At 61.0% G+C, this 57,671-nt stretch carries 50 protein-coding genes and 1 riboswitch; of the genes, 19 read left to right on the top strand and 31 right to left on the bottom strand.

Going from position 1 to position 57,671, the window contains the following annotated elements; genetic code table 11:
* Positions 1-438: 438 nt before the first annotated feature.
* Positions 439-1,128, bottom strand: a complete 690-nt coding sequence (gene lepB / locus HED64_RS16710; protein WP_168153117.1) for a signal peptidase I — start codon at positions 1,126-1,128, stop codon at positions 439-441.
* A 55-nt stretch (positions 1,129-1,183) separates the two neighbouring features.
* The gene (gene rplS, locus HED64_RS16705; protein WP_132357891.1) at positions 1,184-1,543 is read right to left on the bottom strand and encodes a 50S ribosomal protein L19; all 360 of its coding nucleotides are present in this window, start codon (positions 1,541-1,543) and stop codon (positions 1,184-1,186) included.
* 371 nt (positions 1,544-1,914) lie between these two features.
* A riboswitch (TPP riboswitch) is annotated at positions 1,915-2,022 on the top strand.
* On the opposite strand from rplS, the gene thiC reads away from it, so the two are divergent.
* Positions 2,017-3,819, top strand: a complete 1,803-nt coding sequence (gene thiC / locus HED64_RS16700) for a phosphomethylpyrimidine synthase ThiC (RefSeq protein ID WP_168153116.1) — start codon at positions 2,017-2,019, stop codon at positions 3,817-3,819. Its footprint overlaps the riboswitch before it by 6 nt.
* Before the next feature lie 80 nt (positions 3,820-3,899).
* Here the strand turns inward: thiC and trmD are convergent, their stop codons facing one another.
* From trmD to HED64_RS16675, 5 genes are all read right to left on the bottom strand, one after another.
* A complete protein-coding gene (trmD, locus tag HED64_RS16695) occupies positions 3,900-4,712 on the bottom strand; it encodes a tRNA (guanosine(37)-N1)-methyltransferase TrmD (protein ID WP_132357894.1) in 813 nt (270 codons plus the stop codon).
* Positions 4,713-4,717: 5 nt separating this feature from the next.
* Positions 4,718-5,263, bottom strand: coding sequence for a ribosome maturation factor RimM (gene rimM, locus HED64_RS16690; RefSeq protein WP_168153115.1), 546 nt, complete (start codon positions 5,261-5,263; stop codon positions 4,718-4,720).
* 241 nt (positions 5,264-5,504) lie between these two features.
* Positions 5,505-5,744 (bottom strand): RNA-binding protein, encoded by a 240-nt coding sequence (locus HED64_RS16685; RefSeq protein ID WP_132357898.1) that lies wholly within the window; start codon positions 5,742-5,744, stop codon positions 5,505-5,507.
* 3 nt (positions 5,745-5,747) lie between these two features.
* On the bottom strand, positions 5,748-6,155 hold the full coding sequence (rpsP, locus tag HED64_RS16680; protein ID WP_132357900.1) for a 30S ribosomal protein S16: 408 nt from the start codon (positions 6,153-6,155) through the stop codon (positions 5,748-5,750).
* 230 nt (positions 6,156-6,385) lie between these two features.
* Positions 6,386-6,931 carry a TetR family transcriptional regulator gene (locus HED64_RS16675; protein WP_342590756.1) on the bottom strand — a complete coding sequence of 182 codons (546 nt, stop codon included), beginning with the start codon at positions 6,929-6,931 and terminating at the stop codon, positions 6,386-6,388.
* Positions 6,932-7,066: 135 nt separating this feature from the next.
* On the opposite strand from HED64_RS16675, the gene HED64_RS16670 reads away from it, so the two are divergent.
* The 3 genes from HED64_RS16670 to HED64_RS16660 all read left to right on the top strand — a co-directional run bounded on the left by HED64_RS16670 (position 7,067) and on the right by HED64_RS16660 (position 9,695).
* Positions 7,067-7,846, top strand: a complete 780-nt coding sequence (locus HED64_RS16670; protein ID WP_168153113.1) for an SDR family NAD(P)-dependent oxidoreductase — start codon at positions 7,067-7,069, stop codon at positions 7,844-7,846.
* A 143-nt stretch (positions 7,847-7,989) separates the two neighbouring features.
* Positions 7,990-8,631 (top strand): uracil-DNA glycosylase family protein, encoded by a 642-nt coding sequence (locus HED64_RS16665; RefSeq protein ID WP_168153112.1) that lies wholly within the window; start codon positions 7,990-7,992, stop codon positions 8,629-8,631.
* Positions 8,632-8,810: 179 nt separating this feature from the next.
* Positions 8,811-9,695 (top strand): uracil-DNA glycosylase family protein, encoded by an 885-nt coding sequence (locus tag HED64_RS16660; protein ID WP_168153111.1) that lies wholly within the window; start codon positions 8,811-8,813, stop codon positions 9,693-9,695.
* A 121-nt stretch (positions 9,696-9,816) separates the two neighbouring features.
* On the opposite strand, the gene HED64_RS20095 is transcribed toward HED64_RS16660, so the two are convergent.
* Positions 9,817-9,942, bottom strand: coding sequence for a hypothetical protein (locus HED64_RS20095; protein ID WP_255556954.1), 126 nt, complete (start codon positions 9,940-9,942; stop codon positions 9,817-9,819).
* A gap of 158 nt (positions 9,943-10,100) precedes the next feature.
* On the bottom strand, positions 10,101-11,318 hold the full coding sequence (locus HED64_RS16655) for an amidohydrolase (RefSeq protein ID WP_168153110.1): 1,218 nt from the start codon (positions 11,316-11,318) through the stop codon (positions 10,101-10,103).
* A gap of 303 nt (positions 11,319-11,621) precedes the next feature.
* Between HED64_RS16655 and HED64_RS16650 the strand changes: the two genes are divergently transcribed.
* On the top strand, positions 11,622-12,845 hold the full coding sequence (locus HED64_RS16650; RefSeq protein ID WP_168153109.1) for an MFS transporter: 1,224 nt from the start codon (positions 11,622-11,624) through the stop codon (positions 12,843-12,845).
* A 38-nt stretch (positions 12,846-12,883) separates the two neighbouring features.
* Here HED64_RS16650 and HED64_RS16645 read toward each other — a convergent pair whose 3' ends face one another.
* Entirely contained in the window at positions 12,884-13,477 is a 594-nt protein-coding gene (locus tag HED64_RS16645) for a helix-turn-helix domain-containing protein (protein WP_168153108.1), read from the bottom strand.
* Between the two features lie 47 nt (positions 13,478-13,524).
* On the opposite strand from HED64_RS16645, the gene HED64_RS16640 reads away from it, so the two are divergent.
* On the top strand, positions 13,525-14,391 hold the full coding sequence (locus HED64_RS16640; protein WP_168153107.1) for a class I SAM-dependent methyltransferase: 867 nt from the start codon (positions 13,525-13,527) through the stop codon (positions 14,389-14,391).
* 49 nt (positions 14,392-14,440) lie between these two features.
* Here the strand turns inward: HED64_RS16640 and HED64_RS16635 are convergent, their stop codons facing one another.
* Both HED64_RS16635 and HED64_RS16630 read right to left on the bottom strand, forming a co-directional pair.
* A complete protein-coding gene (locus HED64_RS16635) occupies positions 14,441-14,995 on the bottom strand; it encodes a cysteine hydrolase family protein (RefSeq protein ID WP_168153106.1) in 555 nt (184 codons plus the stop codon).
* Between the two features lie 237 nt (positions 14,996-15,232).
* Positions 15,233-16,351 (bottom strand): thermonuclease family protein, encoded by a 1,119-nt coding sequence (locus HED64_RS16630; RefSeq protein WP_168153105.1) that lies wholly within the window; start codon positions 16,349-16,351, stop codon positions 15,233-15,235.
* A gap of 552 nt (positions 16,352-16,903) precedes the next feature.
* Here HED64_RS16630 and HED64_RS16625 point away from each other — a divergent pair.
* On the top strand, positions 16,904-17,377 hold the full coding sequence (locus HED64_RS16625; RefSeq protein ID WP_342590755.1) for a hypothetical protein: 474 nt from the start codon (positions 16,904-16,906) through the stop codon (positions 17,375-17,377).
* Positions 17,378-17,477: 100 nt separating this feature from the next.
* Here the strand turns inward: HED64_RS16625 and HED64_RS16620 are convergent, their stop codons facing one another.
* The 6 genes from HED64_RS16620 to HED64_RS16595 form a co-directional block, all read right to left on the bottom strand.
* A complete protein-coding gene (locus HED64_RS16620) occupies positions 17,478-18,623 on the bottom strand; it encodes a thermonuclease family protein (RefSeq protein ID WP_168153104.1) in 1,146 nt (381 codons plus the stop codon).
* Between the two features lie 187 nt (positions 18,624-18,810).
* Positions 18,811-19,299 carry a DoxX family protein gene (locus tag HED64_RS16615; RefSeq protein ID WP_168153103.1) on the bottom strand — a complete coding sequence of 163 codons (489 nt, stop codon included), beginning with the start codon at positions 19,297-19,299 and terminating at the stop codon, positions 18,811-18,813.
* Positions 19,292-19,714, bottom strand: a complete 423-nt coding sequence (locus HED64_RS16610; RefSeq protein WP_168153102.1) for an organic hydroperoxide resistance protein — start codon at positions 19,712-19,714, stop codon at positions 19,292-19,294. The genes HED64_RS16615 and HED64_RS16610 overlap by 8 nt, the downstream gene beginning before the upstream one ends.
* A 121-nt stretch (positions 19,715-19,835) precedes the next feature.
* Entirely contained in the window at positions 19,836-20,276 is a 441-nt protein-coding gene (locus tag HED64_RS16605; protein ID WP_210149866.1) for a MarR family winged helix-turn-helix transcriptional regulator, read from the bottom strand.
* A 137-nt stretch (positions 20,277-20,413) separates the two neighbouring features.
* Entirely contained in the window at positions 20,414-21,247 is an 834-nt protein-coding gene (locus HED64_RS16600) for an SDR family oxidoreductase (RefSeq protein ID WP_210149864.1), read from the bottom strand.
* Entirely contained in the window at positions 21,244-22,965 is a 1,722-nt protein-coding gene (locus tag HED64_RS16595) for an FAD-binding oxidoreductase (protein WP_168153101.1), read from the bottom strand. The genes HED64_RS16600 and HED64_RS16595 overlap by 4 nt, the downstream gene beginning before the upstream one ends.
* Before the next feature lie 17 nt (positions 22,966-22,982).
* Here HED64_RS16595 and HED64_RS16590 point away from each other — a divergent pair, with 17 nt between their 5' ends.
* The 4 genes from HED64_RS16590 (at position 22,983) to HED64_RS16575 (ending at position 27,472) form a co-directional block, all read left to right on the top strand.
* Positions 22,983-23,591 carry a TetR/AcrR family transcriptional regulator gene (locus HED64_RS16590; protein ID WP_168153100.1) on the top strand — a complete coding sequence of 203 codons (609 nt, stop codon included), beginning with the start codon at positions 22,983-22,985 and terminating at the stop codon, positions 23,589-23,591.
* Positions 23,588-25,162, top strand: coding sequence for a glycerol-3-phosphate dehydrogenase/oxidase (locus HED64_RS16585; RefSeq protein WP_342590754.1), 1,575 nt, complete (start codon positions 23,588-23,590; stop codon positions 25,160-25,162). The genes HED64_RS16590 and HED64_RS16585 overlap by 4 nt, the downstream gene beginning before the upstream one ends.
* A complete protein-coding gene (locus HED64_RS16580) occupies positions 25,159-26,061 on the top strand; it encodes a diacylglycerol/lipid kinase family protein (protein WP_168153099.1) in 903 nt (300 codons plus the stop codon). The genes HED64_RS16585 and HED64_RS16580 overlap by 4 nt, the downstream gene beginning before the upstream one ends.
* A gap of 271 nt (positions 26,062-26,332) precedes the next feature.
* On the top strand, positions 26,333-27,472 hold the full coding sequence (locus tag HED64_RS16575; RefSeq protein WP_210149862.1) for a hypothetical protein: 1,140 nt from the start codon (positions 26,333-26,335) through the stop codon (positions 27,470-27,472).
* A 72-nt stretch (positions 27,473-27,544) separates the two neighbouring features.
* Here the strand turns inward: HED64_RS16575 and HED64_RS16570 are convergent, their stop codons facing one another.
* Both HED64_RS16570 and HED64_RS16565 read right to left on the bottom strand, forming a co-directional pair.
* Positions 27,545-27,709, bottom strand: coding sequence for a hypothetical protein (locus HED64_RS16570; RefSeq protein WP_168153098.1), 165 nt, complete (start codon positions 27,707-27,709; stop codon positions 27,545-27,547).
* Positions 27,710-27,713: 4 nt separating this feature from the next.
* A complete protein-coding gene (locus HED64_RS16565; protein ID WP_168153097.1) occupies positions 27,714-28,862 on the bottom strand; it encodes a glycosyltransferase family 2 protein in 1,149 nt (382 codons plus the stop codon).
* Between the two features lie 834 nt (positions 28,863-29,696).
* Here HED64_RS16565 and HED64_RS16560 point away from each other — a divergent pair.
* Entirely contained in the window at positions 29,697-29,915 is a 219-nt protein-coding gene (locus HED64_RS16560; RefSeq protein ID WP_168153096.1) for a hypothetical protein, read from the top strand.
* 650 nt (positions 29,916-30,565) lie between these two features.
* Here the strand turns inward: HED64_RS16560 and HED64_RS16555 are convergent.
* From HED64_RS16555 to HED64_RS16535, 5 genes are all read right to left on the bottom strand, one after another.
* The gene (locus HED64_RS16555; protein WP_168153095.1) at positions 30,566-31,435 is read right to left on the bottom strand and encodes a VOC family protein; all 870 of its coding nucleotides are present in this window, start codon (positions 31,433-31,435) and stop codon (positions 30,566-30,568) included.
* 147 nt (positions 31,436-31,582) lie between these two features.
* Positions 31,583-32,410, bottom strand: coding sequence for a siderophore-interacting protein (locus HED64_RS16550; protein WP_245326062.1), 828 nt, complete (start codon positions 32,408-32,410; stop codon positions 31,583-31,585).
* A gap of 32 nt (positions 32,411-32,442) precedes the next feature.
* The gene (locus HED64_RS16545; RefSeq protein WP_342590753.1) at positions 32,443-34,560 is read right to left on the bottom strand and encodes an iron ABC transporter permease; all 2,118 of its coding nucleotides are present in this window, start codon (positions 34,558-34,560) and stop codon (positions 32,443-32,445) included.
* A gap of 65 nt (positions 34,561-34,625) precedes the next feature.
* Positions 34,626-35,606: an ABC transporter substrate-binding protein gene (locus HED64_RS16540; RefSeq protein WP_168153094.1), complete on the bottom strand. Its 981-nt coding sequence runs from the start codon at positions 35,604-35,606 to the stop codon at positions 34,626-34,628.
* A gap of 10 nt (positions 35,607-35,616) precedes the next feature.
* Positions 35,617-36,465: an ATP-binding cassette domain-containing protein gene (locus HED64_RS16535; protein ID WP_168153093.1), complete on the bottom strand. Its 849-nt coding sequence runs from the start codon at positions 36,463-36,465 to the stop codon at positions 35,617-35,619.
* A gap of 460 nt (positions 36,466-36,925) precedes the next feature.
* Here HED64_RS16535 and HED64_RS16530 point away from each other — a divergent pair, with 460 nt between their 5' ends.
* Positions 36,926-37,288, top strand: coding sequence for a PadR family transcriptional regulator (locus HED64_RS16530; RefSeq protein ID WP_168153092.1), 363 nt, complete (start codon positions 36,926-36,928; stop codon positions 37,286-37,288).
* Entirely contained in the window at positions 37,285-38,265 is a 981-nt protein-coding gene (locus HED64_RS16525) for a hypothetical protein (protein WP_168153091.1), read from the top strand. The genes HED64_RS16530 and HED64_RS16525 overlap by 4 nt, the downstream gene beginning before the upstream one ends.
* Before the next feature lie 697 nt (positions 38,266-38,962).
* Here the strand turns inward: HED64_RS16525 and HED64_RS16520 are convergent.
* Together HED64_RS16520 and ffh are read right to left on the bottom strand one after the other, a co-directional pair.
* Entirely contained in the window at positions 38,963-40,108 is a 1,146-nt protein-coding gene (locus tag HED64_RS16520) for a hypothetical protein (protein ID WP_168153090.1), read from the bottom strand.
* A 97-nt stretch (positions 40,109-40,205) separates the two neighbouring features.
* Positions 40,206-41,759, bottom strand: coding sequence for a signal recognition particle protein (gene ffh, locus HED64_RS16515; RefSeq protein ID WP_168153089.1), 1,554 nt, complete (start codon positions 41,757-41,759; stop codon positions 40,206-40,208).
* Between the two features lie 114 nt (positions 41,760-41,873).
* On the opposite strand from ffh, the gene HED64_RS16510 reads away from it, so the two are divergent.
* The 5 genes from HED64_RS16510 (at position 41,874) to HED64_RS16490 (ending at position 51,848) form a co-directional block, all read left to right on the top strand.
* Entirely contained in the window at positions 41,874-43,298 is a 1,425-nt protein-coding gene (locus tag HED64_RS16510) for a glucose-6-phosphate dehydrogenase (protein WP_168153088.1), read from the top strand.
* A 565-nt stretch (positions 43,299-43,863) separates the two neighbouring features.
* Positions 43,864-44,889, top strand: coding sequence for a 3-oxoacyl-ACP synthase III (locus HED64_RS16505; protein WP_210149860.1), 1,026 nt, complete (start codon positions 43,864-43,866; stop codon positions 44,887-44,889).
* Positions 44,883-47,474 carry an alpha/beta fold hydrolase gene (locus HED64_RS16500; protein ID WP_168153168.1) on the top strand — a complete coding sequence of 864 codons (2,592 nt, stop codon included), beginning with the start codon at positions 44,883-44,885 and terminating at the stop codon, positions 47,472-47,474. Before HED64_RS16505 ends, HED64_RS16500 begins: the two co-directional genes overlap by 7 nt.
* On the top strand, positions 47,471-48,502 hold the full coding sequence (locus HED64_RS16495) for an NAD-dependent epimerase/dehydratase family protein (RefSeq protein WP_168153087.1): 1,032 nt from the start codon (positions 47,471-47,473) through the stop codon (positions 48,500-48,502). Before HED64_RS16500 ends, HED64_RS16495 begins: the two co-directional genes overlap by 4 nt.
* A 649-nt stretch (positions 48,503-49,151) precedes the next feature.
* Positions 49,152-51,848 carry a glycosyltransferase family protein gene (locus HED64_RS16490; RefSeq protein ID WP_168153086.1) on the top strand — a complete coding sequence of 899 codons (2,697 nt, stop codon included), beginning with the start codon at positions 49,152-49,154 and terminating at the stop codon, positions 51,846-51,848.
* 501 nt (positions 51,849-52,349) lie between these two features.
* Here the strand turns inward: HED64_RS16490 and HED64_RS16485 are convergent.
* The 4 genes from HED64_RS16485 to ftsY form a co-directional block, all read right to left on the bottom strand.
* Positions 52,350-52,688 (bottom strand): P-II family nitrogen regulator, encoded by a 339-nt coding sequence (locus tag HED64_RS16485; RefSeq protein WP_132357964.1) that lies wholly within the window; start codon positions 52,686-52,688, stop codon positions 52,350-52,352.
* A complete protein-coding gene (locus tag HED64_RS16480; protein ID WP_168153085.1) occupies positions 52,685-54,016 on the bottom strand; it encodes an ammonium transporter in 1,332 nt (443 codons plus the stop codon). Before HED64_RS16480 ends, HED64_RS16485 begins: the two co-directional genes overlap by 4 nt.
* Before the next feature lie 236 nt (positions 54,017-54,252).
* Positions 54,253-56,328, bottom strand: a complete 2,076-nt coding sequence (locus HED64_RS16475) for an acyltransferase family protein (RefSeq protein WP_168153084.1) — start codon at positions 56,326-56,328, stop codon at positions 54,253-54,255.
* Between the two features lie 84 nt (positions 56,329-56,412).
* Positions 56,413-57,609 (bottom strand): signal recognition particle-docking protein FtsY, encoded by a 1,197-nt coding sequence (ftsY, locus tag HED64_RS16470; RefSeq protein ID WP_168153166.1) that lies wholly within the window; start codon positions 57,607-57,609, stop codon positions 56,413-56,415.
* Between the last annotated feature and the right edge of the window lie 62 nt (positions 57,610-57,671).

The following is a 57,671-nucleotide window of genomic DNA, read 5'->3' as shown; positions in this document are numbered from 1 at the left end:
GATGGAGTATTTGACGTATCAACTATCAATCGAAATTCCGCGCCATTCCGGGGCTAAATGGGAAAGAGGTCGTGGTCACATTTATCGACACGCCCGGGCGGAAATTTTCACGTCTCCATGCCGAATTATTCCGTAATTTACAGGTTTCATGCAGGTTGGTGTGAAACGTGAGGGTTCAACGGTGCGTCACAGGCGCCGGAACATCAACACGTTTCGACGTCCAATTCTCAGCGGTCGGAAGTCGGAAGACTTGAAGTGGACGTCCCGAAAATTTAATCCACCATTAAGCGAAACTAATCGACGCGTCCCCCAGTTGATAAAGCGTCTCTTGAACGTGATGATTACGTTCTTTGCCCCGCAGAGGCTCTCGCCTCGGCATTTTTCAGCATCGACCCCATAAATGAAAAAAGGTGGTCCGCCGATTGGCGGACCACCTCATTATTTCAAACTTGGGACTTCAGCCAGATCGCTGGCTGGCTCAAGTGTTCGGTTGCTATTCCTGGGCCAAATCACCTCGGTGACCCGGCCAAGGACTCGATCAACATCGATCATTCCACCACCCGGGGCTCCGAGCAGTGAACGGGAGTCTTCGGATACCGACCGATGGTCGCCCATGACCCACAGACGCCCCTGCGGCACGTGAACGGTGAAGTTCATGTCGCTGGGATTATCGCCGGTAAACACATAGGGCTCATCAACCGGGAATCCGTTAACGCTGAGACGACCATCCGAGCCACAGCAGTTGATGGTGTCCCCGCCGACTCCGATTATGCGCTTGACATAAATGGAGTCATTCCCCGACAAACGCAGAGATCTGGCGAAGGAATCTATGGCGTTGGGTCGTTGATACGGAAGGAAGGAGCCCCGACCGTCGAAGACCACAACGTCGCCGCGCTGGATCTCGGCGTCCTTGTAGGCAAGTCGGTCCACCAACAGTCCGTCGCCCGGGTTGAGCGTCGATTCCATCGACGTTGAACCGATGTAGAAGAAGTCCACGACGGTGGCGCGAACAACAAGAGTGATGACCGCAGCGGCCACGAGCGCACCAACGACAAAGCGCCAGACCCGAGAACGGGACCGGCGCTTTGTCGAAGCGGAAAAACTATCCGATTCAGTAGGTTGATCCACGATGGATCCTCCCCTTTTACCCGAAGGTTTTCGAGGAGGGTTCTCGTTTTTCTTGCTACTTGGCGGCGCGGAAGTCGCGCTTTTCGCGGATCTTCGCGGCCTTGCCGTGGCGATCGCGCATGTAGAACAGCTTCGCGCGGCGAACGTCGCCGCGGGTTACCAGTTCGATCTTTTCGAGAACCGGGGTGTGTACCGGGAAGGTACGCTCCACGCCGACGCCGAAGGAGACCTTGCGAACCGTGAAGGTTTCGCGAACGCCGTCACCCTGGCGACCAAGGACGAAGCCCTGGAAGACCTGGACACGGGAGTTCTTGCCTTCAATGATGTTTACGAAAACCTTGACGGTGTCACCGGCGCGGAAGTCGGGGATATCGTTGCGCAGCGAGGCTGCATCGACAGAGTCGAGAATATGCATGAATGCATCTCCTAGATAGACGCCGCAGGTCACCTACCTTAGAAACGGACCGTTGATGTTCCTCACGAGGCACAAGGCCATCGAGGGAAAGATGTGGCGGTCCGGAGCTTGGTACCGCGATCCGTTTGCGGATCGGCAGTAGGCCCGGCTGTTGGTTCGTTCCCCCTGCGGCAGGAGCAGAACCCAGTAGACCCAAGAATCTATTTTGCCACAGACTACGGCTCATCGCCACGTTCTGTGGGTCGACGGGCTTGCGGGATGCTGCCAATAGCCCCATCCCGGCGGCAAATTACCTCTTCGGGCTCATTCCGGGTGGATTTGTGGTGCCCAATGTCATAAGCGGTGTGCGCAGCAAAGCTGTGATAGTTTCGTTTTGACCACACGGGGGCCCTCGCAAGGGCTGAGATCAAGCTGACGCAGCAAGAGACCGTTGAACCTGTCCGGGTCATGCCGGCGAAGGAAGTGAGTACTCCTTGAGCAACACCATTTCAGAGCACAACCCTGTCCAAAACGCTGCAGAGCCAGCCGAGACCCAATCCCTGAAGTCCCATTCGCTGGCCTATGTGGAGGATTCCGATTCGGGGATCCGGGTCCCTGTCACACAAATCGCCCTCGAGCCCTCCCCCGGTGGAAAACAAAACGCCCCCCTGCAGGTCTATCGCACCGCCGGGCCGGGCAGTGACCCGGTGGTAGGTCTGCCCGCATTCCGCAGCGCGTGGATCGAGGAGCGTGCCGACACCGCGAACTATGCCGGACGTGAAAGGAACCTGCTCGATGATGGGAAGTCGGCACTGCGCCGCGGAAAGGCTTCTGCCGAATGGAAGGGAAGCCGTCCGGTCCCCCGCCGCGCCCTTGCTGGGCAGCGTGTGACCCAGATGCACTATGCCCGAGCCGGCGTCATTACTCCGGAGATGCGCTTTGTCGCGGTACGCGAGAACTGCGACGTGGAATTGGTGCGCAGTGAGGTAGCGGCGGGCAGGGCCATCATCCCGGTGAACATCAACCACCCAGAGTCCGAACCGATGATCATCGGCAAGGCCTTCCTGGTGAAGATCAATGCGAACATCGGCAACTCGGCCGTCACCAGCTCCATCGCCGAGGAGGTGGACAAGATGCAGTGGGCCACCCAATGGGGAGCCGATACCGTGATGGATTTATCTACCGGCGATGACATCCACACCACCCGTGAATGGTTGATCCGCAATTCCCCAGTCCCCATCGGCACCGTGCCGATCTATCAGGCGCTGGAAAAAGTTAATGGTGAGGCCAACGACCTGACCTGGGAGATCTTCCGCGACACGGTGATCGAACAGTGTGAGCAGGGTGTTGACTACATGACGATCCACGCCGGGGTGTTATTGCGCTACGTGCCGCTCTCTGCCAACCGGGTGACGGGCATCGTCTCGCGCGGTGGGGCCATTATGGCCGGCTGGTGCCTAGCCCACCACCAGGAGAACTTCCTGTACACGCACTTCGACGAGCTGTGCGAGATCTTCGCGCAGTACGACGTGGCGTTTTCGCTGGGCGACGGACTGCGCCCGGGCTCGATTGCCGATGCCAACGACGCGGCACAGTTCGCCGAGCTGGACACCCTCGCGGAGCTAACGGCCAGAGCCTGGGATTACGACGTCCAGGTCATGGTCGAGGGACCCGGGCACATCCCCTTCCACCTGGTGCGCGAGAACGTTGAACGCCAGCAGGAGTTGTGCAAAGGTGCACCGTTCTACACCCTTGGCCCGTTGGTCACCGACATTGCCCCGGGTTACGACCACATCACCAGCGCCATCGGTGCCACCGAAATCGCTCGCTATGGCACGGCGATGCTCTGCTACGTGACCCCCAAGGAACACCTGGGTTTGCCGAATAAGGACGATGTGAAGACCGGGGTGATCACCTACAAGATCGCTGCCCATGCCGCGGATTTGGCCAAGGGCCACCCGGGAGCCTCCGAGCGAGATGACGCGCTGTCCAAGGCTAGATTCGAATTCCGTTGGCGCGACCAGTTTGCCCTCTCCTTGGATCCGGTGACGGCCGAGTCCTTCCACGATGAGACACTGCCGGCTGAGCCCGCCAAGACCGCACACTTCTGCTCCATGTGTGGACCGAAGTTCTGTTCCATGCGCATCAGCCAGGACATCCGGGACGAATATGGATCTGCCGACTCGCAGGCGGCCATCGCCGAGATGGTCGGTGGGATGCGTGAAAAGAGTCAGGAGTTCCTGGCGTCCGGCGGCAAGGTTTATCTGCCCGAGCTCGAGGTTCCGGCCCGAGCTTAACGCCAAGGCCTAGAAATGAGAGAAGGCTCCCGGTTCCCACTTTCGTGGCAGCCGGGAGCCTTCATGGTTCGTTGTGGAACCTAGTCTTGATCGAGCTGGTCCTTGGGAATGATGTGTCCCTCAACCACGGCAAAGCCGTTGTGCCAGAGCGTGTCGCGGTCGTGGCGGTTCAGCGTGGATCCATCCAGCTGAACAATCATGTCCGGTCGTCGGATGGCGGTGCGTTCAAGCTGCTTGTTTCGGCGGAAGCGCGCGATCTTGCCGTGGTGTCCGGAAAGCAAGACCTCGGGGACCTCGCGGCCTTCCCACGTATCGGGCTTGGTGTACACCGGGTATTCAAGCAATCCATCGGAGTGCGATTCCTCGTCCAAGGAGGCGGGGTTACCAATGACGCCGGGGATGAGTCGACCGATCGCCTCAACCATGGCCAAGACTGCTACTTCTCCCCCATTAAGCACGTAGTCGCCGATGGAGATGGGACGGACGTCAAAGGCTTCGGAAGCGAATTCCAGGACGCGTTCGTCGATTCCCTCATACCGTCCGCAGGCGAACGCTAGGTGTGGTGCTTCGGCGAGGTCGTAGGCCATGTCCTGGTCGAAGACCGCACCGGCCGGTGAGGGGACGATGAGGATCGGCTTCTCGCCGGTGGTCCGGACAACCGGCGACTCGGTGGCGATGCGGTTAAGCACCGCGCCCCAGGGTTCCGGCTTCATCACCATGCCGGCGCCACCACCGTAGGGGGTGTCATCCGTGGTGCGGTGGCGGTCCGAGGTGTAGTCGCGCAGATCGTGCACGTTCAGATCTAGCACCCCTTCCCGTCGGGCCTTGCCGATCAGCGACAGATCAAGGGCTGCTAGGTACTCGGGGAAGATCGAGACAACATCAATGCGCATGGGGCCTAGGCTTCCTGGGCCGGAGCGTCGGTCTCGGTGCCGTCTTCGCGGTTGATCTCGAAGAGACCAGCCGGCGGGGTCATCAGGATGTAGCCACCCTCGATGTTTACCTCCGGGACGATGCTCTCCACAAACGGGACGTAGACTTCTTCGCCATCGGTGGTCTTGATGACCAAGAGGTCCTGAACGTTGCCCGTACGCAACGCGGAAACCTTGCCGAGCACGTTCGCTCCGACGCGGGCTTCGAGGTCCACGAGTTCGTGCTCGTACCAGCCCTCACCCTCGTCTTCGACCTCTTCGGTCTCGATGAAGAGCTTGGCGCCACGGACCGTCTCGGCGGCATTGCGGTCCAGCAGCTCGGCAAAGGCCAGCAGGAGAATTTCCTTGTTCCAGCGCGCGCCCTCGACGGTGAGCGTCTTGAACGTGGGGTGTTCAACCTCAAATACTTCACCTGGCGCAAAACGATCCTCGGGTGCATCGGTGAGCACCTGGACGGTCACCTCGCCGCGAATACCGTGGGGCTTGCCAATGCGGGCGACCTGGAGGCGCATGCGTTTTCTCCTTGAATACAAATTGGTGGGGTGTGCCAAGAATGACCGGCACGGGGCGTGTCCTCAAGGGATGGGCATCCCCGCCGGCACTTTCTATTGTCAATCTTACGTGGGGGCGGGCACAGACCTCCCCTTGAAGCGCTGACGGTTGCGTCGCACTTTGGGCGTTAAACCACTTTGGTCCCACAATCCTTGACGGATGGTGGGACCAAAGTTACACAAACGTGTTTGGTGAGGCTGGCTACCGGCGTCGGTCCGTGTCGACTACGTCAACACGAATCGGTTCCTCCGCCAGTGCGGCTACCACGGTGCGCAAAGCCTTAGCGGTGCGACCCTGACGACCAATGACCCGACCGAGATCCTCGGGGTGCACTCGCACCTCAAGGGTGTCACCGCGACGATTCCCCTTCAACGCAACCTGTACGTCTTCGGGGGTGTCTACGATGCCACGAACCAGGTGATCCAGCGCCTCAACGAGCACTGGTTACTCAGCCTCGGTTGCTTCTGCTTCAACCTCGGCAGCAGGCTTTTCGGCCTTCTTGGTGATGGCCTCGGGCAAGATGACCGAGCCCTTCTCCGGGATAACGAAAGCAGGCTTGGCTTCCTTGACGCGCAAGGTGCCTTCCTGGCCTTCGAGGCCCTTGAACTTCTGCCAGTCACCGGTGATCTTCAAGATAGCGGCAACCTGCTCGGTCGGCTGTGCGCCGACAGAGAGCCAGTACTGTGCACGATCGGACTTGACCTCGATGAACGAAGGCTCTTCGGTCGGGTGGTACTTGCCGATTTCTTCAATCGCACGGCCATCGCGCTTGGAGCGCGCATCCATGACGACGATACGGTAGTAAGGGGCGCGCATCTTGCCGAAACGCTTCAGACGAATTTTAACGGCCACGGTAGTGGTCACTCCTGTTTTCTCAACGTGTGCGAAGCTCTGTTTCTGCACCCGTGGGGCGGGCCATACCGCAGATCTTCAAAAGGACAGGATTTAACGCGGAAAGAGGGGCCACATCAAATCGAGTACTTGTCTATTATGCCAGAAAGTTTCGGCTTCCGGAGACCACCGGGGCATCACGTCTGTGGCCGTGTCGTAATCGCCAGCGACACCGGGTCAAAGCAGGTCATTTATTGCTGCGGAAAACGCAGAACTTCCAGCGCCCGAGCCAGGCAGTTAACGGGCGAGTCTTCAACACCGCGCGCCCAACGAATCCATGCGGCGAAATTGACGGTGGAATATGCCACCGACAAGTAGTGCGCCTCTTCTTGCGGCGCCCCACATTGCACGAGGTAATCCTCGACCCGCCCGCGCTGTTCTTCGAAGATCAGTGGTGATTGCGCCATGAGTTCGGCATGTTCGGATATCAAGCGCAGGCGTCCGCGAGTCACCTCGAGGTCTGGCAGTGAATCCACGATGGCAGCGGTGGAGGCCAGCAATCCCACCTCAACTGCAACACCGTTTCGCACCGACTCTTCAAGCACGCGATCCGAAACGTCCGACGCACCCAGGGCGCCTCCCCAGACAATCGCGGCCTTGCTCTCGAAATATCGATAGAGGCTCTTGCGTCCAATCCCGGCTTCGGCAGCAATTTCCGCCATCGACACGGCGTCGTAACCGCGGGTGGCAAAAAGCTCGAGGGCTTGGCGCGCGACAGCTTCGGGATCAATGGTCACGGGGCGTCCTGACGCGCGGAGTGATGGTCGTTGCGTCTGCTCTGGCATATCAACAAGTATGAACCATTGAGTTATGACACAGAGTGTCATAACCTAGGTGTGTCATAAATATTTTTATACGTTAGGGACCACAGCATGAGTACCGAAACCACCTGGCAGGAACAGATCACCCCCGGACGCTTCGCGGGTAAGACCATCATCGTGACGGGCGCCGGCTCGGGTATCGGCCAAGCCACAGCCCTGCGCATCGCCAAAGAGGGCGGAAAAGTCATCGCGGCCGACATCAGCGCCGAACGCCTTGATGCACTGATCAACGAACACCCCACCTTGGATCTGCTACCTGTAGCGGGCGACATCACCAGCGAAGAGGTGGTGGCGAAGGTGATTGCCGCGACGCAAGGTACCGTTCACGGCCTGGCCAACGTCGCTGGCATCATGGACAAGTTTGAACCAATCCACGAAATCCAGGACTCCACCTGGGAACGTGTCTTCAACGTCAATGTCACCTCCATCCTGCGCCTGAGCCGTGCGGTCGTCCCGCTCATGCTCGCGGCGGGCACCGGCTCGGTGGTGAACATCGCTTCGGAGGCAGGGATCCGCGGTTCGGCGGCGGGCGTTGCCTACACCGCCTCAAAGCACGCGGTCGTTGGCATCACCAAAAACTCGGCCGTCATGTACGCCAAGGCCGGCCTACGCTTTAACGCCGTGGCGCCGGGTGCAACGATCACCAATATCGAGGCACCCATGGATTCGGTGCACGCCCAGCAAGTTCTGGGACCCATCATGGGCACCATCATTCCCGCCCCTGTGGCGGCACACGAGCTGGCAGCCTCCATCACGTTCCTGCTCAGCGACGACGGCACCAACCTCAACGGTGTGATCCTGCCTTCGGACGGCGGCTGGTCCGCTATCTGAGCATCACCCGAAATTTCGCGGCCTCACCTCTGCCGGTGACGGCCCACCCATCGTGCGCTGGTTTCGCAGGCCGCAACCAGCGCACCTTGGTATATTCGATTCCTGCTCCTGGCTGAGACCGTCATCCCAGGGATCAAAGAACGATGAACGAGGCACGCATGGCACCGGCAGATCACTGGAAGCGCGCCCAAGCCGGCGACCCCTTTTGGGGCACTCAGCTCGCCGGACAAAACGATCCTCATGTGGCACCCATAAATCAGCTCATTGAGTCCCTGCGCACACACCACGACGGCGTCCGTTTGCCGCTTGCCGCGCCCTGGCACGGTGGGATCAACGCACCGGCCCTCATCGTGCTCAACGACGCGGGAGAACCACGCGAAGAGACCAGCTTCATGTGCATCAGGAACCCGGACCGGGCAGCGGACCGCCAACGCCATCTGATGACAGAATTTGATATCAGCCCGACGGACTTTTGCCACTGGAACGGCTACCCGTGGCCCCGGCTTGATCCAAAACGAGACCTGACACCCGAGCAGGCTCTCGCCGGAGGCCATGCCCTGTTGGAGGTCATGGGACTGATGCGGGATCTGAAGATGCTCTTGCTCCTGGGCCGCAAGGCACAGGACGCAGCGGACGCCGTACTCCCCCAGCTTCAGGCGGAGCACCCCCGGGTGCACATCGTTCGTTCGCTTCACCCGCTCGGTGCCAAGCGCACCGTTGATCGCGAGGAACAAAAACGCGTCTGGGCGGCAATTGCCCAATACCTCCACGCTCCAGCCTCATAAGGTATCGCTAACGGGCACAGCACAGGGGCTAAAAATCGAATCAACCGGTGCCCACTTCACCGGGAAAAACGCAGATTCACGTGACCCCCGCTACCTCAGGGCCCCGGGGCTATCGATTTGCCGTCCAGCCGTGCCATGCTTAGGGCTCCCCTCCCTCGAAATATTCATGAAAGAATTTCATGCCCCGCAAGATGATTGACCCCGATTTCAGGCACTCGCAGGAATCGGAGTTGTGGGCCGAACACGTTGCACCACTTAACTCCCTCGTTGAGGACCTGCGTGCAGCTACACCAGAGAATTCCGGCTCCGTACCCTATTTCGCACCCCTCAACGGCGGTACCGACGCCACCATCCTGTGCCTCATGCCGGCACCCGATGCTGAGCAACGCCCCTCCGAGGGCGAAGACCTCGTCTCCACCGAGGATGACAATGTCGCCTCCGAGGCCCTGACCACGCTGCTGGAAGGCTCGAACATCGACGCCAAGGAGGTGCTCGTCGCACACGCCTACCCCTGGTACCGCAGCGAAGAAGCTTCCGGACGCCTTACCGGCGCAGAAATGACCGCCGGGCTTGAGCCCATGAGCAAAATGCTACGACTGGTGCCCAACCTGCGTGCTGTCATTCTCATGGGAAAGGGTCCGGAAGAATTCTGGGCCAAGATCACCAAAAAGTACCCCCAGGCGATTACCCGCATCACCGCCATCCCCAGCTTCTCGCCGGCCCCGCTCTCATTGAGCGGCACCGCGGCGCAGCGCGAACAGCGCATCGCTCGGCGCTCCGAAGCCATGCGTGAGGCCCGCTCGATCGTCCGCGCACCGCGCGGTCCTATGGGGCCCCGCCGTGAATCGATGGTGCGCGCCGAAGATTTGGGACCGGAGCACCTGAGCCGCGTCATTGAGGTCAGCGATGGCAACCAAACGCTACACGGCCCGTTGCTCAAGGCCTACCAGCCGAGCCCCGAGTGGCGGGTGACCCTGACGGTGGACGTTGCCGGGGCGCGCCGTGCACTGGGCGTCAGCCCCGATACATGGGTCCGCGTTTATCGCGGCGCGGGTATCCGCTAAGGGCTCAGGGTCCCACCCCGAGACAAAAAATGCCTGTTTGGGAAGGATCCTTCCTTCCCAAACAGGCATTTTTCATAAGCTTTGGGTGGTGGCCGATGGTCCTAGCCACGGAGCTTCGCGACTACTTTGAAACCTTGCGCACGGGATCAAGAATGGTTTCCCCGGCCTTCGTACGCTTTTCGGCGCGCTTTTCCTTGATCGACTTCGATGGTTTCTTGGTTTCTGCCTTGCGCGGTGACTTCGACATGTTGTGCCGTCCTAGCCGGGAATGCTCTGCATTCCCACGTTTTAGGGGAAAGTACCCCTACGGCTTCACCATACGCTGTATTCCTATGCGGCGGGCCAGAGCCACCGGAATCCGCTCACGGCTCAAGGCTGCGGCTCATACCGGGGGCAAACTGGTTCCTAATTGGCCAGCCAGACACGCGCCGCCGTAACCAACGCATCGATACCCACGTCCAACGTCGGCTGGATCAGCGGGGCAAAATACGGCGAGTGATTCGAGGGTACGTTCTCCGGCATCCGCCCGGTCGTGGCATAGTCAGCGAACAATTCCGGATCAGCTCCACCCAATAACCAGTACACCAGTGGAACCTTCGCGGCCGTGGCCAGTACTCCCACATCCTCACTGCCCGAAACCGGTCCCGGGTCAATAAGATTGTTGGCGCCAAAACGTGCACTGAGCGCCGCTGCCACTCGCGCAGAGGCCTCGGGCTCATTAAAAGTGATGGGGAAATGATCCTCCAGCGTGATCACCGGTTGACGCGGTGATCCCGATGCCGCGGCTTCGCCGTTGACGACTCGTTCGATGGCTCCAAGAACCGTGGCTCGCACGCCCTCATCGAAGGTGCGCAGGCTCAATCCAAGGGTAGCGTCGGAGGCAATGACGTTGTTCTTGGTGCCGGCATGAAGCTGCCCCACCGTCAGCACCGCCTGATCACTTGACGCAAGTTCCCGAGAAATGATGCCCTGCAGGCGCATGGTGGTAGCAGCGGCTAAAAGCACCGGGTCGACGGTGGTTTCGGGACGCGAACCGTGGCCACCAACACCGTGCAGTGTGATGCTCAGCGAATCGGCTGCGGCCATGGCAACACCGGCATGCAGGCCGAGCCAACCGGCGGGGAAAGGCGCAACGTGTTGGCCCAGGACCACGTCCGGTTGCGGCACCTTCTCATAGAGCCCGTCCGCCACCATCGCCGCAGCTCCACCGCCGGCTTCCTCGGCAGGCTGGAAGAGCGCTATCAACGTCCCGGACCAGGTCGTGACCTCGGCGACCATCTTTTCGACGGCACCGAGCAGACACGTGACATGGACGTCGTGGCCGCAGGCATGCATCACCGGGACGGGCTGGCCGTCGGCGTCGGTACCGATGGCAGCGCTGGCGTAGTCAAGGCCGGTGGCCTCAAGTACCGGCAATCCGTCCATGTCGGCACGCAGCAGGACCGTTGGCCCGCTGCCGTTCTTCAGGACACCAACCACCCCTGTGCCGCCAATGCCACTTTGAACCTCTAGCCCCAGCGCGGTCAGGTGCTCAAGCACCAGTGCTGCGGTGCGATGTTCCTGAAAGGAAAGTTCGGGGTTGGTGTGCAGGTCTCGATATAGGCTTTCGACGTCAATGCTCATTAAACGAGCTTATGCCCGGCGTAGGCGATGCGTAAATAATTAGCGCGTGTCGCTTTGCGAGCCAGATACCTTGAGGTCATTCGACGATTAGCCCGGTTTTTGCGAGGTTCAATCGGCCCGGGGCCGCAACTTCATGGGCATGCTCCCCCGTTCTTCTGGGTTTGTTGGTGCATGAGCGCCCCTGGTACGTGCCCGGGGCGCCACTGCCCGTCATACGGTTCCACTTCACCTCTCGCGACATGAAACACTGGTGATCAGCCCCGGGTCCCCGGAATCTACCCCTATCAGGAGCGAAGAGCCTAGATGAAGGCAGCTGCTCGACACCCCGGATATTCACTGCTGGCTATCTTGCTGGTGGCAGTCGGCATCGGCCCCCTGCTGACCTACGGATTGAGCTCCGTGAGTGAACTGGTCATCACCGAGCTGGCCATTAGCGAGGCCCAATTTGGCCTCATTGCCACTGTCTGCTTCGGAGCCGGAGCCATCGGCAACGCGGTGTTCGGCCGCTTCACCGACAGGCAGCCCGATTCTCGTCTACTGGTCTTGGTCTTTGCCTTAGCTAGCATGGCCCTAGTGCTGGCAATGATTCCCGGCGGCTACGTGTTGCTACTGGTGGCCTCCGGCTGTGCCGGGCTTGCCCAGTCCTTTCCCAATGGGGTGACCAATCGGATCTTGGCCCAACGGGTACCGGCTGACCGACGGATTGGCTGGATTGGGATTAAACAATCCGGGGTGCAGGTGAGCCAGCTGGTCGCCTCCCTGGGTTTCCCGGCGCTGGCGGCCTGGATCGGCTGGCGCGGAGCCAGCGGAGTGGGCGCGGTCGTCGCGATACTACTGGGTGTGATCGCACTGCGAGTACTCAGTGCCGTCCCGCTGCTGCCGCCAACACCCATCTCAGTGGATTCGGCAGCCTCGGGGTTACCGACAGCTGCCCCCACCAGCATCAGGTTCACCATCTGGGCACTGGCAGCCTTCGGCTTCATCAACGGCATGGGCGTACAAGCCACGAACATCTATCTCTCGCTCTATGCGGTGCGTGAACTGAACTTCTCTCTGGTGCTTGGCGGTGCGGCCGCAGCGGTGGCTGGCGCCATCGGTGTGGCGGCACGCGTGGGCTGGGGCCGAATGATGTCCCGTGGCATGGCTGCCCCGCCACTATTATTGCTGCTTGCCACCCTGGCGCTCGCCGGGGCCGGAGTTTTCTTGGCTGCCGGCGCTATCCATTCCGCGGCGCTCTTGTGGCTGGCGGTGGCCATGCACGGCGCATCGGCGCTGGGCGTTTCGGTCGTGCTGATGGCCGCGGTGGTGCGCGGCGTCCCTTCCTCGTCGATGGGCATGGCCTCAGGGATGGTGTCCGCCGGTCAATTCGGCGGATTCACCATTGGCCCGTTGGTCATGGGAACGATTGTTGGCTCACCCGGCGGCTTCACACTGGGCTGGACGGTCGTTGCGGGCATCTACGCGCTCAGCGTGATGCTGGGTCTCTACCTCGTCTTACGCCGACGTCGACGCATCCGGGCGGCCTGAGCCGCTAGGCCTCACACGCCGCGGGCCAACGCCTGCAGCTACTGCTCGAGGGCCGTTGCATGGCTACCGGGTAAGTGGGCACGTTCTCCCTCACGGTCAAAAATCGTCAAGATCTCCACTGGCCCACGATGCGCGCCGATGCGGTGCGGGACCATCGTTGAAAACTCGGCAGCTTGGCCCTCGTGTACCAAAATGGTGCGTTCGCCCAGCAGCAGTGACACGGTTCCCGTCAGCACGGTAAACCACTCGCGACCGGGGTGCACACTCAGTTCACGGTTCTCAAGCGAGCGCTCCGGAGTGATGCGCATCTTGGCCACGGCCCTACCGTCATGGGAATGTTCCCGCGAGAGCAGCCAGGTGGTGATGCCCGGTTGATGTTCGGGTTCGGGTCGAATCACCACGTCCTCGTCCGCGGTTGGTTCCACGAGTTGGTCAAGTGTGGTGCCTAGGGCTTTGGCCAACGGCACGAGTTGGTCCAAGGCAATCCTGCGGTGGCCCGTTTCGATGCGGCTCAACGTCGAGGCACTCAGATAGCAACGCGCCGCTAGCGCGTCCAAAGACCACCCTTTGGCCAGCCGAAGTCCCTTGAGGCGCTGCCGAATTACCGTATCCATGGTCACTTCTTGCGTCATACGCAAAAGTGTATGCCATTTACGCACGACATGCTTATGCTGGAACCATGACTTCACACCACCCACATCAGCACCAGCACCAGCACGCACCGTCGAACCACCAGACACACCCGCATTCAGACGACGCAGCGATGGCGGAAATGCTCGATCGAGATGCCCAAGTACTCAAGGGTCATCTGCAAGAAATCCTTGACTGGACCAAACCCCTAGCCGGCACTCCCGAACGAATACTCGATGTTGGCGCTGGTACCGGAACAGGGACATTTGCTCTGGCACATACCTTCCCGGGGGCCACCGTCACGGCGTTAGATATCTCCGAATACATGCTTGGCCGATTGGCCGCCTCGGTGACTCGTCACGGGCTGGAGGGTCGAGTCACCACACGGCAGGCAGATCTTGACGAATCCTGGCCGGCCCTGGGTGAGCTGGACATGATCTGGGCGGCATCTTCTATGCACCACATGTCAGATGCTTCTCGGACCTTTAGCGACATCTACCAGAGCTTGGCTCCCGATGGTCTATTGGTAGTCGTTGAAATGGACAGCCTGCCACGCTACCTGCCCGACGATCTCGGGTGGGGTGTCCCAGGTCTTGAGCAGCGCTGCCACGATGTAGCAGCGGCGTTGGGTTGGAATGCGCACCCTGACTGGCGCCCAGCCCTCGAACAGGCCGGATTCACTGTAGCCGAGCAGAAAACGTTCAGCTACGAACAATCGGAAAATCAGCAGCTGATCGCCGACGCCGCCCGCTCCTTCCTGTCACGGACGCGTGAGTCCCTCAACGATCATCTCACTACGGACGATCTCAGTGCAGTGGATCAATTATTGGATGAGCGCGCTCCTCACTCACTGGGCAAACGCACCGACCTAATGATGCGCGGCAGCCGAACGGTCTGGGTAGCACGACGAAAATAGCTGGCCAGCGGGGATCAGGTAGTTAAGGCCCCTGGCATCAACGTGGGGTTTAGGCCCCGAAGTTGATCTCCGCGGCACTGGAAACGCTGGCAGTGCGACCGGGTGCACCCTGAAATTGCCAGTAGAGATTGATGTGCGAGATAGCCATCTCCGGAGGTGGAGCACCCCATTCGGTCATATCGCTGGTGGTATGTGCATCGGAAACCAGGGTGACGTCGTACCCGCGCGTGAACGCTCCATGGGCTGTGGATCGGATGCAGGCATCGGATTGTGCGCCACTAACGACCAGCCTGCCCACCCCATTTTTTGACAGCACCGATTCGAGAGCAGTGGCTTCAAAGGCATCACCGTACAACTTGTTGATGATTTCTTCGGACTCCGCCGGCGACAACTCGGGGACGATCTTCCAGCCTTCGCTGTTGAGTACGAGTTCGTCATCCGAATGCTGCACCCAAATGACCGGCACGCCCAACTCTCGGGCCCGGGTCACCAACAACTGGATGTTGCTGATGGTCTCATCGCGGAGGTAGCCGTCGGCGAGCACGTCCGTCTGTGCATCGATGACCAAAAGTGCGGTGTTGAATCGATCGGTAAAGGTGCTCACTGTTAGTCCTTTGCTGACGAGCTTTTGCTTTGCAGAATCTAACCTACGCGTCGGTGACGACGATATGGAATACCTACCCCGAGCATTCTCCATCGTGAAACCGGATCTAAGCATAAAAAATCCCGCACCCGGTTTCACTGCTCGGACAGAACTGCCGAGGTGGAACGGGGTGCGGGATTTGTTAAGCTCACGATCATCCGGTGCGCTCATCCGAGGACGAGACGGCGCCAGACTTGATTAACCTTGCTTTTTCTTCAGCTCTTCAGCTTTCTTTTTGAGAGCCTCGGCAGCTTTCTTCTTCTCCAGCGCAGCCTTCTTTTTAGCCTCTTCAGCCTTCTTCTTGGCTTCTTCGGCTTTCTTCTTTGCCTCGGCCTTAGCTTTCGCTTCGGCCTTAGCCTTTGCTTCGTCAGCCTTCTTTTCAGCAGCGGCTTCCGCCTTGGCTTTGGCCTTGGCCTTGTCACGTGCTTCTTGGCGCGCCTCTTCTCGGGCCTCAGCTGCTGCCTTGGCCCTAGCTTCTGCTGCCTTCTGGGCCCGAATGATCGAGGCCTGTTTTGCAGAGAGGTTGTCCGCGATGTCAGTGGCTCGCTTGACTGCCGCGGTGATCACCGGCTCGTCGGTAGACTTTCGAGCGTCCCAAATGGCCCGACTAACGATATCGCCCGTGGAATCCAGCAAGCGCAGCTCAACGGCCTTGGCCTTGGCCTGATCGATAACTTTGTTCACCTTTTCCAAGGCCTTCTCAACCTCGGAATATGATGATGGTATCTTCGGATCCAGGGCATTCAGCTGAGCCACCGCATCGGCAACGCGGGAAGCGACGGTGCACTTAGCGACCTTGCCGTACAGTCCCTTGGAAGCCTTTTTAGCATTCTGTTCTGCTTTGTTGACCGAATCGTAAAATCGGTCGTTGGGTTCATAGGTGACGGCCACGCCGTAGCCCCCGGCGGCAATCTGAGCGTTGACGAGTTTCCCACCCTTGTAAACCCCGGCAAGTGTTTGCCCTAATGGGTTCAGTCGGTTCACGTCATACTCAAGTTTAATAACGTCCCCGGGGGCGAGCAGGGTCTTGGTAAACGCCGCAGCCTCGGCACCCAGGCATTCGGCCGGCTGCTTCTTTGCCGCCGGAGCGGGTGTGTCGACGTTCGAAAGTCTAATGGTGGTTTCTATGCCAGATACGTTGGCCAAGACGGTGCCACCGTCGATCACACGGACAATCGTATGGACCTGATCCGAGTCCTTCGCCTGCGATGGAGTCTGCGTACAACCCGTGGCAATGAGGCCGAAGGCGAGCACGCTGGCAGCTATCGTGACCAGTCGACCCTGAGCCCCAAAGGCCATTTTTGATTGCGCGAGCAAAGCTATTTCCCAACATAGGTTGAAGGTATGAGCGAACAAGCGAACAGTCTAGCGTCACAACGGCGTCCTTGAACACCCCTCCGACGCAGGAGAAATATAAACATTTCCCCGTACCGGATTCACGGTGACCAACAAGAATCCTCCGTGGTTCCCGTGTGACACCAGCAGTTTTCTTACCTGACGGTAACCAAAAATCAGACATTGAGAAGTGACAACGCAGCCACCTTCATGATGCATTGCACAATGCTTAACGCTCACAACATGATGCTGGTGAACCGTCAGGCCGAAGGTTGACTTCGTATTAAGGGGCGCCGTGACACGTCGTTTTCCCGCCGGGCGGGACCGAATCAGCGAGCCTGACTACGTCGCTGCGGTGGATTTTCTTGACAGTGAATTCTAGGTCGCGCTTTGCGGTATCTTCGCCCCGCTCGGTAGAGCAGTGGAGGAAATTAGTTGGATACGAGAGTTCTGATGTTCAACGCACACATTAACCAGGTTCTGACGCACCGGGCTGGGGCAAATCCACGATGCTTCACGGCGGTGGATCGTGAAGTGAATATCAATGTCGCTCGGGCGTACCTGTTAAACCTGGGCTGGTGCGCGACGCGGTGCTACCTTGAGCGCATGACGCGATTTGTAATCGACCCCTTGGCGTTGCTGGCCTTGACCGATGGTGGAAACGCAGTGGATCCGCTCCATCAACTAGTGGCGCCGAACTCGATCCGTTCGGCTCACCTCGAGCTATTGTTCCAGCGAGTGTGCGCTGGATTGATGAGCGAGGCTCAGGCATTGGAAGCTCACGAGCGTGGCACGGCACTGAAGATTCGCCTCCTAGGCGACAGGGTATCGAGGCGAACCGCCTGGAACATGGCGCAAGAGCAGGGGTGGGAGAGTCTTCACCACGCCGAATATCTGGCCATCACGCGACTCCAAGCTGATGCACTGGTAGCGCTTGATCCGGTATTGATCGCGCATGCCCGCGAACTCGTGGAGGTGGCCCCGTTGGCACTGCTCTACAAAGATTAAGCGAGTACCGAGCGACAATTGAGCAATTTGATGGCGTGAATCCACCGGCTACAGGAACTGCACTCGGCGGAACGCTGAATACAACGGAAATCAAACACCCTTATGTGCAAGGTTTCCAGCTTTGGCCGCCGGGTGCATAACAACGTGGTCCGGTATATCCAGGATATGAACCACCACTGTCCTTCTTTTCTTTCACCGGCGCTCGGTACGTCGTTGGTGGCGCCGCCTGACGACGACGTTCGGCCGCTCGTGCCGCAGCGGCCTCGCGCTCGGCTGCCCGCTGAGCTGCTGCCTTGCGCTCAGCTGCGGCTTTCGCCACCGCGGTGCGTTCGGCTTCCGCTTGGGCAACCGCTATGCGTTCGGCCCTGGCCTGAGCTTCGGCCTTCGCCTGAATTTTGGCCTTTGCTTTGGCCTTGGTCCGAGCTGCCTCCGCAGCCTTTTCCTTTTTGACCTCTACGAGCGCCGCTTGTTTGGCAACGAGTTTGGTTCTAATTGTTGTTGCTCGCTCCATACCGGAATTGATCAACGCGGTATAGCTGACCTTCTTCACCGCCCAGACGGCTGAGGCAGCCACGTCAGAAGAATCCGCGAGTGCCCCGAGAGTCTTGCTCTTGGCTTTGCCCACCGCGATGGCGGCAGTAACAACGGTCAAGGACGAGTCAACATCCGCTGCGGTAGCGGGGACGGTATCGGACAGTGCGCTCAGACCCTCCACCGCAGTGTCTGCCATGGCCGGAACCGTGCACTCAATGTTCGTTGCAAAGAGACCCGCACTGTTCTCTTCAGCTTCTTCTTGGGCAGCCAGCACCTCTGCGTAGAACCGATCATTGGGTTCAAAAAGCACCGCCACCCCGAGCCCGGCGGCGGCGATATCGGCATTTACCAAACTCTTATCCTTATATACGCCGGCAAGCGTGCGCCCATATTGATCTAGGCGGGTGACGTCGTACTCGAGGTTTACCTTGTCACCGGGTCGCAGCAACGACTCGGTGAATGTGGTTGCCTCGTTGCCTAGGCATTGCACGGGCCGATCTGGCGCCTTAGTTTCGGGGGTATCAATGTTCAAGAGTCGAACCGTGGTTTCTTTTCCAGACACAGCGGCCACGACCGTATCGCCGTCAATGACGCGGATGATCGTGGCTTCACCGTCGCTTCCGTCGGCCCGCGGCGGCGCCACCTGGGTACAGGCTGTTGCGGCCAGAGACACGACGGCCAGACATAGAACCATCTTCCCGAAATGGCTCACGGATAGCTGCCCCGAACGCTGCGGCACGCGCATTAATTTCCCCCGATGCAATTCTTCGATCCCCACGTCTTGGAGCCAAGTATAGACACACCTTTCCAACAAGCAGTCAGGCTTTTCGAGACCGGAACGGCAGAAGCAGGGGTCGGATAAAACGATGCCGGCGAAGCCTCAGATATTGGGTCGTGGGCTACGCCCCGGTGGCAGGTCCAGTTGAGTCATCTTCGTCAACGCGTTTTCGATCTCGCCAGGCTCCGGTGGACCATAAAGTCAGGATGATCAGCAGCGGCTGGAAGAAGAGTCGGATGAACCGCTGCGCATCGGTATCCAGTCCAAATCCGTCCCGCCCGTGAAGCCATTGCGCCACGTTCCCGGGGAACACGGCAACAAAAAACAGCGCAACCGCCCAGCCTACGGGCACCCGCCACCGGGCAAGAATTAGCAGCGCCAGGCCCAGAAGAATCTCGATTATTCCGGAGCCTAGGACCACCAGATCCGCGTTCAACGGCACAAATTCCGGAACCTGCGCCCGAAATTCGGCTCGCGCAATCGAAAGATGACTTGTCCCGGCGGCTAAGAGGAATATACCCAGCAGGATGCGCATGATCGAGCGCGGCCAGGAGGTGGGTCCACTGGCCGTTCGGAGCCAGTGGACCCACCTCCCGGAAGGCTTAATCATCGGAGACCAGAACCGTTACTTCGATGTTGCCACGGGTCGCATTTGAGTAGGGGCAGACCTGGTGTGCCGCATCGGCGAGAGCCTGAGCTTGTTCGTGGGGCATGTCCGGGATGATGACCTCGAGCTCAACGGCCAGCTGGTAGCCGCCGGCTTCTAGTTGCCCGAAGTGCACGCGGCCGCCGACGGTGGAATTCTCCACCTTGACCTTTTGAGTTCGAGCAACGAGCTGCAATGCCGAATGGAAGCAGGCAGCAAAGCCTGCGGCAAAGAGCTGCTCTGGATTGGTGCCGTTTCCGGAGCCACCCAATTCCTTCGGTGGAGTCATGGCCACGTCGAGGGTACCGTCGGAAGTGAAGACTCGTCCTTCACGTCCCTGGCCGGTGGAGAGTGCTTCGGCTGTGTAAAGAGTGTTCATGGCGTTTGCCTTTCAGCGGTTGATGGTTTGCTCAGCGCGTGGCGCTGAAGTTAGTGGTTGGTTCTTGATCAAACGGCTACTTTTCAGCCATGGTTCACAGCGGCGCAGTGTAAACAGGTATTCAATTACCTGCCGGAACACCATTGCGCATGGTGGTAGTCAGTTGCTGGAGTGTGCTGATCAACTCGCGGGCGGCGGCCAGATCAGGCAGTCCGGTGCAGCGTGCGATGACCCCGGGGATGTGCCCGAGTTCTTCGCGCAGTGCATCGGCACGGGCCGTGGCAGCGATGGTGACAATCCGCTGATCCTTTGAAGCACGATGACGCGCCACCAGGTCCTTGGCTTCCATTCGGCGCAATAGTGGCGAAAGCGTCCCGGAATCGAGCTGGAGCATGTCCCCCAGTTCGTGTACCGGTTTCTCGCCTTCACGCCAAAGGACAACCAATACCAGGTACTGCGGATAGGTGAGGTCCCATGGGGCCAATAGCTCGGTGTATGCCCTCGTGGTGGCGCGCGTGGCCGAGTAGAGGGAAAAGCAGACCATTTCATCAACAACTGACATGTTCATTATCATTGCACACAACTAAGTTGTGCACAACTTAGTATTCTTGGGATTCACTCCCGAGTCCACCACCCGCGGCTGGGGCATTCATCTGGCCCCAGCCGGGACCCCGGCATCTCCGATGTCAAAAACGTTGTTTAGCGGCGCCCAGTGAAGTGCTCCATGGACTTATAAACCCCGAAGACCCGCCCCGCCACCACGTCCCAGGCGGCAACCGGCAACACACCGCGCAATGCGGTGCTCAGTTTCACCGTCCAGGGCATCATCAGCATGGGCTGACCATCCTTCATGGCCTGCCACACTCGGTCGGTCACAGCTTTCGGTTCAAGCAAAGGAGTTAATAGTGGACCACGCACTCCTTCGAACATTCCGGTCTTGATATACGAGGGACAGAATGTCGTCACCTTGATGTGCCGATGCCCCGCCTGCTCCAACTCCAGACGCAACGAGTCACTCCACCCGATGACCGCCCACTTGGAGGAGGAATACACGCTCATCCTTGGGTTCGAAAGCAGCCCCGCGGCCGACGCGACATTCACAATCCGTGAGGTGCGCCCGCGTTCGATCATGGCAGGAAGGAATTCGCGAGTGATATGCATCAGCGCAAGCGCATTGATATTCATGGTCGCAGCAATATCAGTGCGCTGGTCGTGTTCCCAAAAGTACTTACCGCGAATAATCCCCGCATTGTTGATCAACACGTCCGGCGCCCCGGCGCCGCTGCGCACCTGACTGGCGGCCGCCTCGATGGATTCGAGCCGACCCACGTCTACTACCTGTGTGTGAATCTCACTGCCCTGACCGCTCAACTCAGCCGCGGCTTTCTCGAGCTGCTCGGCATTAATGTCCCAGAGAATGACATGGCTGGCGTGATCACGTACCGCGAGATCGGCATACATCCTGCCCATGCCCATCGCCGCTCCGGTGATCAACACCGTTGATCCGGCCAAGGTTCCGATGCTTTGGTTCATGGTTTCTCCTTTTGTGGTGATGCACTGGAAGCTTCCCCGACGGCCGGTGCCTCGGCAGTAGCTGCGGGGATGAGCTTTCCGGGATTCATGATGCCCGTGGGATCAAGACTTTCCTTGATCCTTCTTAACACCTCAAGTCCCAGCCTGCCGATTTCTGAGCTCATGTAGGGGGCGTGCTCGATGCCCACCCCGTGATGATGGGTGATGGTGGCCCCGGCCGCGACGATGGCCGCGGAGGCCGCCTTCTTGACACGGGCATTTTGTGCCAGCCCATCGCGCTCCAAGCCACCGAGGAAGGTGAAATAGAGCGAGGCGCCGTCGGGGTAGACGTGGGAAATGTGCGTCTGCACATATCCGGAACCGCCGTTGGCCGCCAGCGCGTCAAGGATCGCGCCGCGCACCGCGGTGTAGGTGCTCTGGAGTTGACTCCACGTGGCGGCAGTTTCTAGGGTCTCAACCAACACGCCGCGAGTGAGCAATTCATCACGCAGATAGGGTCCGGAAAAGCGCCCGCGTTCCCAGGCCCGCGCCGGCATGGGACCGAGCGGGATCCCGCCGGCGGCGCGCAGGATCCTCGCGCTGCGCCGCCGGCGGGCGGCCGTTTCCCGAGCTTCTCCCTCCCACAGAAAGAGAGCCAGCGCGGGACTTTGCTGAGAGCGCAGCCCGAGGTACGCGGCCAGAACCGCGGTCTTGGTACCTCCGAGCTTGAAGGTCGCTGCGGTCTGGTCGGTATCGCTGAGCCGGCAGACATGGGGCATGTCCCCGCGGACACCCTCCTGGCGCAGCTTCCGCAGGGCCTCGGCCCCGGCGGCAAACGACGGGAAAGACCACGCGCCGTGACTCTTATGTTGGGGCAACGGTTGAATGACTACGGTGGCGGAGGTGATCACGCCAAGAGTGCCCTCGGATCCCAGGATCACATCTAGCAGCTTCGGCCCGGCCGCGGTTCCGGGGGCCAGCGAGCCAACGTCGAGCGGACCCGCAGGGGTTTCTACATGCGCGGACTTGACCACATCATCGGAGCGGCCGTAACCGGTGGAGGCTTGTCCGGCGGAACGTGTTGCCAGGTAGCCACCCAGGGTCGCCTCCTGATGGCTTTGTGGGAAGTGACCAAGCGTGAAGCCCAGCGGTTCCAGTGCTGCCTCGATCGCCGGTCCCCGGATGCCCGCCTCAAAGGTAGCGGTGCACGAGAGCCCATCGAACTTCAATAATTTGTCCATGCGCCGCATATCCAGCGTGAGCACACCCTCGAGCTGCCCGTGCAGGGGTTCTACGCCCCCGACCACGGAGGTGCCGCCGCCAAAGGTCACCACGGCCAGACGCCGCCGAACGCACAATTCCAGAATCCGACGGACGTCCGTCTCACTGCCGGGGAAGAGCACCGCGTCGGGTGCTTGCCGCGCGTCCCCGGCGCGGATGCGCAGCAGGTCCGGGGTGCTCTTGCCGCCCGAGTGGAGTAGACGTTCGGTTTGGTCAGTAGAAACGTGAGCGTCCCCGAGCAGCTCGCGCAATTCCTCCAGTACTTCGCCATCAAGATGCCCCTCGCCAACGTGTACTTCAGCGAAGTCAACGGGCGGATGGGAGAGATCCACACTGTGAAGGCCCAGGGTGGTGCGCAGGTATTCGAGGGCACCCTCAGTCAGCGGCCGGGCTCGAGAGGGGTCTCCCCACCCGTACCAAACCGAGCGGGGAATCTCCTCTGTGTTCTGCGTCACCATGGGATACAGTGTTACACATGCCGTCACAACGTACCAGTAGCCCCGGCGATGACAAGCTCCTGATCGCCACACGCGAGTCGGTAGTCCGCCACGGGGTACGTCGGACTACCGCCAACGATATTGCCGAACGGGCAGGGGTCTCCCGCATGACCTTCTACCGGCGCATGGGCTCGGTTGAAAACGCGGTATTGGCCACCCTGACCCGGGAGTTCCGCACCGTCGCTGCCGATGTCCGCTCGAGCTCCCCCACTGGCACCGGTCGCGACGAGTTAGTGCATTTCGCCATTCACTGCGTGCGCGTCTTTGCCACCTCCGAACTTCTAGACTCCATTGCCGAGCGTGACCCCGAGTTCCTCATCCCCTATGTGACCGACAGATTTGGTGCGAGCCAGCAACTGATCCTTGATGAGTTCCAGGGCTTGATAACCGCTGGGCTGGCGGATGAGAGTATTCGGGCGACACCCGCTACCGCCACAACATTGCTGCTCGCCCTGCAAGGTGTGGCGCTCTCGGCTCGACTGCTGCGTAAGACTGGTGACTTCGAAGAATCGCTCGTGGAGCTCGAAACGATGATCACCCGCCACCTCACACCCTCCGCTGCTCCTACGGCAGGAGTCGAATCGTGAGCCCCGGGGATAAGACCTGGATCAACGACGCCACCCGGCTCCACTCGCTGGAGCACTTGCGCGCACACACCGTGGATGTAGCGGTCATTGGCGGCGGAATCACCGGCGCCGGGGTGGCATTGGACGCCGTGAGTCGCGGATTCTCCGTGGCATTACTCGAGTCCAAAGACTTCGGCTCCGGCACCAGCGGATACAGCTCCAAACTGATCCACGGCGGTCTACGCTATCTGGCTAGGGGCGATTTCTCGGTGGCCTGGGAATCAGCGATGGAGCGGCGCTGGCTCATGGATTCGATCGCCCCGCACCTGATCCGCCCGCTGGGATTCATCATCCCGGACACCGTCGGCACCCAACGCACCGAAACCGCCGCGGCCGCGGTGGGTGTGGCACTCTATGATCTGCTGCGCCGAGCCTCGGGTCTGAGCAGCAGTATCATGCCTCGGCCCCAACTACTTTCGAAACAGGCCGTCGCGGCCATGGCGCCGGCGCTGGATAACCCGGGGCTGCGCCGCGGGCTACTCTACTGGGACGGCCAGGTCATCGACGATACCCGCCTGGTCATGGGCGTTCTGCGCACCGCCGCCGGGCTTGGCGCCCACGTTCTGCGCGATGTGCACGCCACCGCTATCACCGCTACCTCCGTAGCGGCCAGCAACACCCGCACCGGTGAGGCCATGACGGTGCACGCCCGCACGGTCATCAATGCGGCGGGTGTATGGGCAGCGGATTTTGATCCTTTACTGACCATGACCCCAAGCCGGGGCACCCACCTGGTTGTCCGCGCCGAACGCCTGGGCAACCCGCATGCAGCACACACCGTGGCGGTGCCCGGGCACTTCGGCCGGTACGTATTTGTGCTGCCCCAGCCCGATGACGTGGTGTACATCGGGCTCACCGATGAGGAGGACCGCGCCGCGGACGGCCACCACCCCGCCGTGCCGACGCACGACATCGATTTTCTGCTCGGCACCATCAACCGGGTACTTGGTGTCCCGCTGCAACGCTCCGACGTGGTCGGTTCGTTTGCCGGGTTGCGCCCGCTGGTGCGCTCCTCCGGGCCCGGGGAAACCGATCCCACCTCCGATATTTCCCGCAACCATCTGGTGCGCGATGTCCCCGGAGAAGCGATCACCGTGGTGGGCGGCAAACTCACCACCTACCGCCGCATGGCGCAGGACGCGGTGGACGCCGCCGCCGCTCGACTCGGAAGCTCCACTCCGAGCCGAACCAAGAAGCTTCCGCTGATCGGCGCCGCACCGCGCGCCACGCTGGCCACCCTGGAGGCACCGGCACGACTGCTTGCCAAATACGGCACCGAGGCACCGGCCGTCCACCAGCTCGCTGGAACACACCGCCTGCTGGCCGAACCGCTCTTTACCGGCACACAGATCACCGGGGCCGAACTACTCTTCGCCATCCGCGCTGAGGCTGCAACAAGCCTCGAAGACTTACTTGAGCGCCGAACCCGGCTTTCCCTCGTTCCCGAAGACGCGGATAGGGCACGCGGCCGCGCCGCTGAAATCCTGGCTCTGGCCGCCGACACCCAACTCGCCACAGGAACCACCGAATGAAGCCTCCCGCCCCCGGCCCCGCCCTGCTACTAGTCAACCCGACCTCGGGCCGCGGCCGCGGCCGCAGGCTCTGGGAGCAAACCGCCGCCGCCCTGCACGCGGCGGGATACACCCCCACCGTGCACCTGACCGAAAACCTTACCGAAGCCACGCAGAGGGCACGCACAGCGGCACCCGGATCCTTGATAGCGGCGCTGGGCGGGGACGGGTTCCTCGGCGCAACGGCCGCCGGAGCCAAAGAATCCGGAGCCGTGCTGCTGCCTCTGGCTGGGGGCCGTGGGAACGACACGATCCGCCGCATCGGTCTGGGCCTGGACCCGGTGCGGACCGTCAGGGGCCTTTCGCAGCTGGTGGTGCGCGACATGGATCTGGGGCTGGTCAACGGCCGTCCATACTTAGGCGTCGCCAACGTCGGTTTCGACGCGCTGGCCAATGACTACGGCAACAGAGTACGGATCAACCTCGGACCATTCGTCTATCTCTACGGCGGGCTGCGGGCGTTCGCCGAATGGCGCAATGTCACGTTCACGCTCGAGGTGGACGGGGTGAGAAGCAGCGTTCCGGGCTGGTTTGTCGCCGTGGGCAACGTCGGGCAGTACGGCGCAGGGCTGCGCATCTGTCCGCAGGCCACGGTCGACGACGGCCTGCTGGACATCGTCACCCTGGGCAGGGCCGGCATCATGGGCGTGGTCCTGACCTTCCTGCGCTCCTACCGGGGCACCCATTTGCGCCAGGAAAACGTCTCCTTCACCCGCGGCCGAGTGATCACCATCGACGCCAGCAAGCCGTTGGACATCTTTGCCGACGGAGAAAATATCGGCCGGCTGCCGGCAACGATCACGATCCTGCCCGCAGCCCTCAAGGTGCTGGTGCCAAAAAATTCCCCGGTTTTCACCTGAGCCCGCAGCAGAATGGGCAGTCCACAACCTTTCGATGTCCACTCAGAGCATGCGCCACGGAGCGTCTTCACGTCCCGTCCGGGGAAGAACCTCGTGTCACGCATCAGTTCGCGGGGACATGAAAGATAATCGAGGAGTTGCACGCCTTGGGTGGGACGTGCGGCGACGGGAACGGGCCTCTGCCCAATCCTTGCGGCGCATCGGGCGGGACCCGGAGCGCCAGCCACGGGGCCACGGTGGTCTCCGGTAATGAAAAAAGTGAGGTCTTGCCATGTCACGAACGGTCAATGCGCTGGTCCCAAAGAAACTCCCAGTGCTCCCTCCCGGACGGGGGCATTGGGCCACGGGCCCACGCGCACTCAGCCTGCTGCTGGCCGCCGGCCTGTGCCTAGCGATGGGCGCCATTCCTGCACGGGCGGCCGTGACCGTGCAGATGGCGGAGGATCCCGGACCGGTCGGCAGTTTTGAATGGAAGGGCTTCAACTGGCAGAAGCGCTTCTGGAGCGGGGGACCGCAGTTCAACGGTGCTTTCGATCCGGCGAATGTCAGCAGCCCGGATGCCAACGGATATGTCACCCTGAAGCTGTCCAACCCCACCGGCTCGGCGCCGGCCGGCGCGGAGATCCAGTCAACGCGGGAGGGTTTCGGCTATGGAACCTACAGCACCACCGTCGCCAAGAACGTCAGCGCCCTGCAGCCCGAAGTCGTCTGGGGATGCCTATTCACCTACGACCCCGAGGCGGATCCGGGCTACAACGAAATTGATCTGTGCGAGGCGTCCGCGTGGGGAGGTGGCGGAGCCTATGGCGAGAACTGGCCGGTGACCCAAGGCCACGGCTACTGGTTCGATGCCTTGCTGCCACCGGGCGAGGGAAATAGCACCATCACCTTTCCCACCACGACCAATGTGGTGACGACGCACCGGCTTTTCTGGGAACCATCCAAGTTAACCTTTGAGACCTATGCCGGCACGGGTTTCACCGGGACGCTACTCAAGCGAACCGTTATGCAAGGCGCCACGGTTCCGATTCCGGCCAAGGAAGCCGTCCACTTTAACTTGTGGGTCACCGGCGGAGGCGGCGGTGACCCGTTGCATGTTGCGCCCGAGACGGTGGTCATCCGCGACTTCTCCTATGCTCCCCTAAGTACGCTCACCGCGCCGACACCAACAATCAGCGGGACACTTATCACCGGAAACACGCTCACCGCGAACCCCGGCACCTGGACCTCGGGCACCACCCTGAAGTACCAGTGGTACCGCTCGGGAGCCGCCATCTCCGGGGCCACCGCCAAGACCTACAAGCTCGCGGCCATCGATGCCGGGGACACCATCAAGGTCCGCGTCACGGGTTCCAAGACCGGTTACACGACGGTGTCCAAGTACTCGGCGGCCACCGCTCCGGTGTCTTAACCCGCTGATGGCGCCGGGAATCGCTGGTCAATTGACTACGGTTCCCGGCGCCATCAAGAGCCAGTGGTGTACCTAGGACTTGCGCGCGCGGACCGGGACGATCCGTTTGATGGCCAGGCCGAGGGCCAGCATGGCGAAGCCTGCCAGGGCGAACCAGAATATTTGTCCCGCACCAGTCATCGCGAGGGTCGCCGAACCGGCGCCTGCGGCCATGGGGATCGTTGGGTTGTTGTACATTTTTCTACCAAACCTTTTTCTTGTTAAACATTGCATCCATGTATGCCTTGGCGTGGACAGCCTGTAAGAAGAGGTCAATGACCGTTTCGTACATGGTCGCCGCCAACAGCATGTATTTCCATCCCCTGAGCCGCACTGTCACGACCCGTTCGAGGACAAACACTCCGGTCACCGCCATCCAGAAGGCATGGAGGTGAAGTCCTGCTCCCGACCCCACTGCGTAGGCGATCGAGGCCAAGTACGCCACGGTGACCAGTACGCCGACCATGGACAGGAGTTGGCGCCCCCAGTAGGGTCGGGTGACCTTGGTCCAGCCGTACTGCACGCAGTTTTCCACCGCACCCCTTTTCCACCTCAGGCGTTGGGCCCACAGCTCGCGCCAGGTCGGCATGACCTCGGTGACCAGGGTGCAGTCGGCCGGCGAAAGGATGTTGAATCCCAGGGTGAGTAGTGCGAAGGAAAGTTCATTGTCTTCAGTCAGCACCGAGGTGTCATAGACCCCGCCGCGTCCGTTGCCCGCCGGCAGCGAGCCCTGGATTCTGGCCAGCGAGACGCCCCGCAGCGTCCGCACCCGGAACAGCGCTGCTGTTCCGGTCACGACGAGGCATTTCCCATTCAGGCGCTTGACGTCCCGGGCGTATCGGGAATACTCGTTGCGCTGTAGGTGGCCGACGAAGCCTCCGCCCGGACCGCCGCGAAACACGCCGCCAACCGCACCGAGCTTGTCGTCGGAACCGAGATGGCTGACCGCGTTCTCGATGAAGTCTGGCGCCAGCTGCGAGTCCGCATCCTGGACCAGGATCAGGTCATCCGGGTCAGCTCCCTCGAGCAGTCGGCCGAGCGCGAAGTTCAACGCGCCGGCCTTCTTGTCCGTGTTGCCCACCGTGCAGATGACTTCCGCACCCTGAGCCAGGGCAAGTTGCTCCGTGTTATCGGTGCAGTTATCGGCAATGACGATCACCCGGTCTGGACGTCGGGTTTGTTGTCCCAACGATTCCAGGGTCTCAATGATTGCTTCGGATTCATTGTGTGCCGGTACCAGCACGGTTACCACGCCGCCAGTGGCCCGGTGTGAAGCGCGGGAGGACTCCGCATTGGAAGCCTGCAATATTGAAGCGAGATTCCTTGCTTCAATGGTGTTTTCGTGACGCATCGGGTCCTCCCCTGATCGTGTTTCCTTGCTGTTTTTCAACTTTGACATGGGTATCTCAACTCAACGGCAAGAAATCCGCAGCAAAGGAACAGGACTGAAACAGGAACGTAGCAAGAAAACCTGCAGGTGTTCGGTGCATCACTTCCAGCAGGTTCTTCAGCTCGCCGCCGCCGGACGGGGATCACAGCATCGAGCTACAGACCCTCCGACTCACGTCTGGCCACGATGGTCACGGGCGGCGGATCCAGGGGTCAGCCCGAATGCCCGAGTTGTTCAGCGACACGAGGATTCCCCACGACGGGAGATAGGCCAGATGCCGCGGCACTAAGGCAAGTCATGTTGCCCAGCTCAACGAGGTCCTAGCCTCCGGTTCCGCGGAAATTGAGGTCACTGGGGGAATCCGGGGCATCGCCTCGCTGAGCTTGCAGCCGGGAGTCAGCCTGCGCGGCGGTGAATCGGCAGTCTCTGCCAAAGGCCCGAAATTGACCTGCAAAAACCCCTGTCGAGCGTGGCCTTGCGGAGCTCCCCCCCATGAACGGGCGATCTACAACGATCCAACCATTGCCGACCTTGGCACGCTGCGCCTGCGCAACGTCACCACCCACTGACAGATCTACCTCAGTATTTAGGGCAACATCCTCGCCGGCCGCGTTGAGGCCAACGCAGTCCATGGGGCCGAGTCCGAGGGTAAGGGGCGAACGGACCGGCCAGCTGACTTCGGGGTTATGGCCAAACAGAGCGCCTTCACCTTGTGGAACCGGTGGGCCGAGCGCCCGGTGGTTTTGACTGTTCGGCTGAATAACGTCGCGGACAACTCAGTAGGTCCCTCGGTGCGTGGAGGCGGGATATCTGTCGGCGGACCGTTTATGCCTGCGGCATTTTCGACGCACGCGTTGCGCCGGGATCCCGGATTTGATCGGCGACGGCGTCCTCATTATTAGCCGCACCCGAGCCAAGCAGGTGCTCAACCTCGAAACGACTACCACCTACGGGCAGAACGATATGGCCTTGGGCAACGTCTCTTCGAACACCCCAGCGGCATCGGGTTCGTGAACTTCGGGGCCATCGATGTGCTCAGCGTCGAAGGCCCCTATCAAAACCATCGGGTTCGGGGCGTTCGGCATTAACGTGTGCGACGGATCCCTGAACGAGGCGACCGTCGAGTCGATCACCATCACCAGAAACGGGACGGTGGGGGCACAGGTCAGCCTCCAGCGGCACCGGCGAGTCGCTGGCCGGGGGCGTGTTGATGCCGCACTCGGCGATCGCGTTGAGCGTGAAGCCATCCGGGCGCTTCCGGGAGCTGGCCGATTGGTTACACCGTAGCGCGCAGTAGCCTGCGGAGGCGGGCGGATGCATCTAGCAGCCGCTGGCAGCCAGGTCCTCGGCGACAGCTCCTCACCGCAGACGACGTGCCGCTGTAGCGTCACAGCCCATTGTCGCGTTGGTTAACATGGCACCGGTGTCCACGGGGATTATTCGGCTGCTGCCCGGTGGAGGGCGGCAGACACGTCGGCGCAACGACCAGTGCGCAGGAATTCAGCGTGGGGGCACGGCGCGTTGGTGCTTCAACGGCATGGGTCCCACCTGTCCGTGTCTCCCACCGCCAAAAGAGGCAAAACACGCAGCGCAAGAAAATGCGGGCCGGGGAGCTGTGCAGAATACACCGCTCCCCGACCCGCAGCCGCGCTGGCCTTTCGGTCTTAGCCGACGGCCACGCGGATCTTGTTGGCCCACGGATCATCAAAACGAAGTTCCGCACCGGTGTGGTGATTCGCGACGCCGGCAACATTCAGTCGGTCGGCCAGGGCACCAACCTCGTCATTGTTCGGCACGGTGATGACAACTTCGCCGAGGCCCAAAGTGTCCTTGCGGGGTCCCGCACCGCGGGAGTTCCACACATTCATGGCCATGTGGTGGTGGTATCCGCCAGCGGAAACAAAGAGCGCCTGGCCGTGGAAGCTCGTGGTCTTGGCGAAGCCCAGGGTGTCAACGTAGAACTTCTCTGCCGTGGCGACGTCGCCAACCTGCAGGTGCACGTGACCGATGCCGGCGTTGGCGGTGCTCAGTCCCCTGACGGCAGCCTCGTTGACGTGCTTGTTGAGGTACTCATTCGGATCCAAGTAAATGGTGTCCATGGCTACGGTATCCCCGTTCCAGCTCCAGGTATCGCGGGGCCGGTCCCAGTAGAGCTCAATGCCGTTGCCCTCGGGGTCGTTGAAGTAGAAGGCTTCGGAAACTAAGTGATCTGAGCTGCCGGTGAACAGCGAGCCGTCGAACTGCGCGGCGGCCAGCACCGTGGCAGCGAGATCCGATTGCGAGTCAAAGAGCAATGCGGTGTGGAAAAGCCCGGCCTCGCCGCGAGCTGGAAGGTTCAGGCCCTTGCCGTCGGAGAGGTGGACAAGCTCAAGTCCACGGCGTCCCAGGCCGGTCCCGGCCGCTCCTTCGGAGAGAATCTCGAGGCCCAGCGCCTGTTGATAGTAGGCGCTCATTTTCTTCATGTCCCCTACCTTGAGCATGACGGTGCCCATGGCCAGCTCGGCTGACAGTTGATCTCGGGTGCTGGTGCTCATGGCGGTGACTCCTTGGACGACGGGGATGGGCTGCTCTTCCTCAAGTATGGCACCAAATACTTGAAGCTACAACCATAATGCGTGTTCCCTCCATCACGGCCGGAACAAGCTGGTGGCATCATGTCCGCGCGCGAGCCCGCATCGGGTTTAGTGCCGGGCACCATTCTTCCAATAGCCACAGAAGGTGATGTGTGACTTGGGAACACCAGCGCCGACCCAATGCCGGCGCACGCCGCTGGCCAGCAAGGACTCCCCCACCACCCAGCCGTAAAACGGCTCCCGCGGAATCTGCAGTGCCCGCAACGCATCAAGGGCCACGCTCCCAGGCAACGCGGTTCCCGTCCGCGGGAGCCAGCGCACCTCGACCCCTGCGGGGGCAGGAACATCCCGGCGATCCGCTACATCGGGAACCTCCAGCAGCGCGGTGCCCGTGATATGCCGCGGCAGGGCAGCGAGCACCCCTGCGGCGGCCGGCAGGCCCGTCTCGTCCGCAACGATGAAAACGCTCTCGAGATGCCCGGGGCGGTTAAAACCCAGGCCCTCGTCGATGAACGCCACTTTCTCCCCCGGGAGGGCATCTCGGGCCCACCGTGCGGCGGGGCCCAGGGATCCGTCGGGCGCCGAGTGCAGCACAAAATCAACATCCAGCTCCGGTCCCTGCAGCCCCGCGGGCCGGAATTCGGCCACGGTGTAGTTGCGCAGGATCGGCCGCGCCCCCTTGGGCAGCGCCAGATACTTGAGGTAGGCGAGGGTGTCGAGCTTCTGCGGCAGGCGCTCTAAGCTGCCAGCGGCGGAAGGCAGGAAGAGGCGGAACCACTGGTCGAACCCCAGAGGGACGAAGTCCCTCAGCGTTCCGTGCCCCAGCGTCACCCGCTGGAAGCTGTGGCCCAGGCGCAGACTGCGCAGCACCTGCGCGTGGATAAGTCCCGGGGTTTGGGCCGCCACGCGTGCTGCCGCCATGTTGGTTCTGGCCATCTTCTCCTGCTTTCGTTGCGGTTCGGTTTTGCCTAGTGGCTGGGGCTGCGCGAGCGCCACAGTAGGTACATGAAGTAGGGGGCACCGACCAAGGCCGTCATGATTCCGGCCGGGATCTGCCCCGGGGCGATGACGGTACGCCCGACGGTGTCGGCGATCGAGACGGTACATGCGCCGATGAGCAGCGCCACCGGCAACACCCGGGTGTGGCGGGCACCAACCAGCGAACGAGCGGCATGCGGGGCCACCAACCCCACGAAGGCGATCACCCCGACCGTGGACACGGCACCGGCGGTCAGTAACACCGCGCCGCCCAGCAGCCAGAGCCGGGCCGGCACCAGCGCGATGCCCAACACCCGTGGGGAGTCATCATCCAGCGCCAGCACATCTAGGTCCCGGCGCATCCAGATGAGCAGCGGAATGACCAGAGCGATGGCCAGCGCCACGGGCAGCACCGAGGTGAGAGAACGCCCGTAGGTGGAACCCGAGAGCCAGGTCAACGCCTTGGTTTGCGAATAGGGGTTGGTGGTAACCAGCAACACGTTGATCAATGCCGAGAGCGCGGCGGAGACACCGATGCCGATGAGCACCAGCCTGCCCTGCTGCAACCCGCCGCGCATCGCCAGGCCGAAGACCAGCACCGCCACCAACCCCGCGCCAGCCAGCGCGGCACCGCTCACGGCCCAGGCGCCGGCCATTGGCGCCAAAGTCAACACGAGAATCGCCGCCAGCCCACCACCTCCGGAGACGCCCAGAATGCCCGGGTCGGCCAGCGGATTGCGAGAAACGCCCTGCACCAGGGTGCCAGCGAGCGCCAGAGCCACACCAGCCAGCACCGCCGCCAGCACCCGCGGCAGGCGGGTGCCAAGCACGGCCGAGACGGTGTCCCCGGCCCGGCCGGAAATCCAGTTCTGGACGTCCCCCAGCAGCAGCTTGGCATCCCCCAGCAAGACTCCGGCAATCACTAGCCCGGTCAGCAGCAAGACTAGGGCCAGCAGCACCGCGAGGAACGTGCGGAAACTGCGGATCTTCGCCAGTGCGTCGCCGCCGCCTGCCATCGACCCGTCGCTCATGCGCACGGCCAGGACGACCAGAAAAATCGCGCCGAGCAGCGTGGTGACAACGCCCGTGGGGACCTCGACCCCCGCCTTGGCCCCGAGCACCACGCGCACCAGGACGTCGGCCCCGACGACCACCAGCGCACCGGTGATCCCCGACAGCGGCAACAACGCCCGGTGCCGTCCCAACCCCGGGATCTTGCCACTGAGCAGGCGGATAATGGCCGGGGCACACAACCCCACAAAACCGATGGGGCCGGCCAGGGACACGGCGGCGGCCGAGAGGAGCACCGCGGCGAGCACCGCGCACAGACGCGCGACGCGCGGGTCGGCCCCGGCCAGCCGGGAGGCGTCCTCGCCCAGGCCCAGCAGGTCAAGTCGCCGGGAGAGGGCACACAGCGCCAGAATTCCGATCGCGATGACGGGGGCCAGCTGCACCAGTTCGGTGCTGCGCGACTGCACGATGCTGCCGCTGCCCCAGGCCAGCAGCCCGGTGGTTTCCTGGCTGTAGAGCAGGATCAGGGCGCTGGTCACCGAGCCCAGTCCCAGTGCTAGGGCGGATCCGGCCAGCACCAGGCGGATCGGTCCGCTCGCGGCACGAGTCCCGGCCCCGGAGAGCGCGAGAACTAGGGCCGCGGCACCAAGTCCGCCCAGGAATGAGACCGACCCGGAGACCAGTGGTGGCATGGTGAAGCCCAGTACCGCCACCGAGACGATGGCCAGGTGTGCCCCGGCATTCACCGCCAGGGTGTCCGGGGAGGCAAGGATGTTTCCACTGGCGGACTGCATGCCCGCCCCGGCAACCCCCAGCGCGATACCTACCAGCAGCCCGGCTAGCAAACGTGGGACGCGCGAGGCGATGAGCACCGCGGAGTCCTGTTCCGCGCCGCGGCCAGCGAGCACGCCCCAGAGCTCCCCAATCCCCAGCGTCGCGGTGCCTTGGGTCAGGTGCACGGCGGCCAGCACCGCCAGGCTCCCGAGCAGCATCGCAGCCAGAGCACCGACCGAGCGCCACCACGGAACCCGCGCCGCGGAGGCGATGACCGGGGCCACTTCAGGGGCTGCGGTGTCTTGACGGACGGATTGACTCACGATTCTTGCTTCCTGCTGTCTTTGGGCGGTCCCGGTGCTCTGGGCACCGGGCAGGGGTTGGTCTGCTACTTGGTCAGTTCGGCCACGAGCGCGTTGACGTACGCTGTCATCGAGGCGGGGCCGCCGAACATCCAGATGCCGTCGTCAAGGCGGTGGACGTGCCCTGCCTTGACAAAGTCCAGTGAGCTCCAGATGGCATTTGTCGTCAGTTCGTCAACGAAGTTGCCGTCGTTCTTGTTGGCGATGTAGACGAAGTGCTCGGCGTCCAGGGCCGTCAGGCCCTCGACGTCGGTGGCGGCCAGCCCGTAGGCGGGGTCGCCCTTCAGCGACCAAGGGCTTACCAGCCCAAGCTCGGTGTTGATGTCAGCGAGCAGCGAGCCGGCAACGTACGGGCGGATGGACACCGCCCCGTCAGCAACCCAGCCGTCGGCAAATGCCACCCGGGTGCCGCTGAGCCCGGCGGCTTCCAGCGCGCTGCGCCCGGCGGTGATGGCTGCCTCGTAGCCGGAGACGACCTCCGCGGCTTTGGTCTGGGTGCCGGTGAGTGTGGCGACCGTGTTCAGGTTTTCGATGGCCTGACCGATCTGATTCGTTCCGTCGGCGGACTTCAGCACCACCACCGGAGCAAGCTTTTCCAGCTGTGCCACGGCGGCCTCGGGCAGGTCGGTGGTGGCCACGATGACGTCGGCATCCAGTGCGGCGACGGTGTCGATGCTCGGTTCTCCGCGAGTGCCGATATCCTTGACGCCCGCATACAGCGGAGCAGCCTTGACCCAGGCGTTGTAGCCCTTCACGTCGGCGGCCCCCACTGGCATGGTGCCCAGCGAGGCGATGTTCTCCAGCACGTTCCATTCGGTGCCGACCAGCCGGGTGGCGGGGGCCTCGAGGGTGATGGTTTTGCCGCGCGCATCGGTCACCGAGACGGCTCCGCCCGCCTCGGTCGGAGCGGTTTCTGCGGAGGCCGGAGCCTCGGTGGTACCGCAGCCGGTCAACGCCAGGGCGCCGGCGGCCACGAGGGCAAGGGTGAGCGAGTGAATCTTGTTCATGGTTCTCCTTCTAGATGGTTTCAAGGATGGGTTGTGAATTCCCGTGGCGCCGGCCTAGGGCACGTGTCTGCACCCGCCCGGTGAACGGATCCAGCCGGGTCTCGATCTCGATGCCATAGACCCGGGACAGCAGCTGCGCATCAAGCGCCTCATGGGCCGGGCCCACCGCCATGATGCGCCCGCCACTGAGCACCGCGATGTCATCGGCGATCCCAGCGGCTTCGTCCAGGTCGTGCAGCACCAGCCCAACCGCCACCCCGTGTTCGCGGGCCAGGTCGTGGACTAGGTCGAAGATCTCGACCTTGTAGCGCAGGTCCAGGTGGTTGGTCGGCTCGTCCAGCAGGAGGACGGAGGTGTCCTGCGCCAGAGCGCTGGCCATCCAGACGCGCTGCAGCTGTCCGCCGGAGAGCTCGTGCACCCCGCGGTCGGCAAGTGCTTCGACTCCCGTCATCGCCATGGCGCCCTCGACCATGGCCTGGCCCGACGGGTCCGCGGAGCGGAACCGTCCGCGATGCGGATGGCGGCCAAACTCGACCACCTCGCGCACGCTGAGGCCGTGCGGCACGGGACGACTTTGCGACAGCAGGGTGACCCGCCGCGCAAACTCGCTGCGCTTCATGGATAAGGCGTCCAGGGATTCCCCGCCGAGTTTCCCCAGCCGGAGTCCTCCCGCGTCAACCTCGTGCAAGCGCGCCATGGCGCGCAGCAGCGTCGATTTCCCGCTGCCGTTGGGGCCCACTAGGGCCACGATGCGGCCAGGGCGAAGCGTCAGGTGGGCACCATGGACCACCTGTCGAGTCCCATAGCCTAGGTCAAGGTCTTGGGCACTGAGCCCATATCCGGTTTTGCGATCATTCACGCATCATCATAAACTTAGCCTTACCTTATTTGTAAAATTTAGCGTAGTGAAACATGAGGTAATGATTCGTTTTGAGTTCCCTAGCTGCGCCAGCCCGGGTGTGAAGAGGCTCAAGGGCGCCCCCGAGGTCCACCCCGGCGGCCACTTTCCGGCCGGGTAGTGCGCAGAGACTTGCCACGGGAACGATTAGCACCGCGTCACGACGGAGGGTCGATCCGCACGCGGTATCCAGCTCAGCATCCACCGCGCTGCTGTTACCGGGAAACCGAACTTTCGTCATCGATGCGGTCGTCGCCGGGACCGCCTACCAACTGCGCGCCGAGGCCATTGGGCGCCGTCGCGCGCCACCGACGAACGTTGGCATCGAGCCATTGATCCGTGGCGCGTCAAGGAATTAGCTGGAAACTTCCAATCTCCTTGCCATGGACAATAGTGTGCGTGACACAGTATCGTGTGAAACATGATCTATGAAGAGGTCCTGTCCGGACACCAGCAAGAACTTCGCCGCGGAACCGTGGTGATGGCCGCGCTGGCAACCCTGGAAACCCCAGGCTACGGTTACGGTCTGCTAGCGGTGCTGGAGAAATCTGGGCTGAGCGTGGATGCCAACACGCTCTACCCACTGTTGCGTCGCTTGGAAAAACAGGGACTATTGGACGCCGAGTGGGACACCACCGAGTCCCGTCCACGCAAGATGTACAAGACCAGCCAGTCCGGCAGAAGCCTGCTTGACTCGCTCACTGCCGAGTGGAACTACTTGGCCACTTCCCTCAACGCACTGCGTTCCGAAGAACCAAATACACCCCTCAAGGAGTTGCCATGAGCAGCTTGTCCAGCCGATACGTCACGGCCGTGTCCCGTTCCGTGCCCGAATCCCAACGCGAAGATGTGGAGGCCGAGGTCGCTGCGGCCATCGCAGACTTGAGAGAGGCACGCCTCGATGCCGGGACCCCGCCGGAGGACGTCGAGCGCGCCGTGCTGCTGGAACTCGGTGATCCGATGCGTCTGGCGGCCGACTATTCAAACAAACCTCTTCACCTCATTGGCCCCGACTACTTCCCCACCTACATCCGCCTGCTTAAGATCCTTGCGGCCACAGTATTGCCGGTCGTTGCTTTCGCGGTGATGCTGGGTAAGTTACTCAGCGGTGGTGATGCCGGCGAAATCGCTTCCGGTGGAATCATCGCCGGACTGGGTGTGGCCATGCACATGTTCTTCTGGGTCACCCTCATCTTTGCGCTCATTGAGCGCAACCCCGGTTCCAAGGAGGCGAAACCGAAGTGGGACCCGACGACGCTTCCTGACACCCCGCCGGGAGGAGTCCGTCTGGGCGACACCATCGCGGCGATACTCGTGGCACTCGTCGCGGTAGCCTACCTGCCATGGCAACACTTCAACTCGCCCTTTACTGATGCGCAGGGCCAATCGATGCCGACTCTCAACACCGAACTTTGGCCATTCTGGATTCCCCTGCTGATGCTAGGTCTGTTGGCCACCGCCGTGCTGGAGTTCATCCGCTATCGTGCCGGCGGCTGGTCGTGGCGCTTCGTGGCCATCAACGCCATCCTGGAACTGTTGGTTGCCGTACCTGTGGTTTGGCTAGCCGCCACCGATTCCTTGTTTGAGCCACGTTTTATCGGCCGCTTGGTCACCGAGGGGTGGTTAGATGCGTCTCTACACCTGAATGTAACGATCATCATCATCACGATCGGCGTCGTGATCTGGAACCTGATCGATCCACTGCGCAAGGTCCGCAGAGACACAGCCATGCGCGCAAAGCGCGTCGGCAGCTTGGGCTAACGGGGTGCACCTATTGACTAGCCCACGAGGTTGCGTTGCAAACTCTATTATCTGGCAGGATCCCGCACTCGTTTCCGTATGGCTTCCACGTGTTAACTCTCATGCGTGATTGACCACGGGCTGGATTCCGGCCAGACACAATCTGGTCAACTCGATGATCCTGTGTGCCGCTAGATCGCGGCCTCCGATCGATCACCGCCTCGCAACGACCGAGCAAAGGCTCGGATATTTGTCGGCCCGACTGCAGGTCATGGAGATCATCATGAACGCACGCTCGCGGCACAGTGGCTGATGTCGTTGGTAGGGCGGGACGATCGCAAGTAGGGCAAATAAGAATAGAGCAATGGCGGAAGGCAATTGCCCATAACGCACCCCTATCTAACTGCTGGCGCCCCAGTCCATGGGACACGCACGACTTGAAAGTCCCCACGGCTGGTACCGCATCAATTGTTTGATCTTCACGATCAACATTTATTGCGGCCGTTCGGCAGCCGCTACCCCGGTGCCTTGACGCACGCATTGCTCTTGGCAATGGTGATTCTTTGGGAAGATCTGGTTGCCTCAAATGCCGCCAACTTTCCGCAGCGTCTTTGCCTAACGCCCGCACACCGATAAGTGATCCCCATCAAAAAGGGAAAGTTGGGCAAACGCCCTCAAGCAGAGGCAGAAAGCTGATCATTTCGGTTTTCAGATATGGTTATTTTCCGTTCTTTCGCGAAGAACGCCAGATACCAATCCCGATGTTGGACACCGCGTCAAGGGCCCAGAGTGCGGTAACAACAATCGATGCCCACAACGGGAAACGGGGCTCGTCCCAGTCGGTGAGTGCCACCAGTGCGATGGCCACCAACGCCTGCAATACGCCCCAGATCAGTTGGCTTCGCGGACGCCACCGCAGCGGGTTAAAGAACTTTCGGAAGCGCGTCATGGCCTGAGTTTCGGCACGAGTTGAATTAGTGGCGGTTCCATTCCCGCGCGCTTCGGCGCCCATCGAGGTGGCGACCGTTGCACCTATTCCGCGCGGAGCGACCAGGCGTGCGGCCTGCGGTAGCTCGTCTTTCTCGGCATAGTCCGCCAGCGACCCGGGACGCCCAAAAATTTCTAGGACAGTACTCAATTTCTCGATTGACCCACTGCCGCTCAGAGCGTCATTCAGTTGGGTGATCGTCGATTCCGGGATGCCATATTGGGCAAGTTGGGAAATGGATTCAAGATCCGGTGCCAGCCATTCACGCGCGAGGAACGCAGCGACCTCGGCAGATTCGGTGCCCACAGGCGGGTCCAGCACGGGGTGGGCGGCAACTGACCAACCGTGGCCGAATCCTGGATAGCCATGCAGCTTCTTACTTTGGCCCTTAAACCAGAAGACCATCGAGAACCGCGGGCCCATCCGAGAGAGCATGATGGCCGGGAATAAAGACTTTGACAGCATGATTTCGGGCATGTAGCCCTCGTGGATAGCCACGTCAGCGTGTTCGGTACGGAAGTAGTGCCACGCTGTTTTGGTAACACCAGCAAAGCTCGCCACGTCAGATTCGCTGAAGGACCCCAACAGCACCGAACGCCCACCGGTGGGCTGCTCGAGTGCCTCGTCGTTGATGGGTTCGCCGCTTTCGGCATCCACGCCTTCGAAGTCGGCGTAGCGTGCGCCGGTACCACGCTTCAACGCAATGGCGAAGCCCTCGATCTGCTGCCCAAAGCTGATCTCGCCGGCCTCATCGGCCATGACGATGTACCCATCGGGGCTCACCGCAAGTGCCATCTCGATGACCGAGAGTTTTCCCCAAGAAACGGGAGCGGCCAGCAAGGACACGCTATGGCGCGCTTGCAGGTTTTGTCTCACGCGTCGGTGGGATTCTTCCCCACTGGGATCCTCAAAAATCAGTGCAAGGGAGGCGATCAGCCATTTTGGCTCTTCGCCTCCCTGCGTGCCTTGTGGGCTACTTACCAAGGAACTTCTCAAACCCCTTCGGCAAGTTCAGATCCGCGGGATCAAAGTCCTTGTTCCCGGCACCAAAGGCCGCTCCGGAGGGCGCCTTAGCCTTGTTGGCTTCCGCTGCGGCTAGCTGGGCTGCCTTGGCCGGATTGCCGAACTTTTGCTGCTTCTTCTTTGCATTTGACTTGGCAGCCTTTTTGGCTCCGCCGCGGCCACCGGGCATACCCGGGATGGCTCCGCCGGAGGCCAATTTCTTCATCATCTTCTGCGCCTCACCGAAGCGCTCAAGCATCGAGTTGACCTCGGAAACGTGAACGCCCGAGCCCTTGGCGATGCGGGCGCGGCGTGAGCCGTTGATGATCTTCGGAGCAACACGCTCGTGCGGGGTCATCGAGCGAACGATGGCCTCGATCCGATCCATCTGCGACTCGTCGAACTGCTCGAGCTGCTGACGGGAGATCTGTGATCCTGGCATCATGCCCAGGATCTTCTTCATCGAGCCCATCTTGCGGATCTGGGCCATCTGGGCCAGGAAGTCTTCTAAGGTGAAGTCTTCGCGGTCGGCGAACTTCTTCGCCATGCGCTCGGCTTCGCCCTTGTCCCAATTGGCTTCGGCCTGTTCGATCAGGGTGAGGATGTCACCCATGTCCAGGATTCGGGAGGCCATACGGTCCGGGTGGAAGATTTCGAAATCATCGAGGTTCTCACCGGTGGAGGCGTACATGACCGGCTTGCCGGTGACCGAGGCGACGGAAAGTGCCGCACCACCGCGAGCATCACCATCAAGCTTGGTGAGCACCACGCCGGTGACTCCGACGCCGTCATTGAAGGCTTGGGCGGTGTTAACCGCGTCCTGACCAATCATGGCGTCGATGACAAAGAGGACCTCGTCCGGGTTGACGGCGGCGCGAATGTTCGCAGCCTGCTCCATCATTTCGGTATCGATGCCCAAGCGTCCGGCGGTATCAACGATCACCACGTCGTGTAGCTTGGCCTTTGCCTCGGCAACACCATCACGGGCCACTGCTACCGGATCACCGGTGGCAGCCTCAAATTCGGAGGAGACACCGGGGTGCGGTGCGTAGACCGGCACGCCGGCACGTTCGCCGTTAACCTGCAGCTGCTTAACGGCGTTGGGACGCTGAAGGTCGCAGGCCACCAGCAGCGGGGTGTGACCCTGCGCTTTGAGGTGCTTGGCCAGCTTTCCGGCCAGCGTGGTCTTACCCGCACCCTGAAGGCCGGCGAGCATGATGACGGTGGGAGCAACCTTGGCGAGGTTCAGTCGACGGGTTTCCCCGCCAAGGATGCCAACAAGTTCCTCGTTGACGATCTTAACGATCTGCTGTCCCGGGTTAAGCGAGGCGGAGACCTCTTCGCCCAGGGCGCGTTCCTTGACCTGCGCCACGAACGCGCGCACCACCGAAACGGCGACGTCGGCGTCGAGCAGGGCACGGCGGATTTCGCGGACGGTGCCGTCGATATCGGCCTCGGAAAGCCGTCCCTTGCCGCGAAGATTCTTGAAGGTGGATGTCAGGCGGTCGGAGAGTGAATTGAACACGTGCCGTGCACTTCTTTCGTTGTGGGCGTTAGGCGCGGTCTAACCCGCTGGACTCAACATCCAAGATTACCAACAACACGCCCCAGTTTTCTCAACACGTGGCAGTCTTGGAGAGTGAACCTTGAAACAAGTGGCCATGCAGGCAACCATGTACGCACATTATTGATCCTCGGAGCCTCCGGCGATTTGACCGGAAGACTGCTTCTTCCGGGCCTCGCCAGGCTCATCGGATCGGGCCGAGCTCCCGGCATCAAGCTGGCCGGAGCCGGTGGTCCCGGCTATTCCCAAGAGCAGTGGCAGCTGCGGGTGAACACGATTTGTGCGGAAGCCAAGAAGAACGCCACGACTTCGGGAGCCCCCGAGCTGGGCCAGATCGCCGACGACACGCACTTTGCGGAACTCGATGTGACCAAGCCGGGAGAACTGGCCGACTTGGTGTCCCGGCTTGATGGCCCGGTAGCCATCTACTTTGCCTTGCCCCCGGCCGTGAGCCAGAAGGCGTGTGAGGTCTTGGAACCCGGGGAGCTGCCCGAGACCACCTTGCTGGTGATGGAGAAGCCGTTCGGCTCGGACCAACGCTCGGCACAGGAGTTGAACCGTACCCTCATCCGTTTGGTTCCCGAAGAAAACATTCACCGGGTTGATCACTTCCTGGGCAAGGGCACCGTCTTTAACATCTTGGGCCTTCGCTTTGCCAACCGCTTATTGGAACCACTATTCACAGCCGAACATGTAGAGAAGATCGAGATCTTCTACGACGAGGAATTGGCCCTCGAGGAGCGTGCCGGTTATTACGACAAGGCAGGCGCCCTGCGCGACATGATCCAGTCGCATCTGCTCCAGATCCTGGGTCTACTCACCATGAATGCCCCGGCAACACTGGGCGAGCGTGATGTCCGTGATCACCTCGGCTCGGTCCTCCGGGCGACCGCCTTGGCCGGCACCCCGGAAAATTCCACCCGTCGCGCCAGGTATACCGCTGGTACCTCGATGGGCCGAGCCGTTCCCGATTACGCCACCGAGAAGGGTGTGGATGCAACCCTGCAGACCGAGACCCTGGCCGAGGTAACACTGAACATCAACAACTCACGCTGGGCCGGTGTGCCCTTCATCCTGCGCGCTGGCAAGGCGTTAGGAAAGGCGCGAAAGGAAGCGATCATCACCTTCCGTCCGGTGTCGCACCTACCGACCGGGTTCAAGGGCTCAGACGCACCCACCACGCTGCGGATCGGTTTTGGACCCGACACTCTGGAATTGGATCTGGACGTGAATGGGCCCGGCGATTTGTACACCCTGGATGCTGTGACCATGGTCGCCGAGCTCAACTCCCCCGATCTACTGCCCTACGGTGAAGTCTTGCTCGGTGTGCTCTCCGGAGATCCGACGCTTTCGGTACGCGGGGATACGGCCGAGGAATGCTGGCGCATCGTGGATCCCATCCTGGCCGCCTGGGCCAAAAATGATGTTCCGCTAGATGAATACAGTGCCGGTTCCAATGGCCCCACTGCGTGGGAAACCAACGGAGCTAAGAAGAAGTAGCTCGCAGCGCGGTGTCACAACCAAACTTCGTGATCCGCTGCGACTTACTGCACGCCAGTGGTCACCGCGGCCGTGGTCAGCGACGATGGTTAGCACCTACAACGCTGGTTGAAACGCCTATTGAGGGTCACCATGGCCCGCGAGCAATGGCCAGCACGATGCTGGGCACCGGATTCCGGTACCCAGCATCGTCAACTAACCCTCCCCGGCAGCCAAGAGCTCCGGCCTAAGAGAGCGCTGCGGGCCTCGGTGGAGCAGCGCAGGAAACGTGATTAAGCACCAATCGGCTGACGCTCTTAGGGAAACTCCCACCGAGTGCGGTTGGCCACTCGGAAATCACTACACGAAGCAAATACCGCTAATCTGTGGGGTTTGGTGGACCGTGCCCACAAGAATTCTGCTGCCCACGCCTCGCCGCCATGTGGCGCGTCCACATGTGCGCCAAGGGCACGGAGGCAATACGGTAGGTTAAGGACACTTTTCAGTTGGCATCCCCGACGCTATCGAAGTCCCTATTTCATCACGCCCTTTACGGGCGCGACAGCCCCGACACAAAGGCTAGATTTTGAACGGCAACGCAACGTTTCGGCACCATAACTCGGCTCTTCTTGCCGTCACCAGCGTGCAAGCTCCGGTGGTCATGACCTCCAAGGCCTTTGACGAACGCCTGGCCCCTAGCCTGAAACGGCTGCGCCTCTCAAAACGATTGCTCGAACGTGTTGCGGGCGTAATGGAACGCCGGTGGTGGGCCGAGGGGACCACCTTTGATGATGCTGCAGTTGAGGCCGGTGGCAAAGCGATGGCCGAAGCCGGCATCGATCCGAGCCAAATTGGTCTGCTGATCAATACCTCCGTCACCCGCAAAAACCTCGAACCGTCCGTGGCTTCCAGGGTCCACCATGAACTCGGTTTGCCCTCCTCCGCGATGAACTTCGACGTGGCCAACGCCTGCCTCGGCTTTGTGAATGGCATGAATCTGGCCGCCAACATGATCGACTCCGGACAGATCAAATACGCCCTCGTGGTCGCCGGCGAAGATGCCCAGCCGACCCAGGAAACCACGTTTGCTCGACTCAACGCCGAAACCTCCACCCGGGAGGACTACCTCCGCGAGTTCGCCACCCTCACCCTGGGTTCGGGAGCCGCTGCCGCGGTGATCGGCCCGGCCGATGCTCACCCCGGCGCACACCGTATCCTTGGCGGCGTGTCCCGCGCGGGTACCGAGCACCACGAACTCTGTGTTGGTGGCCCCTCGGGCATGTACACCGACACCAAGGGCCTACTGGATAACGGTCTGGAACTGGTGGTGAACGCCTGGGACGAGGCCCACGAATCGGGGTGGGACTGGAAGTCGATGGATCGCTACGTGACCCACCAGGTATCAAATTCCTACACCAATGCCATCATCAAGGCCGTGGGCCTGGTCCGCGACCGAGTGCCGATCACGTTCCCCAAGTGGGGCAATGTCGGACCCGCGTCCCTACCCATGACACTGTCGCAAGAAGCCAAGACCCTGAAGCCCGGCGATCGGGTGCTCTGCATGGGTGTCGGCTCCGGGCTGAACACCGCCATGTTGGAGCTGGCCTGGTGACTGAGATTTTTCCCGGCGTGTTGCGCTCTTCCTCGCGCACGCTCATGGTTCCGTCGACCACCGCCGTGGACGCACCCGGAACCATCCACCAGTGGCACCTCTTGGACAATGCAGACGAGCTTGCCGCAGCGGGGGTAAGTCCCATCGGCACCTTTCTCTGTGTGCATGGCAATCCCACCTGGTCCTACCTGTGGCGCAGCCTCCTGAACCACGTTCGCGAACACCAACTGCCCTGGCGCGTGGTGGCAGTTGACCAGCTGGACATGGGATTCTCCACCCGCACCGGAGTCTTCCGCCGCCTCGCAGATCGGGTTAATGACCTGTCCGATCTCACCAACGCCTTGGATCTGGCCGGACCGGTGACCACCGTGGGACACGACTGGGGAGGCCTTATTTCGCTGGGCTGGGCCCTGAAACACCCCGAGCTGCTGGCCAATGTGGTGCTCACCAATACCGCGGTGCACCCGGCGGGCTTCGAACTTCCCGCCGCACTGAAGCTGGCCTCACACCCCGCGGTTCACCCATGGGGCACCAAAACCACCGACGCCTTCCTGCGCACCACCCATTCCTTAGCCAATCCGGCCCTGGAACCACAGATTCGCCGCAGCTTCATGTCTCCCTACGTGTCATCGGCACGACGTACCGGCGTGGCAAACTTCGTGGCAGATATCCCCTTCACCAAAGATCACCCGAGCCGACCGGCGCTGAACGATATTTCCGAAGGTATCCGCCAGCTCACCGTCCCCGCCCTGCTGCTCTGGGGGCCTAAGGACCCGGTATTCTCCGACCGCTACCTCCGCGATCTGATCTTCCGGCTCCCCCACGCGTCGGTGCACCGTTTTGAGGGTGCCGGGCATCTGCTGCCTGAGGACCGCGACGTCGCCTCCCCAATTTTCGACTGGCTCAGCCATAGCACCCAGCAGCACGAGAGAAACCGTGCCAGCGCATTAACTAACTACCGCCCGATGCTGGCCGAACTGGATGAACGCACGACGGATCAAAGCCTCGCGGTACTAGACATCAACCCACCCATGTCTCTGTCCTGGTCCGAGTTGGGCACCAGGGTTAATTCTCTGGCTCGCGGTTTGTCCCAGATCGGCGTCGGCCCCGGCAAGCGTGTGAATCTCCTGGTCCCCCCGGGCATCGAACTCACCTCGCTGATCTATGCCTGTCTGCGTCTGGGCGCCGTCATCGTGGTCGCAGATGCGGGCCTGGGCACCAAGGGTCTGGGCCGTGCCATCCGTGGCGCCGGTCCCAGCTATCTGATCGGCATCGACCGGGCGCTGTCCGGGGCACGGTTGCTGAACTGGCCCGGGATTCGGATCAGCGTGAATGAGCTGCCGACGGCCAAGCGCAAACTGCTGGGCGTAAAGCACACCATCAACGAGCTGCTCACCGCCGGCGCGACAAGCGAAGCTGCGCAGCAGCAGATCCCGGCCGCTGATCCGGATGCCGATGCCGCGGTGCTCTTCACCTCCGGTTCCACCGGCCCGGCCAAGGGCGTGGTTTATACCCACCGCCAGCTCGCCGCCATGCGGGACACCCTGGCACAGACCTACAACCTGCGGGCCGGCTCCGCGCTGGTGGCTGGCTTTGCACCCTTTGCCCTGCTGGGTCCGGCCTTGGGTGCCACCTCGGTGACCCCGGACATGGATGTCACGGCCCCGCGCACGCTCACCGCGCAGGCCCTGGCCAATGCCGCGGCAGCCGTGGATGCCACCACCATCTTCGCTTCACCCGCCGCACTGGCCAATGTCTTGGCAACAGCAGATCAGCTCACCGCCGCACAGCAGACGTCTCTGGCCAAGGTAGAGCTGTTGCTTTCGGCCGGGGCTCCCATCCCGGAACCGCTGTTGGACAAGGTCCAGGCATTGGTACCAGCAGCCGCGGTACACACCCCCTACGGGATGACCGAGGCACTTCCCGTCACAGACATCGATCTGCCCGGCATCCGTGCCGCAGGTACTGGAAATGGTGTCTGTGTCGGGACCCCGGTCTCCGGTGCCCAGGTGGCCATCGCCGCGCTGAATGCCGATGGTTCTGCATCGACTGAACCACACAATAGCCCGAACGTGACCGGAGAAATCCTGGTGCGCGCACCGCATGTAAAGGATCGCTATGACAGGCTCTGGATCACCGAAAACATCAGCACCTCCATTCCCGGCTGGCACCGCACCGGGGATGTAGGTCACCTGGATGCGACCGGACGTCTCTGGGTGGAAGGCCGACTGGGCCATGTGTTGCTCACCCCCAACGGTCCCACCACACCTGTTGCGGCAGAACACGCCGCCGAATCGGTGAACGGTACCGGCCGGGCGGCGCTGGTGGGCGTTGGCCCCGCTGGCACTCAGGCCGCGGTATTGATCATGGAAACGGTGCCACCGGCCAAACGCTCCGCCCCCGCAACGCCCGAGTTGGCCCGGGCAGTTCGCGCGGCCGTCGCGGCCACCGGCACCAGCGTCTCGGCCGTTTTGGTGGTACCCGAGTTGCCCACTGACATCAGGCACAACTCCAAGATCGATCGGGCCGCGCTGGCCCGATGGGCCACGCAGACCTTGGCCGGCGGACGGATCCGCAACCCATGAGCGAAAATACCGGCGATAACAACGTAAAAAACGTCTTGGTCACCGGCGCCAGCGGGCTACTCGGTGGCGCCGTCGCGGCACTATTGCGCGCCCAGGGCCACCGGGTGCGCACCTTTCAGCGCCGCCCCTCCCCCGGCGCCACGGATGATGTGCTCGGTTCCCTGACCGATCCGGCCGCCGTCCGTCGTGCAGTAAGCGGCATGGACGCGGTCATCCACCTGGCGGCGAAGGTTTCCTTCACCGGCTCCTGGCACGACTTCGTGGCCACCAACATCACCGGAACCACCACCCTGCTTCAGGCGGCGCAGAACGCGGGCGTACGCGACTTCGTGTTCGTTTCCTCCCCTTCGGTGGCGCACTTTGGTACAGCGATCTCCGGGGCCGGAGCCGGGGTAGCAAATCCCGATCTGGCGCACGGGAATTATGCGCGTTCTAAGGCGGCGGCAGAGCTGGCCGCTCTGGCCGCTGACCGCGCCGATTTCCGGGTGACGGCCATTAGGCCACACGTGGTCTGGGGTCCCGGGGACACCCAGTTGGTGGAGCGCGTGATCCAGCGTGCCAAGGATTCCCGTCTTCCGTTGCTTGACGGCGGGGCAGCGCTGATTGATACCACCTACATCGACAATGCGGCATCGGCCATCGTGCGCGGACTTGAGCGGATGAATCAGGCCCACGGGCGAGCCCTGGTGGTCACCAATGGCGAACCACGGCCGGTGGGCGAGCTCATGGCGGGGATTTGTGTGGCTGGCGGCGCCAAGGCTCCAGCCTTCAGCGTCCCGGGCTGGTTGGCACGCGGTGCTGGGTCGGTCATCGAGCGCATCTGGGCGGCCGTCGGAGCCGCGCACCTGGTGAACGATGAACCGCCGATGACCAAGTTCCTGGCCGAACAGCTCTCCACCGCCCACTGGTTTGACCAGCGCGAAACCCGTGAGGTGCTCGACTGGGTTCCCGCGGTCAGCCTTGATGAGGGGCTCGAGCGACTTGCTGCCCACTACGGCGCAGCGTCCATGAAGAGCAACTCAAACTAACGAATTGTTCTTTGGACTCCGTTGGGGTCCAGTCGGCGCGGTGGTCACCGGTGCCTCTGGCTTTCCACGGCAGCAAAAGAATTGCTGTTGTGCGAACGGAGGCGCAGTCACAACATGCGCATCTGTTGACGACGCCGGAGGCCGCCGTTGCCGAGTTCACCGCCGCGGGAAAACTCTGGTCTCAGTAGTTCACCAACATCGCGGATCAAATGAGCACCGCCTCCCGTGGTTGATAGCAGGCATCCAGCAGCATCACCCGTCGATCGGCATCATCCAACGCCATTGAAGCGGTGCAAATGCCATAGCACCCATGTCGTGGCAAGTCAGGATGGCCAGACATGAGCGTTCCAGTGCACCCGTTGACGGATCATCAAGACTTGTCACAAAGGCATTGTCCCCGATTTTCTTCACCGAGTCCCCGCAGAGGTACCCAGTCGCACGGTTGAGTGAAGCCTGAAATCCTCAAATTTTCTGCCCCCACATGGATCGAGCGCAGGCCTTGCCCACTACAACCGCAGCTCCCGATCCAGAGACGTCTTCATGGGTCAACGGCGCGCCTGAAGCCATGAATCTCTCATACCAGAGGACTAGACCCAGATAGACTTGAGGACTACTTCCATCAACTTCTAGCGAAACGAAGGCACAATCTTTGAGCCCCAAGAGCTGGTCCCCCGTTCCAGTAATTCCACCGCTAAAAAAACGCCTCAAGAAAGTGTTGGCTCCCGTAGCACTGCGAGCCTTGCCAACATTGTCACGAATCGCGGGTACTACTAGCACGAACACAAAACCTTCTGCAGCGGCAACTCCCCCCGCGCATAAAGGTTTTGTCCGTGGCTACCGCGCCCTTGAACAGGAATTTCCTGAAGCGGATTCGCCTGGCAATGGCAAAGAGTCAACGCCACCAACCAAGGTCGCGGTGCAGTTGAAGGTTGACGCTGCCCGGAAGGCGAAATCCAGTGCGCTGAACCTCGATCAGATCGCTCGCGGTTCATCCTTAGTCGAGCCCGTCCTGGTTGGAGTTCGCCACCTTGTCAGCAACGGCGAACGAAACAAGGCCGTGGCTGTCGGACATTCTCTCCGAAAGAATCCCGCTACCCACGATATGAGTGCAGCCGTTCTCGGCGTCGGGCTGCTCGCCAGCTCGGGCCCCATCAACGCCTGGGCCGTCTTCTCCGAAATCGCCAATACGTCTCTCTCGGAACCAGTAGCTGACGAACTGTATGCCGCTGCATTTGGTGCGCTGGGTGCGCGGGCAGCGCCTCTTCTTGACGCTGATATTGAATCTGGCCGCATTCAACGGTGGGGCGCCGCGGCTCTGCTGCATGTGGCCCAAAAGGCGCTCGCACGAGGCCTGACCGATCAAGCGAGAATCCTGATCGGTGTGGCACAACAAGTCCCTGAGGAAGCCTCGAGCAAACCAATCAGCAGAGAACTGGCACGTCTGGCTACTTGGCTTCCCGAAGGCACTCAGCGGGCAGAAATCCCGCACTCGAAAGAAGCAATCAATTACGGCATCGTTGGTTACCAGCAACCGGATATTACCTCGCGCAATATCGGTGACTACATCCAAACTGTGGCATCAATGGGACATATTGTCCGCCAGAGCAATTTCAGCTTTACCGGCGATCCGGAGATCGTCCGATTTGCTGAAGAATTGCGGGCATCAACCAAGCCTGAGCGCGTCGTAGATGGTCCGACTGCCACGCTAAACCTTCTTGAACTCAACCGTGATGGCAATCCCTATCAGGCCCTTCCTGAGAAAACTTGGGCGTTGACATTTGGTTGGTTGATGCACGACACGTTCCAACAGGGCTTCGGCATCCCGTTCCACAAGAACCTTCGGCCAATCCTGCTTTCCGTCTACGTGCGCTTCCCAGCGATGTTAACTCCCGACGCCATCGACTACCTGCGCAAGTATGCGCCGGTAGGGTGCCGCGACTGGCAGACTGTTGCCCTGCTACGTGCTGTCGGCGTTCCCGCGTTCTTCTCGGGTTGCATGACCACCACCATTGATACGGTCTTCCGCCGCGAAGGTGAGGATACGAGGGACGCCACCATCTTTGTGGATTCTCCACAAACCGGTCCCGGTAAGTCACGAACACAGGTTCAAACCGGGATCCGATCACTCTCCTTTGTGGAGAACCTCAGGCTGGCCCGCGAGTGGGTATCTCATTACCACCTTGAGTACAGCACCGTGGTAACTTCACGTCTCCATTGTTTCCTCCCGTCACGTTCGGTTGGCTCATCGGTGACCTTCCTGCCAAAGAACCGCTCGGATAATCGTTTTGGTGGGTTGATCGATACGACCGACGAGGCCTTTGAGAAAATTCGCCAAGGCATTCTGGACAAGGCTTCGACGATGCTTCAAACCATCGCGACGGGTGCCAGTGAAAACGATGTCTATTCAAAGTGGGCTGAAATCTGTGCCCCGGCCATGGCCGAAGCTGACGAGTACCTGGCGTCCGCGAAGACCCGGGTCCTTGACCTCGCAGAAGTCGCCCGCATAGTTTCAACGTTTGCTACCACGACGTCGGCGGCCAATGATGCCGACGCCAACACCCTCAACGTCGTCATTGACGTGCGCCGCGGTGAATTGAAGCATGTACCCACCTTGGTGAGATCCATTGCGGCACACAATACGGGCACCGTTCAGATCTGGATTGCTTACCTCAACCCATCAGCAACCGAGCGCAAAGACTTACTGGATCAGGATCTTCCTCTGCCCATCAATTGGATAAGTCCCGTTGCATCGTCTTTCGAATCGCTCGGAAGTGGCTTCAAATACGCTACGAAGCACGAACTGATGCTGGCCCTGGTCTCGGAAGCGCTTCCGAAGGCACAGCAGGCCGTATTTGTTCCCGCCGCAGCTCTGCTTCGGTCCGATATTTCTGCTCTGGCGCAACAACGCCCAGCTACGAACAATTTGGTAACTGCCAGTCATGACAGGAATCATGGACGCCAAAGTGGACTAGCACTCATCCGACGAGTCTCAAGTCGCCAGGGCGAAGACAACCGCAAGGCCCTTGAACTCGTATTTGCAACGCACCGGGAGCACAGCAGCGACTTTGTGGCATTCGACCCCAACGTCATGGTGATGAATCTTGACTTGGCCCAACGCGAGAACCTGAGCGGTCGCCTGATTCCGCTCATTCTCGATTACGGAATGAGCTACCGTGAAGCCATCAATGTAGCCGTAGGATCCAACCGTACGGAACTCGACATTGCTTGGAATCACGCGCCAGGTTATGAGGTCCAGGAAGATCCGGCCCTCGTGAATTGGCGTGATACGAGCAAACCGTGGAACGCTTTGGCAACGCCATTTGCCGATGAATGGAAAGCTTCCTAACCACCCCGTTCGCCCCGGCGATTCTGAAAAGAACGTCAAGGACAAGGGAACCGCTACATAGAGATGCTCCCAATCGGTCCGAGTAATAGGTATGAAACCTGTTATCGGCCGATTGGGAGCATTTTTTAAGTTGATGACGAACCGGAAGCAAACCTGGCTTTGGGCCATCCTGCCGGAGGCGAGCGTCGATTCGTGAGCGCGAACAAGCTCACCCGGCAGGCGTTTATGCGTTCTTCGCCCTCGCCGGGCACTGAGGGCTCGTGTGCGGCCCTAGCGCCACGGAGGAAAGGCTCTGATCCTCCCTTGCCAATATCGGAGCGCAGGTTGATCGACGAGGCTTTGCTATCCATCATGCCGCCCATCCCGGCGTGCTGTTCCGACTTGAGATCAGTACCTCCGGTGATGGCCCCCGGCGCGAACGCGCGACCTCAGTTCCAAAACGAAGAAGCGGGTTGGTTCATTCGTGAGAAATGAACCAACCCGCTACACCGATGTTTTGTTCTAGACAGCTGCCATGCCGCGCTCTCCGGTACGAACCCGGATGACTTCCTCCACGTGGGTGACCCAGATTTTTCCGTCACCCGCGCTTCCCGTATTGGCCGTGGAGATCAAAACGTCAAGGATGTCGTCGCAGGAGCTTTCTTCCACCAGGATCTCAAGGCGAACCTTGGGGAGCAGATCAACGGTGTACTCGGCTCCGCGGTAGACCTGTGTGTGTCCACGCTGTCGGCCGTACCCGCTAGCTTGACTGATAGTCATTCCCTGGACCCCGTAGGTCTCGAGAGCGTCCCTGATCAAGTCGGTCTTTTCCGGCCTGATGATAGCCGTGACTAGTTTCATGCGTTGACCTCTTCCTTGACTCGATCGCTATCCGATGTGTTCTTTGTGGGCTTCAGGTGTGAAGAGGTTGCCGGGTGCGGAACGAAAGTCCCGCCGGTGCCCAAGCCGCCAAACTCGTAACCGGTTTCGGCGTGCTGCATGACGTCGATGCCGGTGATTTCCTCTTCGGTGCTGATGCGGAAGCCCATGGTCTTGTGGATACCTAGGGCAATAATGGTGGTCATGATGGCGGTGTAAGCCATGACAACTACACAGGCAACAATCTGAGCCCAGAGCTGGCCAACGCCGCCTCCGTAGAAGAGTCCGCCACCCTCGCCGTCAACGGGGAGAGCGATGAAGCCCAGTGCCAGGGTACCGATGATGCCCGAGACCAGGTGTACACCGACCACGTCGAGGGAATCGTCATAACCCCAGCGGTACTTCAGGCCCACGGCCAGTGCCGAGGCGACACCGGCGACAACGCCGAGGCAGATGGCTGCGACGGGGCTGATGTTGGCGCAAGCCGGGGTGATGGCAACGAGTCCGGCAACAATGCCCGAGGCTGCGCCCAGGGAGGTGCTGTGGCCGTCGCGGATGCGTTCTACCAAGATCCAGCCGAGCAATGCGGCGGCCGGAGCGGCGAGAGTGTTGACCCAAATCAAGCCGGCTTCTTCGGCGGTGCTTGCTGCGCCTCCGTTGAATCCAAACCAGCCGAACCAGAGCAGTGCTGCGCCTAGCATGACGAAGGGAATGTTGTGGGGGCGCTGGCTTGGATCCTTGGCGAAGCCCTTACGCTTGCCAAGAATCAGGGCGAGGATGAGCCCGGCTACACCGGCGTTGATGTGAACTACCGTGCCGCCGGCAAAGTCGATGGCTTCCCCAACCACCGAGCCGATGGCGCCTTCTTCACCCAGAATGCCGCCACCCCAGACCCAGAAGGCGATAGGAGCGTAGACGAGAGTCACCCAGATGGGCACAAAAACCATCCAGGCGCTGAACTTCGCACGATCTGCAATGGCCCCTGAGATCAGCGCGACGGTGATGATGGCGAAGGTAGCCCCGTAGCCTGCAGCAATGAAACCATCGGTTCCGAGCATATTAGCCATGCCGAAGCCGTCGAACGGATTGCCGGTCAGTCCGCCGAGGTTCGCGCCGGCACCCGACATTGAATTGCCCCAAAGCACCCAGACGACGGTGACCAATGCGATGGCCGAGAAGCTCATCATCATCATGTTCAATACGCTCTTGGCTCGAGTCATGCCACCGTAGAAGAATGCGAGCGCCGGTGTCATCAGCAGGACCAGTGCGGCACACACCATCATCCACACTTGAGTCGTTGTTAGCTCCATGTCTAACGCCTCCCTGAATCATTTGCGAGTGTTTCTCGTCTGATTCAAGAATTCCGTGACGGTGTTACGCCCGTGGCGATCCTTGATTTCGTCGCGGTTACCGAATCTTCACTCAGGTAAAAGGCGCGTGTCTGCAACATTGCCGCTTTGTTTCCGAGACTGTTTGAAGTCCAAAAAGTCGGCCACGGATACCCGTGGCCGACTCGATGCCATAGCCGCTGGTTTAACCCGTCGGACTAGAAGCTCGGAACCGCCTCGTAGATCTTCTTTTCCAGCGCGGGTGTTAGCGTGCTGGCGAAGGTCGCGGTGATGTGCGAAGCATCAAAGTACGGAACCACCGAACCGATAACCGCGGGACAACTGTTCGTATCGCAAAAGAACTCCGTCATGTCGATGGTCTTCACATAGGGAAGATTCTCGTCTTGAGCAGCAGTCGTTAGGGGGTCCAAGGATTTCCACGACGTCGGATTTCCCGAACAATCCTTGAGAGGATCCGTACTACCCGCCAGGCAATCAGGTACGTTTTTTAGCGTGTTTCCGGGGAATGGGGTATCCCGAATGACCACGATCGGAGTCTCTGCCGACTTCCATGCGGTGAGGTAGCTGGCATAACCAGCAACTGCCGCACGTTCGGTGTTCTCAATATTGAATCCCTTGACGGCCTTGCTTTGCCGGTTGGAGGTGATGATCAGGTCATACTTCCCGTCGGCCGTCTGTTCTTGCACCCAACGGCCATAGTCAAGACAGCCCTCGGTCTTGATGTCACTGTCGTAATCTGCCGGCGCACTGGTGGGAGCACAGTTCGACGCGAGATAGGTCGTGATGGTCCACCCTCGCTCGTCGGCAATTTTTGCCAGGGCAGGCAACCACTGTCCAGCGTGTGAGTTGCCGGTGAGTGCAACCTTCGTATCGCCTGTTCCATAGGTGCAGGTTGGGCGCCCCTTAAAGTCATCACCCGACCAACACTTATCCGCGTAAGCCTGAGACTTGTCGTTCTTGGCTGCAGCAGGCGTGGGAACCATCGGTGTGGATCCGGTATTGGTGCAGGAATTCTCCATCGCCGGACCACCGAAACAATCGATGCCAACTTGCTTCTGAACCCTCTGAACTTCCTGCGCCAATTTGTCGCCCGTCTCTTCGCCTTTACTACCAACGTTGATCAGAGTAGCGCCGAGCAAGCCAAGAATGAGGGTCCCCACGATCAGGAAGCGTCCACCGGTCAGCACCTTGCTGGTGTCTAGGTGAAGACGGAAACGATCTTCCACGTACCGCTTGGTGAGCATCGCCAGCAGGATCGTAACCAGCACAACTCCAGCCTTGTCCAGGATGCCTAATTCGCCACTGACAAACGGCAGGAAGACCAGCAACGGCCAGTGCCACAGGTAGATCGAATAGGAGTGATCACCCAGGAACCGAGCCACCGGATGACTCAGCAACCCTGTGGGTGAAACGCCGCGCGATGCGTTAGCCCAGATAACCAGCGCGGTACCCACTACGGGCAGAGCGGCAGCATAACCAGGGAACACCGTTGCCCCGGTGAAGGTGAAACCGGCATAAAGAACCGCGAGCAGACCGATCCAAGCAAGGATGGCATCCAATTTCCAGCGTCGGACCAACGGTGACAGGGCCGGGAGCGTCGCAACCAGTCCCCCAATGGCCAGTTCCCAGGCACGGGTGAAGGTGGAGAAGTACGCAATTCCGGGTTCGCTGTTTGTCAGGGATACCGAGTACACCAGCGAAACCACAACGATCAGCCCGATGCCGGCGGTTACCACCACCATTCGCTTCTTACGCAGCACAACGGCCAGCGCTACCAATGCGGCAATGATGATGGGCCAGAAGAGGTAAAACTGTTCTTCGACGGAAAGCGACCAGAAGTGTTGGACCGCCGAGGTCGCATTATCTGCAGCGAGGTAATCCACGCTGGTGGAAGCGAGCCTCCAGTTTTGGACGTAGAACGTCGCGGCAACAATCTGGGTTGCCCACTCCTTCCACACCGTGGCGGGCGCCAGCAGCGGTATGGCCGCGAGCGATGCTGCCAAGACCAGGAACGACGCAGGCAAGAGGCGCTTGATGCGTCGAATCCAGAAGGTCATCACATCGGCGAACGACGTGGGTGGACGCTTCAGCAAATGGGAGGTGATCAAGAATCCCGAAATAACGAAGAAGACGTCCACGCCGATGAAACCACCGGTGAGCCGCTGGGGCCACAGGTGGTAGATGACCACGAGGGAAACGGCGATGGCGCGCAGCCCTTGGATGTCCCCACGAAAATTCTTGGCCTTCGTGCCGGCATCGGATTTTCGTGGCACTAAGCCTTGCTTAAAACGACTTGGTGCCGCGAAATGTCTGCCAACCGAGGGAGCAGCCGTGTTGGTATCTTGGATCATAAATCCTTAGTCCAGTAATGCGTCGACAAAGGCCGCGGCATCGAAGGGTGCCAAGTCGTCCGGACCCTCACCCAGACCAATGAGTTTCACAGGGACACCGAGCTGACGTTGGATGGCGACAACAATGCCGCCCTTGGCGGTGCCGTCCAACTTGGTCAGGACGATACCGGTGACCTTAACAACCTCCGAGAAGACCTTGGCCTGATTCAGGCCGTTCTGCCCGGTGGTGGCATCAAGGACCAACAAGACCTCATCAACACTTGCCTTCTTTTCGATGACTCGCTTGATCTTGCCAAGCTCGTCCATCAAACCGACCTTGTTCTGCAGGCGACCGGCAGTGTCGATCATGACAATGTCGACTTCCTGATCGATGCCAGCGCTCACTGCTTCGAAAGCGACGGAGGCCGGATCGGCACCATCAACATCCGACTTGACCGTCGGCACTCCGACTCGGTCGCCCCAGGTAGCCAATTGCTCGGCGGCGGCGGCACGGAAGGTGTCAGCGGCCCCCAGAAGAACATCCTTGTCTTCGGCAACAAAAACACGTGCCAATTTACCAACGGTGGTGGTCTTGCCGACCCCGTTAACACCAACAACCATGATGACGTTGGGACGATCGGCATGGCGGACCGGGATGAAGTTGCGATCCATGGTCGGATCCACAAGCTTCAGAAGTTCTTCTCGCAGCATGTCGTGAACGCGCTGCGGGTCTCGACTGCCCTCAACCTTAACTCGTTCGCGCAAGGCATCAACGAGTTCTAGGGTCGGTTCGGTTCCAAGATCCGCGAGGAGCAACGTTTCTTCGATTTCGTCCCAGACGTCTTCGTCGATCTTGTCTTGGCTGAGCAACGCGAGCAGTCCCTTGCCCAAAACGTTGTTGGACTTCGCCAACCGGGCGCGCAGCCTGGCCAGTCGTCCTTGAACGGGCTCGGGAATGTCGGTGGGTACACGTACCGTACCGAGCGATTCCTCGGCGAGGGTTGCTTCCTCGGTGGAGGGTAGCTCCACTGGGACGGCGACCTCTGGGGCCTCGGCGACTGGTTCGTCTGTGGTGAGCGTGGGCGCTGGGTCGTTGGCGTCACGGGGACCGGTGAACGTTCCCTTGGGTGCCTTACGGCCCCGAACAAGGAAAAACGCAGCACCAATACCAATGACGGCAACCACTGCAACGAGGACAATGATCAAGTTAATTTGTTCTGACACCATCCAAGCTTCTCACAGACTGATATGTAAGAAGGTTTGTCAAGAGTCATAGATGAGCGGCT

The organism is Paeniglutamicibacter terrestris (assembly GCF_012271785.1).
GTDB lineage: Bacteria > Actinomycetota > Actinomycetes > Actinomycetales > Micrococcaceae > Paeniglutamicibacter > Paeniglutamicibacter terrestris.
The sequence above is the reverse complement of the archived record's forward strand: the minus strand, read 5'-3'. Positions and strand labels throughout refer to the sequence as shown.

Coding starts and splice junctions, on each gene's coding strand:
- rplS (WP_132357891.1), bottom strand. CDS start 1,543: ATGCATATTCTCGACTCTGTCGATGCAGCCTCGCTGCGCAACGATATC.
- trmD (WP_132357894.1), bottom strand. CDS start 4,712: ATGCGCATTGATGTTGTCTCGATCTTCCCCGAGTACCTAGCAGCCCTT.
- rimM (WP_168153115.1), bottom strand. CDS start 5,263: ATGCGCCTCCAGGTCGCCCGCATTGGCAAGCCCCACGGTATTCGCGGC.
- HED64_RS16670 (WP_168153113.1), top strand. CDS start 7,067: ATGAGTACCGAAACCACCTGGCAGGAACAGATCACCCCCGGACGCTTC.
- HED64_RS16665 (WP_168153112.1), top strand. CDS start 7,990: ATGAACGAGGCACGCATGGCACCGGCAGATCACTGGAAGCGCGCCCAA.
- HED64_RS16660 (WP_168153111.1), top strand. CDS start 8,811: ATGCCCCGCAAGATGATTGACCCCGATTTCAGGCACTCGCAGGAATCG.
- HED64_RS20095 (WP_255556954.1), bottom strand. CDS start 9,942: ATGTCGAAGTCACCGCGCAAGGCAGAAACCAAGAAACCATCGAAGTCG.
- HED64_RS16655 (WP_168153110.1), bottom strand. CDS start 11,318: ATGAGCATTGACGTCGAAAGCCTATATCGAGACCTGCACACCAACCCC.
- HED64_RS16650 (WP_168153109.1), top strand. CDS start 11,622: ATGAAGGCAGCTGCTCGACACCCCGGATATTCACTGCTGGCTATCTTG.
- HED64_RS16645 (WP_168153108.1), bottom strand. CDS start 13,477: ATGACGCAAGAAGTGACCATGGATACGGTAATTCGGCAGCGCCTCAAG.
- HED64_RS16640 (WP_168153107.1), top strand. CDS start 13,525: ATGACTTCACACCACCCACATCAGCACCAGCACCAGCACGCACCGTCG.
- HED64_RS16615 (WP_168153103.1), bottom strand. CDS start 19,299: ATGATTAAGCCTTCCGGGAGGTGGGTCCACTGGCTCCGAACGGCCAGT.
- HED64_RS16610 (WP_168153102.1), bottom strand. CDS start 19,714: ATGAACACTCTTTACACAGCCGAAGCACTCTCCACCGGCCAGGGACGT.
- HED64_RS16605 (WP_210149866.1), bottom strand. CDS start 20,276: ATGTCAGTTGTTGATGAAATGGTCTGCTTTTCCCTCTACTCGGCCACG.
- HED64_RS16600 (WP_210149864.1), bottom strand. CDS start 21,247: ATGAACCAAAGCATCGGAACCTTGGCCGGATCAACGGTGTTGATCACC.
- HED64_RS16595 (WP_168153101.1), bottom strand. CDS start 22,965: ATGGTGACGCAGAACACAGAGGAGATTCCCCGCTCGGTTTGGTACGGG.
- HED64_RS16590 (WP_168153100.1), top strand. CDS start 22,983: ATGCCGTCACAACGTACCAGTAGCCCCGGCGATGACAAGCTCCTGATC.
- HED64_RS16580 (WP_168153099.1), top strand. CDS start 25,159: ATGAAGCCTCCCGCCCCCGGCCCCGCCCTGCTACTAGTCAACCCGACC.
- HED64_RS16575 (WP_210149862.1), top strand. CDS start 26,333: ATGTCACGAACGGTCAATGCGCTGGTCCCAAAGAAACTCCCAGTGCTC.
- HED64_RS16570 (WP_168153098.1), bottom strand. CDS start 27,709: ATGTACAACAACCCAACGATCCCCATGGCCGCAGGCGCCGGTTCGGCG.
- HED64_RS16565 (WP_168153097.1), bottom strand. CDS start 28,862: ATGCGTCACGAAAACACCATTGAAGCAAGGAATCTCGCTTCAATATTG.
- HED64_RS16555 (WP_168153095.1), bottom strand. CDS start 31,435: ATGAGCACCAGCACCCGAGATCAACTGTCAGCCGAGCTGGCCATGGGC.
- HED64_RS16550 (WP_245326062.1), bottom strand. CDS start 32,410: ATGGCCAGAACCAACATGGCGGCAGCACGCGTGGCGGCCCAAACCCCG.
- HED64_RS16540 (WP_168153094.1), bottom strand. CDS start 35,606: ATGAACAAGATTCACTCGCTCACCCTTGCCCTCGTGGCCGCCGGCGCC.
- HED64_RS16530 (WP_168153092.1), top strand. CDS start 36,926: ATGATCTATGAAGAGGTCCTGTCCGGACACCAGCAAGAACTTCGCCGC.
- HED64_RS16525 (WP_168153091.1), top strand. CDS start 37,285: ATGAGCAGCTTGTCCAGCCGATACGTCACGGCCGTGTCCCGTTCCGTG.
- HED64_RS16495 (WP_168153087.1), top strand. CDS start 47,471: ATGAGCGAAAATACCGGCGATAACAACGTAAAAAACGTCTTGGTCACC.
- HED64_RS16485 (WP_132357964.1), bottom strand. CDS start 52,688: ATGAAACTAGTCACGGCTATCATCAGGCCGGAAAAGACCGACTTGATC.
- HED64_RS16480 (WP_168153085.1), bottom strand. CDS start 54,016: ATGGAGCTAACAACGACTCAAGTGTGGATGATGGTGTGTGCCGCACTG.